At 65.8% G+C, this 57,671-nt stretch carries 49 protein-coding genes (2 of these 49 only partly in view); 16 read left to right on the forward strand and 33 right to left on the reverse strand.

Going from position 1 to position 57,671, the window contains the following annotated elements; genetic code table 11:
• On the reverse strand, window positions 1-367 hold the start of the coding sequence (locus BS38_RS0101945; RefSeq protein WP_043437450.1) for a thiolase family protein. Its footprint begins 857 nt before the window's first position; 367 of the gene's 1,224 nt are visible here — the first part of the coding sequence; it begins with the start codon at window positions 365-367; its stop codon lies off the left edge, out of view.
• A 16-nt stretch (window positions 368-383) separates the two neighbouring features.
• The gene (locus tag BS38_RS0101950; protein WP_028269279.1) at window positions 384-1,778 is read right to left on the reverse strand and encodes a class I adenylate-forming enzyme family protein; all 1,395 of its coding nucleotides are present in this window, start codon (window positions 1,776-1,778) and stop codon (window positions 384-386) included.
• 60 nt (window positions 1,779-1,838) lie between these two features.
• Here BS38_RS0101950 and ypfJ point away from each other — a divergent pair, with 60 nt between their 5' ends.
• Window positions 1,839-2,720: a KPN_02809 family neutral zinc metallopeptidase gene (gene ypfJ, locus BS38_RS0101955; protein WP_028269280.1), complete on the forward strand. Its 882-nt coding sequence runs from the start codon at window positions 1,839-1,841 to the stop codon at window positions 2,718-2,720.
• Between the two features lie 87 nt (window positions 2,721-2,807).
• On the opposite strand, the gene BS38_RS0101960 is transcribed toward ypfJ, so the two are convergent.
• The 6 genes from BS38_RS0101960 to BS38_RS0101985 are packed head-to-tail and all read right to left on the reverse strand — an operon-like array spanning window position 2,808 to window position 7,950.
• Complete coding sequence (locus BS38_RS0101960; RefSeq protein ID WP_028269281.1) at window positions 2,808-3,140, reverse strand: metal-sulfur cluster assembly factor; 333 nt, start codon at window positions 3,138-3,140, stop codon at window positions 2,808-2,810.
• 13 nt (window positions 3,141-3,153) lie between these two features.
• Window positions 3,154-3,951, reverse strand: a complete 798-nt coding sequence (sufC, locus tag BS38_RS0101965; RefSeq protein ID WP_028269282.1) for a Fe-S cluster assembly ATPase SufC — start codon at window positions 3,949-3,951, stop codon at window positions 3,154-3,156.
• 43 nt (window positions 3,952-3,994) lie between these two features.
• Complete coding sequence (locus tag BS38_RS0101970) at window positions 3,995-4,351, reverse strand: non-heme iron oxygenase ferredoxin subunit (protein WP_028269283.1); 357 nt, start codon at window positions 4,349-4,351, stop codon at window positions 3,995-3,997.
• Between the two features lie 19 nt (window positions 4,352-4,370).
• Window positions 4,371-5,621, reverse strand: a complete 1,251-nt coding sequence (gene sufD, locus BS38_RS0101975; protein WP_028269284.1) for a Fe-S cluster assembly protein SufD — start codon at window positions 5,619-5,621, stop codon at window positions 4,371-4,373.
• A complete protein-coding gene (gene sufB / locus BS38_RS0101980) occupies window positions 5,621-7,084 on the reverse strand; it encodes a Fe-S cluster assembly protein SufB (RefSeq protein WP_028269285.1) in 1,464 nt (487 codons plus the stop codon). The genes sufD and sufB overlap by 1 nt, the downstream gene beginning before the upstream one ends.
• Window positions 7,084-7,950 (reverse strand): helix-turn-helix transcriptional regulator, encoded by an 867-nt coding sequence (locus tag BS38_RS0101985; protein WP_043437452.1) that lies wholly within the window; start codon window positions 7,948-7,950, stop codon window positions 7,084-7,086. Before BS38_RS0101985 ends, sufB begins: the two co-directional genes overlap by 1 nt.
• Window positions 7,951-8,064: 114 nt before the next feature.
• On the opposite strand from BS38_RS0101985, the gene BS38_RS0101990 reads away from it, so the two are divergent.
• From BS38_RS0101990 to BS38_RS0102000, 3 genes are read left to right on the forward strand one after another with little or no spacing between them, the layout of a single operon-like run.
• Window positions 8,065-9,033 carry an ABC transporter ATP-binding protein gene (locus BS38_RS0101990; protein WP_028269287.1) on the forward strand — a complete coding sequence of 323 codons (969 nt, stop codon included), beginning with the start codon at window positions 8,065-8,067 and terminating at the stop codon, window positions 9,031-9,033.
• Window positions 9,030-9,788: an ABC transporter permease gene (locus tag BS38_RS0101995; RefSeq protein ID WP_028269288.1), complete on the forward strand. Its 759-nt coding sequence runs from the start codon at window positions 9,030-9,032 to the stop codon at window positions 9,786-9,788. Before BS38_RS0101990 ends, BS38_RS0101995 begins: the two co-directional genes overlap by 4 nt.
• Window positions 9,789-9,795: 7 nt before the next feature.
• Window positions 9,796-10,740 carry a COX15/CtaA family protein gene (locus tag BS38_RS0102000; protein ID WP_028269289.1) on the forward strand — a complete coding sequence of 315 codons (945 nt, stop codon included), beginning with the start codon at window positions 9,796-9,798 and terminating at the stop codon, window positions 10,738-10,740.
• 286 nt (window positions 10,741-11,026) lie between these two features.
• Here the strand turns inward: BS38_RS0102000 and BS38_RS0102005 are convergent, their stop codons facing one another.
• Window positions 11,027-11,986 carry a heme o synthase gene (locus tag BS38_RS0102005; RefSeq protein WP_028269290.1) on the reverse strand — a complete coding sequence of 320 codons (960 nt, stop codon included), beginning with the start codon at window positions 11,984-11,986 and terminating at the stop codon, window positions 11,027-11,029.
• Between the two features lie 437 nt (window positions 11,987-12,423).
• Between BS38_RS0102005 and tkt the strand changes: the two genes are divergently transcribed.
• The 6 genes from tkt to pgl all read left to right on the forward strand — a co-directional run bounded on the left by tkt (window position 12,424) and on the right by pgl (window position 20,689).
• On the forward strand, window positions 12,424-14,541 hold the full coding sequence (tkt, locus tag BS38_RS0102010; RefSeq protein WP_028269291.1) for a transketolase: 2,118 nt from the start codon (window positions 12,424-12,426) through the stop codon (window positions 14,539-14,541).
• 64 nt (window positions 14,542-14,605) lie between these two features.
• Entirely contained in the window at window positions 14,606-15,721 is a 1,116-nt protein-coding gene (gene tal / locus BS38_RS0102015; protein WP_028269292.1) for a transaldolase, read from the forward strand.
• Window positions 15,722-15,727: 6 nt separating this feature from the next.
• Window positions 15,728-17,365, forward strand: a complete 1,638-nt coding sequence (locus BS38_RS0102020) for a glucose-6-phosphate isomerase (protein WP_028269293.1) — start codon at window positions 15,728-15,730, stop codon at window positions 17,363-17,365.
• A gap of 15 nt (window positions 17,366-17,380) precedes the next feature.
• Window positions 17,381-18,943, forward strand: a complete 1,563-nt coding sequence (gene zwf / locus BS38_RS0102025) for a glucose-6-phosphate dehydrogenase (RefSeq protein ID WP_028269294.1) — start codon at window positions 17,381-17,383, stop codon at window positions 18,941-18,943.
• Window positions 18,940-19,881 (forward strand): glucose-6-phosphate dehydrogenase assembly protein OpcA, encoded by a 942-nt coding sequence (locus tag BS38_RS0102030; RefSeq protein WP_028269295.1) that lies wholly within the window; start codon window positions 18,940-18,942, stop codon window positions 19,879-19,881. Before zwf ends, BS38_RS0102030 begins: the two co-directional genes overlap by 4 nt.
• On the forward strand, window positions 19,871-20,689 hold the full coding sequence (gene pgl / locus BS38_RS0102035; RefSeq protein WP_028269296.1) for a 6-phosphogluconolactonase: 819 nt from the start codon (window positions 19,871-19,873) through the stop codon (window positions 20,687-20,689). The genes BS38_RS0102030 and pgl overlap by 11 nt, the downstream gene beginning before the upstream one ends.
• Here pgl and BS38_RS0102040 read toward each other — a convergent pair.
• The 17 genes from BS38_RS0102040 to BS38_RS0102120 all read right to left on the reverse strand — a co-directional run bounded on the left by BS38_RS0102040 (window position 20,660) and on the right by BS38_RS0102120 (window position 40,144).
• The gene (locus tag BS38_RS0102040) at window positions 20,660-21,037 is read right to left on the reverse strand and encodes an RNA polymerase-binding protein RbpA (RefSeq protein WP_028269297.1); all 378 of its coding nucleotides are present in this window, start codon (window positions 21,035-21,037) and stop codon (window positions 20,660-20,662) included. The genes pgl and BS38_RS0102040 overlap by 30 nt on opposite strands.
• Window positions 21,038-21,188: 151 nt before the next feature.
• The gene (gene secG, locus BS38_RS0102045; RefSeq protein WP_028269298.1) at window positions 21,189-21,446 is read right to left on the reverse strand and encodes a preprotein translocase subunit SecG; all 258 of its coding nucleotides are present in this window, start codon (window positions 21,444-21,446) and stop codon (window positions 21,189-21,191) included.
• A 49-nt stretch (window positions 21,447-21,495) separates the two neighbouring features.
• Window positions 21,496-22,311 (reverse strand): triose-phosphate isomerase, encoded by an 816-nt coding sequence (gene tpiA, locus BS38_RS0102050; protein ID WP_028269299.1) that lies wholly within the window; start codon window positions 22,309-22,311, stop codon window positions 21,496-21,498.
• 97 nt (window positions 22,312-22,408) lie between these two features.
• Window positions 22,409-23,635: a phosphoglycerate kinase gene (locus BS38_RS0102055; protein ID WP_028269300.1), complete on the reverse strand. Its 1,227-nt coding sequence runs from the start codon at window positions 23,633-23,635 to the stop codon at window positions 22,409-22,411.
• Between the two features lie 10 nt (window positions 23,636-23,645).
• Window positions 23,646-24,656 (reverse strand): type I glyceraldehyde-3-phosphate dehydrogenase, encoded by a 1,011-nt coding sequence (gene gap / locus BS38_RS0102060; RefSeq protein ID WP_028269301.1) that lies wholly within the window; start codon window positions 24,654-24,656, stop codon window positions 23,646-23,648.
• A gap of 265 nt (window positions 24,657-24,921) precedes the next feature.
• Window positions 24,922-25,545: a superoxide dismutase gene (locus tag BS38_RS0102065; protein ID WP_028269302.1), complete on the reverse strand. Its 624-nt coding sequence runs from the start codon at window positions 25,543-25,545 to the stop codon at window positions 24,922-24,924.
• 123 nt (window positions 25,546-25,668) lie between these two features.
• Window positions 25,669-26,649: a DNA-binding protein WhiA gene (gene whiA, locus BS38_RS0102070; RefSeq protein ID WP_011691931.1), complete on the reverse strand. Its 981-nt coding sequence runs from the start codon at window positions 26,647-26,649 to the stop codon at window positions 25,669-25,671.
• A gap of 9 nt (window positions 26,650-26,658) precedes the next feature.
• Window positions 26,659-27,678: a gluconeogenesis factor YvcK family protein gene (locus tag BS38_RS0102075; RefSeq protein WP_028269303.1), complete on the reverse strand. Its 1,020-nt coding sequence runs from the start codon at window positions 27,676-27,678 to the stop codon at window positions 26,659-26,661.
• Window positions 27,678-28,601, reverse strand: a complete 924-nt coding sequence (gene rapZ, locus BS38_RS0102080) for an RNase adapter RapZ (protein WP_028269304.1) — start codon at window positions 28,599-28,601, stop codon at window positions 27,678-27,680. Before rapZ ends, BS38_RS0102075 begins: the two co-directional genes overlap by 1 nt.
• Window positions 28,602-28,669: 68 nt before the next feature.
• The gene (uvrC, locus tag BS38_RS0102085) at window positions 28,670-30,679 is read right to left on the reverse strand and encodes an excinuclease ABC subunit UvrC (RefSeq protein ID WP_028269305.1); all 2,010 of its coding nucleotides are present in this window, start codon (window positions 30,677-30,679) and stop codon (window positions 28,670-28,672) included.
• A gap of 142 nt (window positions 30,680-30,821) precedes the next feature.
• On the reverse strand, window positions 30,822-31,490 hold the full coding sequence (locus tag BS38_RS0102090) for a lysophospholipid acyltransferase family protein (protein WP_028269306.1): 669 nt from the start codon (window positions 31,488-31,490) through the stop codon (window positions 30,822-30,824).
• Complete coding sequence (locus BS38_RS0102095; protein WP_028269307.1) at window positions 31,477-32,193, reverse strand: HAD hydrolase-like protein; 717 nt, start codon at window positions 32,191-32,193, stop codon at window positions 31,477-31,479. Before BS38_RS0102095 ends, BS38_RS0102090 begins: the two co-directional genes overlap by 14 nt.
• Before the next feature lie 113 nt (window positions 32,194-32,306).
• Window positions 32,307-35,234, reverse strand: coding sequence for an excinuclease ABC subunit UvrA (uvrA, locus tag BS38_RS0102100; protein WP_028269308.1), 2,928 nt, complete (start codon window positions 35,232-35,234; stop codon window positions 32,307-32,309).
• Window positions 35,235-35,280: 46 nt separating this feature from the next.
• Window positions 35,281-35,661, reverse strand: a complete 381-nt coding sequence (locus tag BS38_RS0102105; RefSeq protein ID WP_028269309.1) for a GntR family transcriptional regulator — start codon at window positions 35,659-35,661, stop codon at window positions 35,281-35,283.
• A complete protein-coding gene (locus BS38_RS24140; protein WP_231511000.1) occupies window positions 35,658-37,478 on the reverse strand; it encodes an ABC transporter ATP-binding protein in 1,821 nt (606 codons plus the stop codon). The genes BS38_RS0102105 and BS38_RS24140 overlap by 4 nt, the downstream gene beginning before the upstream one ends.
• A 113-nt stretch (window positions 37,479-37,591) precedes the next feature.
• Complete coding sequence (locus tag BS38_RS0102115; protein WP_081818778.1) at window positions 37,592-39,328, reverse strand: ABC transporter ATP-binding protein; 1,737 nt, start codon at window positions 39,326-39,328, stop codon at window positions 37,592-37,594.
• A gap of 39 nt (window positions 39,329-39,367) precedes the next feature.
• Window positions 39,368-40,144, reverse strand: a complete 777-nt coding sequence (locus tag BS38_RS0102120) for a trans-aconitate 2-methyltransferase (RefSeq protein ID WP_028269311.1) — start codon at window positions 40,142-40,144, stop codon at window positions 39,368-39,370.
• Between the two features lie 110 nt (window positions 40,145-40,254).
• Here BS38_RS0102120 and BS38_RS0102125 point away from each other — a divergent pair, with 110 nt between their 5' ends.
• The 3 genes from BS38_RS0102125 to BS38_RS0102135 are packed head-to-tail and all read left to right on the forward strand — an operon-like array spanning window position 40,255 to window position 44,696.
• Complete coding sequence (locus BS38_RS0102125) at window positions 40,255-42,801, forward strand: DEAD/DEAH box helicase (protein WP_028269312.1); 2,547 nt, start codon at window positions 40,255-40,257, stop codon at window positions 42,799-42,801.
• A 19-nt stretch (window positions 42,802-42,820) separates the two neighbouring features.
• Window positions 42,821-43,321, forward strand: a complete 501-nt coding sequence (locus BS38_RS0102130; RefSeq protein ID WP_028269313.1) for a GNAT family N-acetyltransferase — start codon at window positions 42,821-42,823, stop codon at window positions 43,319-43,321.
• A gap of 31 nt (window positions 43,322-43,352) precedes the next feature.
• Complete coding sequence (locus tag BS38_RS0102135) at window positions 43,353-44,696, forward strand: alpha/beta fold hydrolase (protein WP_028269314.1); 1,344 nt, start codon at window positions 43,353-43,355, stop codon at window positions 44,694-44,696.
• Here BS38_RS0102135 and BS38_RS24145 read toward each other — a convergent pair.
• From BS38_RS24145 to coaE, 4 genes are all read right to left on the reverse strand, one after another.
• Window positions 44,682-46,136, reverse strand: coding sequence for an MFS transporter (locus tag BS38_RS24145; protein ID WP_081818779.1), 1,455 nt, complete (start codon window positions 46,134-46,136; stop codon window positions 44,682-44,684). The genes BS38_RS0102135 and BS38_RS24145 overlap by 15 nt on opposite strands.
• Window positions 46,137-46,247: 111 nt before the next feature.
• Window positions 46,248-47,276, reverse strand: coding sequence for a TerC family protein (locus BS38_RS0102145; RefSeq protein ID WP_028269315.1), 1,029 nt, complete (start codon window positions 47,274-47,276; stop codon window positions 46,248-46,250).
• 164 nt (window positions 47,277-47,440) lie between these two features.
• Window positions 47,441-49,522, reverse strand: a complete 2,082-nt coding sequence (gene uvrB / locus BS38_RS0102150) for an excinuclease ABC subunit UvrB (RefSeq protein ID WP_028269316.1) — start codon at window positions 49,520-49,522, stop codon at window positions 47,441-47,443.
• A gap of 40 nt (window positions 49,523-49,562) precedes the next feature.
• A complete protein-coding gene (coaE, locus tag BS38_RS24150; protein WP_051628665.1) occupies window positions 49,563-50,858 on the reverse strand; it encodes a dephospho-CoA kinase in 1,296 nt (431 codons plus the stop codon).
• 180 nt (window positions 50,859-51,038) lie between these two features.
• On the opposite strand from coaE, the gene BS38_RS0102160 reads away from it, so the two are divergent.
• The 3 genes from BS38_RS0102160 (at window position 51,039) to BS38_RS0102170 (ending at window position 52,757) form a co-directional block, all read left to right on the forward strand.
• On the forward strand, window positions 51,039-51,725 hold the full coding sequence (locus BS38_RS0102160; RefSeq protein ID WP_028269317.1) for an IMPACT family protein: 687 nt from the start codon (window positions 51,039-51,041) through the stop codon (window positions 51,723-51,725).
• Window positions 51,712-52,248, forward strand: a complete 537-nt coding sequence (locus tag BS38_RS0102165; protein WP_028269318.1) for a GNAT family N-acetyltransferase — start codon at window positions 51,712-51,714, stop codon at window positions 52,246-52,248. The genes BS38_RS0102160 and BS38_RS0102165 overlap by 14 nt, the downstream gene beginning before the upstream one ends.
• Window positions 52,249-52,328: 80 nt before the next feature.
• Window positions 52,329-52,757, forward strand: a complete 429-nt coding sequence (locus BS38_RS0102170; protein ID WP_028269319.1) for a DUF1810 domain-containing protein — start codon at window positions 52,329-52,331, stop codon at window positions 52,755-52,757.
• Between the two features lie 111 nt (window positions 52,758-52,868).
• Here the strand turns inward: BS38_RS0102170 and rpsA are convergent, their stop codons facing one another.
• From rpsA to polA, 3 genes are all read right to left on the reverse strand, one after another.
• Complete coding sequence (gene rpsA / locus BS38_RS0102175) at window positions 52,869-54,344, reverse strand: 30S ribosomal protein S1 (protein WP_018773018.1); 1,476 nt, start codon at window positions 54,342-54,344, stop codon at window positions 52,869-52,871.
• A 218-nt stretch (window positions 54,345-54,562) separates the two neighbouring features.
• Window positions 54,563-55,852 (reverse strand): GNAT family N-acetyltransferase, encoded by a 1,290-nt coding sequence (locus tag BS38_RS0102180; protein ID WP_028269320.1) that lies wholly within the window; start codon window positions 55,850-55,852, stop codon window positions 54,563-54,565.
• A 76-nt stretch (window positions 55,853-55,928) separates the two neighbouring features.
• A protein-coding gene (polA, locus tag BS38_RS0102185; protein WP_269319481.1) for a DNA polymerase I crosses the window boundary here: on the reverse strand, window positions 55,929-57,671 show its 3' portion. The gene runs 1,125 nt beyond the window's last position; the window shows 1,743 of its 2,868 coding nt (coding positions 1,126-2,868); its start codon lies off the right edge, out of view; the stop codon is at window positions 55,929-55,931.

The raw sequence follows: 57,671 nt of genomic DNA on the forward strand, positions 1-57,671 counted from the left end.
CAAGGTAGGCGCCGCCGCCTCCGGCTGCCACCAGCCGCGCTGCAAGGACAATGGCGTCGAGCCCGGAACCGCACTGCCGGTCCACGGTGACGCCCGGTACGCTGACGGGCAGGCCCGCCTCCAGGGAAGCCAGGCGCGCAACGTTGCCGCCGCCTCCCACCGCGTTGCCGATCACGACGTCCGTCACTGCGCCTGCCGGCAGGCCTGTCCGGTCGAGGAGGCCACGAAGCACGGGCGCCAGCAGCTCATGGGCCCTGAGATCCTTGAACGCTCCGTTGACCCTGCGGATGGGAGTCCGCAGGGCGGCGATGACTACCGGCTGGCGGTCGGGCGGCAACTGTCCGGGCGGCAAGCCGTCGGCGGGCATCTGCGCAGCAGCAGGCTCAGCCAAGGCGGCGTACCCTTGTGTCTCCGCGTTCAATCCAGTCCAGCAGCAGTTGCCTGCTGACTTTCCCCCGGTCCGTCACAGGCAGTTCAGTCAGTGCGAAATACTGCAACGGCCGTTTGTCCCGGGGCAGGACATCGTCAAGGCCGGCCTTCAGCTGGGTTGCCGTGATGCCCCCATGGGAGGGGACCACGCCTGCCACGACGCGTTGGCCGCGGACATCGTCCTGCATGCCCGAGGCGACGGCGGCAGCCACTCCGGGGACGGACGCGAGGGCCAGTTCCACCTCATGCGGGTAGACGTTCTTTCCCGCCGTGATGATCATGTCCGCCCGGCGGCCCAGGATGTGAAGCTCGCCGTCCTGCAGGTACCCCTGGTCCCCCACCGTGTACCAGCCGTCGAAACAGCGCAGCGCCTGCCCGTCGTCGCCCCAGAGGTAGCCGTTGCTGACCATTCCGCTGTGCACGCAGATGTTGCCGTCCGTGCCGTCGGGAAGCGGGGCGCCGCCGTCGTCCATGATCCGGACTTCGACGCCGGGGAAGGGCTTCCCGATGCCCGTTCCTCCCGCGTCCAGCGGGGCGCCGGAACGCAGCGCAACCCCGGAAACGAAGCTCAGTTCGGAGGCGCCGTAGTACTCGAAGATGGTGGCCCTGGGTGCCCAGCGCCGCGCGGCCTCCAGGGTCCGGGCATCCAGCTTGGACCCCGCGCAGATGATGGACGTGATGCCGGAAGCATCGACGCAGCCGGCCAGCCCGCGTTCACTGAGCAGCCGGAGCATGGTGGGCACCAGGACCAGCCGGGTGATGCCGTCATGGGTGATGGCGGCGTGCACATCGCCGACGTCGAAGGATTCCAGCGTGTGGAATTCCGAGCCCGCGTAGAGGCACTCGGACAGGGCATACAGGTTGAGGCTGGCCGCCAGCGGACCCGGGGCGAGCGTCTTGTCCTGTGGAGTGAGTCCGAAGAATTCGATGGAGGCGTCGAACGAGAGCTGCCACGATCGCCTTGACCGGGTGAACGCCTTGGGAACCGACGTGGTGCCGGACGTCAGGCCAATGAGGAACACGGAATCCGGGCTGCCGTCCCGGAGCTCTGCCGACGAAGGAGTGCCGGGTTCTGCGTGCAGCCGGGCAACGATCTCGGCCTGCAGCTGCGCCGGCCAGGTGGGGTCGAGGACGGCACATTGCCGGTCGCCGGCCACCGCGGCGGCGAAGGACACGGCGAAGTCGACCGAGTTCGCCTCGGCAAGCACGGTCACCTTGCCGGTGTCCGCTGCCCGCGACGCAGCGGCGTCCCGGAGGGCGGCCCAGCTGAGGTGCCGGCCGGCCACGACGACGGCGGTGTCGTCGGGGCGGTCGTCGGCCCAGCGTTGGAGTCTGTTGAGGAAAGGCATCGGATCAACTTTACCGGCGTCCACGGGTCCGGAACGGGCCGCTCCGGCTATTGTGACAATATGAGTTTCAACGACAATGTCCAGCTGGATCCGTCGCAGGTCCAGGACCGCCGCGGCATGGGCCGCGGAACCAAGATCGGCGGCGGCATCGGGGGCGGAATCATCCTGCTGCTGGCCGCACTGCTGGGAATCAATCCCCAGCTGCTGGAAGGCCTGACCGGGACGGTTCAGGAGCCGCAGAGCACGGGAAGTGCACCGGCCTGCGAGTCCGGCGCCGACGCCGACGCGCGTCTGGACTGCCGCATCACCGGCACGGTGAACAGCCTCAACGCTTTTTGGCCGGCGTACCTTGCGCAGTACAAGACGGAGTACCCGCGTCCCACCACGGTGATCTTCAGCCAGGCCACGGATACCGGCTGCGGCGGTGCAACCTCCGAGGTGGGTCCGTTCTACTGCCCGGCTGACACCACCGCCTACTTCGATCCCGGCTTCTTCCAGGACCTGGTGGACCGCTTCGGATCGTCCGGCGGCCCGCTGGCCCAGGAGTATGTGGTGGCGCACGAGTTCGGCCACCACGTCCAGAACATCCTGGGCAACCTTGACCGCGCCCAGCAGGATCCGCAGGGTCCCGAATCGGGTGCCGTCCGTGTCGAACTGCAGGCGGACTGCTACGCCGGACTCTGGGTCCGGCACGCCACCACCCAGCAGGATCCCAAAACCGGGCAGCCGTTCCTTGAGCCGCTGACCCAGCAGGACCTGAATGATGCGCTCTCCGCGGCTTCCGCCGTTGGTGATGACCGCATCCAAAAGGCAGCTACCGGCCGCGTTTCACCGGAGGCCTGGACCCACGGTTCCAGCGAACAGCGGCAGAGATGGTTCTACCAGGGCTACAAGACCGGCGACATCAACCAGTGCGATACGTTCAGTGCCGCCGCGCTCTAGCTGAACAGAAAAGTACGACGGCGGCCGGTTACCTTCCCAGGGAAGGTAACCGGCCGCCGTCGTTATTTAACGGGGGTTTAACCGTTGTTAGATGTTGAAGCCCAAGGCCCGCATCTGGTCGCGTCCGTCTTCGGTGATCCGCTCGGGACCCCATGGCGGCATCCACACCCAGTTCAGCCGCCATTCGTCCACGACGCCGTCCAGGGCCTTGCCGACCTGCTCCTCGATGACGTCCGTGAGCGGGCACGCCGCCGTGGTGAGCGTCATGTCGATCAGCAGGGCGCCGTCGTCGTCCGAATACTTGAGGCCGTACAGCAGCCCCAGGTCAACAATGTTGACGCCGAGCTCGGGGTCGATGACGTCCTTCAGTGCCTCTTCGACATCTTCGAGGCCCGTACGGGCCGCTTTGATTTCGGTCATGGCGTTGTCCTAACTAGCCCTGGACTGCAGCGTCGGCTGCAGAGATGGTGGCTGCGCCGGCACCCTTGGCGTAACGGTCGTAGCCCTCTTCTTCGAGGCGGTCGGCAAGTTCCGGGCCGCCTTCTTCGACAACCTGGCCGTCGACGAAAACGTGGACGAACTCAGGCTTGATGTAGCGCAGGATCCGCGTGTAGTGCGTGATGAGCAGCGTGCCCATGTTGCCTTCGGCGTGGGCGCGGTTGACGCCCTCGGAGACGACCTTCAGCGCGTCGACGTCCAGGCCGGAGTCGGTCTCGTCCAGCACGGCGAACTTCGGCTTGAAAAGCTCAAGCTGGAGGATCTCCACGCGCTTCTTTTCGCCGCCGGAGAAGCCTTCGTTGACGTTGCGCTGGGTGAAGTCGGCGTCGATGCGCAGCTTCTGCATGGCGGCCTTGACGTCCTTGGTCCAGGTACGCAGCTTCGGCGCTTCGCCGTCGATGGCGGTCTTGGCAGTGCGGAGGAAGTTGGTCATGCTCACACCGGGAACCTCCACCGGGTACTGCATGGCCAGGAAGACGCCGGCGCGGGCGCGCTCGTCCACGGACATGGCCAGGACGTCTTCGCCGTCCAGCGTGATGGAACCGCTGGTGACGTTGTAGCGCGGGTGGCCGGCTATGGTTGACGCCAGGGTGGACTTGCCCGAACCGTTGGGGCCCATGATGGCGTGCGTCTCACCGGTCCTGATGGTCAGGCTGACGCCTTTCAGGATCTCCTTGGTGCCCTGCTCGGTCTCAATGCTGACGTGCAGGTCCTTGATCTCAAGAGTTGACATGCTCTTCTTTCTTTTCGTTCGTAAGTCTTGTGAAGCCGGGCGCTCAGTAGTTGTTGACCGTGGCGCCGTTCAGAACATTGGTCACGTCCACGTAGACGTCGTCACCGTGAAGCTCGACGGCGAAGACCGGCACGGGATCGTAGGCAGGAAGCTGAAGCGGCTGGCCGTTCCGCAGGTCGAACTGCGAGCCGTGGCCCCAGCACTCGATCGCGCAGCCTTCAACCTCGCCTTCAGACAGCGAGATGTCCGCGTGCGAGCAGGTGTCGCCGATGGCGTGGATGTCGCCCATCGAATCCTTGACGACCGCTACGGGGTAGTCGTCGATCAGGATGCGCAGCGCCTGTTTCACCTGGATGTCGTTGGCATTGCATACCAGTTCACCCTTGGGCTGTTCACTCATGCGTTCCGGCCTGCCCGTTTCAGTTTTCGCTCGCGGCGAGCTCGCGCTCGACAGCTTCGGTCAGGCGCTCTTCGAGTGCCGGAACGTTGATCTTCTGGATGATTTCGTTGAGGAACCCGCGGACCACCAGGCGGCGGGCAACATCCTCGGGGATGCCGCGGGCCATGAGGTAGAACAGGTGCTCATCGTCGAAACGCCCGGTGGAGCTTGCGTGCCCGGCACCTTCGATAAGGCCCGTCTCGATTTCCAGGTTCGGAACCGAGTCCGCGCGGCAACCGTCCGTCAGGATCAGGTTCTGGTTCTTCTCGTACGAGTCGGTGCCCAGGGCCTGCTTCTGGATCAGGACATCGCCCACCCATACGGTGTGCGCGTCCTTGCCCTGCAGGGCGCCCTTGTAGAGCACATTCGATTTGCAGTTGGCCACGTTGTGGTCCACGAACGAGCGGTGCTCCAGGTGCTGTCCGGCGTCGGCGAAGTAGAGGCCCAGCAGCTCGGCCTCGGCGCCCTCGCCCGAGAATCGGACGTTGGAGTTCAGGCGCACGATGGATCCGCCCAGGGACACGGCGATGTGCTTGTACACAGCGTCCTTGCCAACCTGCGCGTCGTGCTGCGCGAGGTGCTTGGCGTCGTCTTCCCAGAGCTGGACCGAGATCACGGTGAGCTTGGCGCCTTCACCGACGATGACTTCCAGGTTGCCGTTGTGGTCGGCGGCACCGGTGTGCTCCAGGATCACGACGCTGCGGGAGTTGGCGCCCGCTTCAAGCACGTAGTGTGCGTTGGAGCGGTGGCCGGCGCCCCGGCCGTGGACCAGGATGCGGAGCGGCTCGGCGGGTTCGGCGTCCGCGGGGATGACGACGTGCAGCGCCTCCTCCGTGTTGGCGGAGGCGACGGCGGCGGCACGGTCCGCGGGGACCAGGACGGTTCCGCGCGGTGCTGACCCGGCAGCCAGCGGGGTGCGGACATACCCTTCCGGCGCGTCGACCGTGAAGTCGGCGGCCGGTGCGGGATCAAGATCCGTCGCGGTGTCGGAGAGCAGGTTGGCAAGCCCGCGGACCGGGCTGAAGCGCCATTCTTCTTCGCGGCCCGTGGGCAGCGGGAAGTCGGCGACATTGAAGCTCGTGAGGCGTTCGGCGCGGGAGGACATTACGGTCACGCCGTGATTGTGGCCGTGGTCCACCTTGGCGGCGACCAGTCCCTCGCCTTCCTCGGTGAAGCCTGCGATGGAAGGCGCCCCGATGCGGGCCTTTTCAGTAACAGTTTCGGCAGTCATTAACCGACGGATCCTTCCATCTGGAGTTCAATGAGGCGGTTCAGCTCGAGGGCGTATTCCATCGGCAGCTCGCGGGCGATCGGCTCGATGAAGCCGCGCACGATCATCGCCATGGCTTCGTCTTCGCGCATGCCGCGGGACATGAGGTAGAAGAGCTGCTCTTCGGAAACGCGCGAGACAGTTGCCTCGTGGCCCAGCTGGACGTCATCTTCGCGGATGTCGATGTACGGGTACGTGTCCGACCGGCTGATCGTGTCCACGAGGAGGGCGTCGCAGCGGACCGTGTTGGCCGAGTGCTTGGCGCCTTCGCGAACCTGGACCAGGCCGCGGTAAGCGGCACGGCCGCCGCCGCGGGCCACGGACTTGGAGATGATGGAGCTCTTGGTGTTCGGTGCGATGTGCACCATCTTCGAGCCCGTGTCCTGGTGCTGGCCTTCGCCGGCGAACGCGATGGACAGGGTTTCGCCCTTGGCGTGCTCGCCCACAAGGTAGACGGCCGGGTACTTCATGGTCACCTTGGAGCCGATGTTGCCATCGATCCATTCCATGGTGGCGCCCTCTTCGCAGATGGCGCGCTTGGTGACCAGGTTGTACACGTTCGTGGACCAGTTCTGGATGGTGGTGTAGCGGACGCGGGCGCCCTTCTTCACGATGATTTCCACCACGGCGGAGTGCAGCGAGTCCGAGGTGTAGATCGGCGCGGTGCAGCCTTCGATGTAGTGGACGTAGGAGTCCTCGTCGGCAATGATCAGGGTGCGCTCGAACTGGCCCATGTTTTCCGTGTTGATGCGGAAGTAAGCCTGCAGCGGGATGTCCACGTGGACGCCCTTGGGGACGTACACGAAGGAACCGCCGGACCAGACAGCCGTGTTCAGCGAAGCGAACTTGTTGTCGCCCACCGGGATGATGGTGCCGAAGTACTCCTGGAAGATCTCCGGGTGCTCGCGCAGCGCGGTGTCCGTGTCCAGGAAGATGACGCCCTGCTGTTCCAGGTCCTCGCGGATCTGGTGGTACACAACCTCGGACTCGTACTGTGCTGCGACGCCTGAAACCAGGCGGCTGCGCTCGGCTTCCGGAATGCCCAGCTTCTCGTAGGTATTGCGGATGTCCTCGGGGAGGTCCTCCCACGTGGCGGCCTGCTTCTCGGTGGAGCGCACGAAGTACTTGATGTTGTCGAAGTCGATGCCCGAGAGGTCTGCACCCCAGGTGGGCATGGGCTTGCGGTCGAAGTACTTCAGGCCCTTCAGACGCAGGTCCAGCATCCACTCCGGCTCGTTCTTCTTGGCCGAAATGTCCCGGACAACTTCGTCGTTGATGCCACGACGTGCGTTGGCTCCGACATCGTTCTTGTCGGCCCAGCCGTACTCATAGGTGCCAATACCGTGGAGCTCGGGGTTCTTCTCCAGAATCTCCGAAATCACAGTAGTTTCAGCAACCTTGTTCTCTGATAGTTGGTCCGTCATCACGGCCTTTCTTGCAGATGGTTGGATACTTCGCCCAGGCTGTCCGTGGTGTGTCCGGAGCCGGCAGGCCCCTTGGCCGGACGGCCTGTAGGTATGTGGGTGGTGCAGACGTGTCCGCCACGTGCCAGTGTGGACAGCCGCCGTACGTCAACGCCGACGAGCCGGGAAAACACTTCGGTTTCGACGTCGCAGAACACGGGGAACTTGGTGGCAAGCTGCTGGATGGGGCAATGCCCCTGGCACAGCTGGACGCTGGAGAGCGCAGCGGGGAGCGGCACCTTGGCCTCGATGGAGGCCGCGGAGGCCACGAAGCCGTCGCGGCTTAACGCGGCGGAAAGAGCTTGCGCCCGTGCGGTGATATCCGGTCCGGCGGCCTCGATCTCCGGCGCGTAGCGGCGCTCCATGTCGGAAAAACGCTCGACGGCGAACTCGCGGACGGCGTCGGGTCCGGCGATTTCCCCCAGGCGCTGGAGGGCCAGGCCGGCAATGTCGAGGTAGTCGTCGCCGAGGGTGGACTGGCCCTGCGTGCTCAGGACGTAGCGCCTCGCCGGGCGTCCTGCGCCGGCCCCTGCCTTCGCCACACGCTTGACTTCAATGACACCGCTGCGGGAGAGGTGGTCCAGGTGGCGGCGGACGGCCGCGGGAGTGAAGCCGAGCAGGTCGCCGAGTTCAGCTGCGCTGACCGGACCGTGCTCCAGCACCGCATTCAGGACGCGGTCGCGGGTGCGTTCGTCCGAGTCCGCCGGCAGCGTGTGCGGCGTGGCGGGCTGCCGGCCTGCGGGCGAAGAACTCCCGGGCCGGAACGGGCCGGCGGCGCCATCTGGCGCGGCGGACCCGGTTCGGGGCGCAGAAAGTCGAGTGCTCATGGAATACACAACACAATCATGTCGTAATTTACTCCCCCGTACTAGTAAGGCGAGGCTGACCTTCGGTCACATCCCGTCGGGTGGTGCGCCTACTACATCCCGTAGAATGCTTTGGTGCGATCTCCCGATTCTCCCGTCCTGTCCATTAAGGGACTCATTAAGGACGTTGGCCCGCTGGCCTCCCTTGACGGCAAGATGCTCCGGGTGGTCAGCGGCGTTTCCCTCGCCGCCGAACCCGGGCAGGTCACTGCCCTGCTGGGGGCCAACGGTGCCGGTAAGACAACCACCATCGAATGTGCGCAGGGCCTGCAGCGGCGGTCCGGCGGGACGGTCACCCTGCTGGGCCAGGACCCGGACACCGCAGGGGCGTCACTCCGTTCCCGGGTGGGTGTCATGCTGCAGGACGGCGGGCTGCCGCCGTCGGCCCGTCCCATCCCGCTCCTGAAGCATATCGCCGGGATGTACCGGAATCCATGGCCTGTCGATGAGCTGATCGGACGGCTGGGCATTGACACCTTTAGCCGGACCACCGTCCGGCGCCTTTCGGGCGGGCAGCGCCAGCGGCTTGCCCTGGCTGCGGCCCTCGTGGGAAACCCCGAAGTCCTCTTCCTGGACGAACCGAGTGCAGGACTGGATCCGCAGTCCCGCCAGCTCGTTTTCGAACTGATTTCGGAGCTGCGGGACGCCGGCATGGGAATCATCCTGACGACCCACCTCATGGACGACGCCCAGCGCCTGGCTGATTACGTGTACATCATCGACGCCGGCAGGAACGTGGCCGAAGGAACAGTGGCCCAGCTGCTGATGCGGAACCTGAGCACGGATGCCGCGCAGGAACATGTCCGCACACTGCTTTTCGAGGCCCGGCCCGGACTGGACTTCACGGGCGTGCTGCCCGCCGCCGTCGACGTCCGCGAAACCAGGGCGGGAAGCTACGCCGCTACCGGCGCGCTGACACCGGAAGACCTGGCAGCGCTGACAGCCTGGTGGGCCGCGCAAGGCATCATGCCCGGGTCCATGAGCCTGGAGGCACGGAGCCTGGAAGACGTATTTTTGGATATTTCGGGAAGGGAGATCCGATGAGCCGGGTCCTCGGCAGCGCTCCTGCCCCGCTTCTTCGCCGCATTCTGCTGCAGGGCAGGTACGAGGCGCTGACGATGCTGCGGAACGGCGAGCAACTCATCCTTGCAGTCGTCCTGCCGCTGCTTGCCCTGGTGGGCCTGACCGTCACCCCGTTGCTGGACGGCCTGGGGGGCACCCGGGTTGACGTTGCGGTGCCGGGCATCCTCGCTTTGTGCGCCATGTCCACCGCTTTCACCGGCCAGGGCATCTCCACCGGCTTTGACCGGCGCTACGGGGTGCTGCGTTTCCTGTCCACCACTCCCCTGGGCCGGACGGGCCTGATCGCCGGCAAGATCCTGGCAGTCCTGGCAGTCCTGGTCCTCCAGGTAGTGGTGGTGGGCGCGGTGGCGTTTGTGCTCGGCTGGAAGCCGACGACGGCGGGCTGGCTCCCGGCGCTGGTGCTCCTGGTTCTGGGGGCGGCAGCCTTCACAGCCCTGGGGCTGCTGGTGGCGGGTACGGTCCGGCCTGAGGCGACGCTGGCCATCACCAACCTCCTGTGGATCCTGCTCGGAGCCTTGGGCGGCATCGTCCTGCCGGCCGAACGGTTGCCCGGCCCGGCCCGGGAACTGGTGCACTTCCTGCCCTCCGGCGCCTTGGGCGAGGCCCTGAGGGACGCTTTCCTCGCCGGCACCTTCAATGGAGGCGCCACCCTAATCCTGCTGCTTTGGACGGCTATCGCCGGCGCAGCGGCCATCCGTTGGTTCAAGTGGAATTGAGAAAACCGTGAGTACGGCATCGCGCCTCCCCCAAATCCTAGGACGCATGACGTCCAAGCTCCCCGTTACGGTCGACTCGACCGTCCGACGGCTGGCCGTCCTGTCACTGATCGGGCAGACGGTGCTTGTGGTGACCGGCGGCGCGGTCCGCCTCACCGCGTCCGGACTCGGCTGCCCCACCTGGCCCCGCTGCACTGACGTGTCACTGGTCAACACGCCGGAGATGGGCATCCACGGCTTCATCGAATTCGGAAACCGGCTCCTGACGTTCGCCCTGGCCGCAATCGCAGTCCTGATGCTGGTGTACCTGTGGAACCTGCGCAAAGAGCGCCGGGACCTGTTCCTGCTGGCCCTGGGCCTGCTGGCCAGCATCCCGGCACAGGCAGTCATCGGCGGCATTACGGTTCTCACCCAGCTCAACCCCTGGGTTGTGGGCCTGCACTTCCTGGTCTCGATGGCCCTCGTTGTTATCGCCACCCTGCTGGTCAACAGGGTGTACGGCCGTACGGGACGGTTCCCCGCCGTCGGACTTCCCGCCCTCCCGGGAGCCGCACGTCCGGTGATGGCCGCCGTCGCCCTGTTCTCCGCCGTCGCCGTGACCCTTGGCGTGGTGGTGACGGGCGCCGGACCGCACGCGGGCGATGCGGACGCGCCCAGAAACGGCCTTGACTGGGATCTCTTCTCCCACATCCACGCTGTGCCGGCCTATCTCGTCACCGCCGGAGCACTGTTCGGCGTGTTCCTTGTGTTCCGGGACCGGATCCAAGGCCCCTTCCGCACCGCAGTGCTGCTGCTGCTCGGAGTCACTGTGCTGCAGGCGGCCATCGGCTTCACGCAGTATTACAACGGCATTCCCGCCCTGCTGGTGGGCGCCCACATGCTGGGCGCCGCGCTGCTCATGAGCGCCGCCACGAACGCCGCGGACATCGCACGGTTCAGCCCGGCCAAGTAAGAACTGGCGGTGCTGCGGCACGAGGCCGTCACGTAAGACGCCTCCCGCTCAGCTGTACAGCCCTGAGAAGCACCCCGGACCGTAAGGACCGGGGTGTTTCTCTTTGCCCCGCCGCACCCGGCGACGCTCGCTCACTTCCTGCGGTCCTTTCGACGACCCTCTCGCACTCATGGCCGGACGACAGAACCCTCCCTCACCTTGGGGTGAGGGAGGGTCCGGGAGAAAGCGGCAGGTAGTGAGAGAGGGTCCGGGGTTGACCGGCGGGAAGTCGAAGTGGGAGAGGGACCTAGCCCATGATGGCTGAACCCACGAAGGGGTCCACGGCCAGTGCAATGAAGAGCAGGGTCAGGTAGCTGATGGAACCGTGGAACACCTTCATGGCTCCCTTGTTGGAGACGTCGCCACCCTGGGCCCGGTTGTACAGGGCGTGCGATTCGTACAGGAACCAGGCGCCGGCGACGACGGCGGTGACGGTATAGACCCAGCCCGCCCCGCCTGCAGGAACCAGCAGCAGCGAGCAGGCAACCATGGCCCACGCGTACAGGACCACCTGGACCGAGACGACCTTTGCACCGGCGATTGCTCCGAGCATCGGCACATTGGCGTTGCGGTAGTCCTCGCCGTAGCGCATGGACAGCGGCCAGTAGTGCGGCGGGGTCCAGAGGAAGATCACCATGAACAGGACGATGGCAGGCCACTCGACCGTGTTGGTCACGGCGGCCCAGGCAATCAGCACCGGGAAGCATCCGGCTGCTCCGCCCCAGACAATGTTCTGGGCCGTGCGGCGCTTAAGGATCATGGTGTAGATGACCACGTAAAAGACGATGGCCCCGAGGCCGAGCCAGGCCGACAGCGGGTTGGCGCCAAACCAGAGGATCGCGATTGCGGCGGCCCCCAGCAGCCAGGAGAACACCAGCGCCTCGCGGGGAGTCACTTCTCCGGTGACGAGGGGGCGGTTCTCGGTCCGGTGCATGAGCTTGTCGATGTCACGGTCGAGGTAGCAGTTGAAGGCGCCCGCACTGCCTGCCGCGAAAGCACCGCCGACAAGCGTGGCCAGGATCAGGCCGATGGAAGGGAATCCGCGCTCGGCGTAGATCATGGTAGGCAGCGTGCTCACGAGGAGCAGTTCAATGACCCGCGGTTTCGTGAGGGCCAGGTACGCCTTGGCTTTGCGGGCTATCCCGATCTTTCCGGGGAGCCGGGAGGCGTTCAGCGGCGTATCTGTTGTGCTCACGGTGGCAGTCACTCTGTTCTGTCTGGCTGTTCAGTCCGGCTGGTTCTCGCAGCGGCGGCGGCCCAAAACGGGCCCGCTCCCTCCGGCGGTGGCCTCCGAATATCATACCGTGGCTCCCGGGCGTCCAAAGCCCCCATGATTCCGTCAGGTTAACCGATCCTCACGGTGCCTGCCGCCCTCGGTGATTCATATAAGGAAAATCAGTCCACTTAGTGAGATACACGCTGACCAGCCCTTGGAATGGGGCTAAGCTGTCTGCAGATCAGCACGCAAGGAATGCCAATGGAATGCGCATTCCCGGAATCTCGAACGCGACTGAATGAAGATCAACGTTTCAATGGTGAACGGCTGGTACTAACCGCAGCGGGCACCAACATGCGTGCCCCCGCTCCGGCCTGTTCGTACCACCTGCCGTCAGCACAGAGAGGGGCCCGGTTTTCGTGCCACATTTGGAAGAGCAAGAACTGTCATGGACCAGTTTGGACCAGCGAGCCGTTGATACGGTCCGCATTCTGGCCGCGGATGCGGTCGAAAAAGTAGGGAACGGCCACCCCGGCACCGCGATGAGCCTTGCACCGGCCGCGTACCTTCTCTTCCAGAAGCTGATGCGCCATGACCCGAAGAACCCGGACTGGATCGGCCGCGACCGGTTCATCCTCTCTCCCGGCCACACGTCACTGACGCTGTACATCCAGCTGTTCCTCTCCGGCTACGGCCTGGAACTCGATGACCTGAAGGCGCTGCGCACCTGGGGTTCGCTGACACCGGGGCACCCGGAGTACAAGCACACCGCCGGTGTGGAGATCACCACCGGCCCGCTGGGCCAGGGCCTGGCCTCCTCGGTCGGGTTCGCATACTCCCAGCGCCGCCAACGCGGCCTGTTCGACGCCGACGCTCCCGCCGGCGAGTCCCCGTTCGACCACACCATCTGGGTCATTGCGTCCGACGGCGACCTCCAGGAAGGCGTGACCTCCGAGGCTTCCTCGCTGGCCGGCCACCAGGAACTCGGCAACCTTGTTGTTGTTTACGACGAGAACCACATCTCCATCGAAGACGACACCGACGTCGCCTTCACCGAGGACGTCCTCAAGCGCTACGAGTCCTACGGCTGGCACGTCCAGCGTGTGGACTGGACCAAGACCGGCGAATACAAGGAAGACGTGCAGGAACTGTACGCCGCCCTGATCGCCGCGAAGGCAGAGACCTCCAAGCCCTCGATCGTGTCGCTGCGCACCATCATCGGCTACCCGGCCCCGAAGAAACAGAACACCGGCAAGATCCACGGCTCGGCCCTGGGTGCCGAGGAAGTCGCGGCACTGAAGAACGTGCTGGGCTTTGACCCCGCAAAGACGTTCGAGGTTGACCAGGAGGTGCTGGCCCACGCCCGCGCTGTAGTGGACCGCGGTGCAGCCGCCCGCGCCGAATGGCAGGACTCCTTCGAAGCATGGCAGGCCGGGAACCCGGAGGGTGCAGCCCTTCTGGAACGGGTCGAGGCCCGCAAGCTGCCCGTCGAGCTCGACGGCGCCCTGCCGGTGTTCGAAGCCGGCAAGGATGTCTCCACCCGCGCCGCGTCGGGCAAGGTCCTGAACGCGATCGGCCCGGTCATGCCGGAACTGTGGGGCGGTTCAGCCGACCTCGCGGAGTCCAACAACACCACCATCGAGGGTTCGGCGTCATTTATCCCGGTCTCCCGCTCCACTGATGCGTGGAAGGGCAACCCTTACGGCCGGGTCCTGCACTTCGGCATCCGTGAGCACGCCGCGGCCTCGATCGTGAACGGCATCGCCCTGCACGGGAAGACCCGCGCGTTCTCCGGCACCTTCCTGATCTTCTCCGACTACCAGCGCCCGGCCATCCGCCTCGGCGCGCTGATGGGTGTCCCGTCCCTGTACGTCTGGACGCACGACTCCATCGGCCTGGGCGAAGACGGCCCCACCCACCAGCCGGTGGAGCAGCTGGCATCCCTGCGCGCCATTCCGGGCCTGGACGTTGTCCGCCCCGGTGACGCCAACGAGGTCGCCGCAGCCTGGAAGGTCATGCTCGAAAACCACGAGAACCCGGCCGGCATCGTCCTGACCCGCCAGAACATTCCCACCTACGCCCGCGGCGAAGGCGACGCCGAGGGTGACACCTTCGGTGCCGTCACCGGCGTGGCCAAGGGCGGCTACGTCCTGGCCGAAGCGTCCAAGGACGGCAAGACCGCGGACGCCCAGGTCATCCTGATCGGCACCGGGTCCGAGGTCCAGCTGGCCGTGAACGCCCGCGAAGCCCTCCAGGCCGAAGGCATCCCCACCCGCGTGGTGTCGATGCCGTGCGTCGAGTGGTTCAACAAGCAGGACGCCGCCTACCGCGAGGCCGTCCTCCCGGCCGGCGTCAAGGCACGCGTGTCCGTGGAAGCCGGGCTGGCCCTGGGCTGGAAGGAATTCGTTGGCGACGCCGGCCGTTCCATCAGCCTCGAGCACTTCGGCGCCTCCGCCGACTACAAGCGCCTCTTCCAGGAATTCGGCATCACCGCCGAAGCAGTCACCGCCGCCGCGAAGGAATCCCTCGCAGGTCTCGCCAACTGATCCAACACCACGGTTCCGGGGGACCCAGGTCCCCCGGAACCCATGATTTCCAGGAGTTAATGACATGACTACCCCCACCCAGCAGCTCTCGGACGCCGGCGTCTCGATCTGGCTTGACGACCTCTCCCGCGGCCGCCTGCAGACCGGCACCCTTCGCAAGCTCATCGAAGAGAAGAACGTCGTTGGCGTCACCACCAACCCGTCGATCTTCCACGCCGCCATCACCACCGGCCACGACTACGACACCGTGATCGCAGCCCAGGCAGCAGCCGGCGCCACTGTTGAAGAGACCGTCTTCGAAATCACCACCACCGACGTTGCCGACGCCTGCGACCTGTTCGCGCCCGTCGCCGCCGCAACCAAGGGTGTTGACGGCCGCGTGTCCATCGAAGTGGACCCCCGCCTCGCCTGGGACACCGCCGGCACCATCGCCGAAGCGAAGCACCTCTACAAGAAGGTCAACAAGGACAACGTCCTGATCAAGATCCCGGCAACCCTCGAAGGCCTCGAAGCCATCACGGCCACTTTGGCTGAGGGCATCAGCGTCAACGTCACGCTGATCTTCTCGCTGGAGCGCTACCGCGCCGTCATCAACGCCTTCCAGTCCGGCCTGGAGCAGGCCAAGGGCAACGGCCACGACCTCTCCAAGATCCACTCGGTCGCGTCCTTCTTCGTCTCCCGCGTGGACGCCGAAATCGACAAGCGCCTCGACGCCGTCGGCACCGACGAGGCCAAGGCCCTCAAGGGCAAGGCCGGACTGGCCAACGCCCGCCTGGCCTACCAGGTCTACGAAGAGCTCTTCTCCACCGAACGCTGGGGCTTGCTGGCCGAAGCCGGCGCCCTGCCGCAGCGTCCGCTGTGGGCCTCCACCGGCGTAAAGGACCCGGCCTACCCGGACACCCTCTACGTCACGGAGCTCGTCGCACCCGGCGTGGTCAACACCATGCCGGAGAAGACCCTCGATGCCACCTTTGACCACGGCGTCGTCACCGGCGACACCGTCACCCGCGGCTACGACGACGCAAATGCGACGCTGAACGCCCTCGACGCACTGGGAATCTCCTACAACGAGGTCGTGGCGCTGCTTGAGTCGGAAGGCCTGGACAAGTTCGTGGCCAGCTGGAAGGAACTGCTGGGTGACGTCGAAGACGCCCTGGCCTCTGCACGGAAGGCTTCCTAACCCATCATGAGCACACTCAGCTACGACGCCACCGGCGCAGCCCGCGAGGCACTTGAGCAGCACCTCCCAGCACTGCTGGAAGACCGCATTGCCACCCGGATTTTCGCGAAGGACCATACCCTGTGGGGTCCGGACGCCGAACAGGAATCCGCTATCCGGCTGGGCTGGGTGGAGGCGGCCACCGTCTCCCAGCCGCTGGTCAGCGGCATCCTGGAACTCCGCGATGCACTGAAGGCCGAAGGCGTAACGCGTATTGTCCTTTGCGGCATGGGCGGCTCCTCGCTGGCACCTGAGGTCATCGCGGGCACCGCTGGCGTCGAGCTGACTGTGCTTGACAGCACCGACCCGGAGCAGGTCAGTGCTGCATTGGTGGACCGCCTTGCCGAAACCGCGATTGTGGTTTCGTCCAAGTCAGGATCCACCGTTGAGACCGATTCCCAGCGTCGGATCTTCGAGCAGGCCTTCACCGACGCCGGCATCGATGCCAAGAGCCGCATCGTGATCGTCACCGATCCCGGCTCACCGTTGGACAAGGCCTCACGGGAGGCGGGCTACCGCGCCGTCTTCAACGCCGACCCCAACGTCGGCGGCCGTTTCTCGGCACTGACCGCCTTCGGACTGGTCCCCTGCGGCCTGGCCGGAGTGGACATCCAGGCGTTCCTGGATGAAGCCGAAGAGGCAGCCGAAATCCTCAATGAGGACGCACCCGAGAACATCGGCCTCGCCCTGGGAGCAGCCCTTGGCGGCACCAGCCCGCTGCGCAACAAGATCGTCATTGCGGAAGACGGATCCGGCATCGTCGGCTTCGCCGACTGGGCAGAACAGCTCATCGCCGAATCCACCGGCAAGCTCGGCACCGGCGTCCTGCCCGTCGTGGCCGGTCCGTCGGCACCGGAGGTCACTTCGGGTGCCGCTGACATCCTGGTGGTGCGCCTGGTCGCGGCCGACGCCGACGACGTGCAGCTCGGCGAAAACGAGGTTGCCATTGCCGGCGGCCTGGCCACGCAGATGATGGTGTGGGAATTCGCCACGGCGGTGGCCGGCCGGCTTCTGGGCATCAACCCGTACGACCAGCCGGACGTGGAGGCCGCCAAGATTGCAGCCCGCGGCCTGCTGGACGCACAGCCCGAGCCGACCCCCGCCAATTTCGTCGACGGCGCCATCGAGGTCCGCGGCGGCGACTGGCTGGGTGACGCCTCAACGGCGTCCGCGGCCGTCTCCGCACTACTCTCGCAGCTTGCCGACGACAGCTACCTCAGCGTCCAGGCGTACTTCGACCGTCTCGCATACGCCCCGTTCGAAGGGGTCCGCGACCAGCTCGCGGCAGCCACCGGGCGTCCGGTGACGTTCGGCTGGGGCCCTCGCTTCCTCCACTCCACCGGCCAGTTCCACAAGGGCGGACCCGCCATCGGCGTGTTCCTGCAGGTAACTGCCGACTCCCCCACGGACCTGTCCATCCCGGAGCGGCCGTTCACGTTCGGTGAACTGATCTCGGCGCAGGCCGCCGGCGACGCCCAGGTTCTCACCGAACACGGCCGTCCCGTCCTCCGCCTGCACCTCACGGACCGCGCTGCCGGCGTCAAGCAGCTGCAGGACATTGTTTCAGAGCTCGCCGGCCAGGCAGCATCCCACACTGAAAGCTAAGGCACCGAAGCAACCATGCCAGAAACTGAAATCGGCAGCAGGAAATCTGCTGGGCGGGGCCGCAACCCGCTGAGGGACCCGCGGGACCGCCGGCTTAACCGCATTGCCGGGCCCTCCTCGCTGGTCCTCTTCGGAGTGACCGGCGACCTCGCCCGCAAGAAGCTCATGCCTGCCGTGTATGACCTGGCGAACCGGGGGCTGTTGCCGCCGAGTTTTGCCTTGGTGGGCTTCGCCCGGCGGCAGTGGGAGAACGAGGACTTCGCCGCCGAGGTCAAGGCGGCCGTGATGGCCTACGCCAGGACCCCGTTTGACGAAGCGGTCTGGAACCAGCTGTCGGAGGGCATCCGGTTTGTCCAGGGCGAGTTCGACGACGATGACGCCTTTGAGCGGCTCGGCGACACGATCGATGAACTGGACGAGCAGCGCGGAACGCGGGGGAACCACGCGTTCTACCTCTCGATCCCGCCGAAGGCGTTCGAGCAGGTTTGCCGGCAGCTGTCCAAGCATGGCCTGGCGCAGGCCGAGGGTGATAAGTGGCGGCGGGTGGTGATCGAAAAGCCGTTCGGGCACGACCTCGAGTCGGCCCGGCAGCTGAACGACATCGTGGAGTCCGTGTTCCCGCCGGATGCGGTGTTCCGGATCGATCACTACCTGGGCAAGGAAACGGTCCAGAACATCCTGGCGCTGCGGTTCGCGAACCAGCTGTTCGAACCGTTGTGGAACGCGAACTACGTGGACCATGTTCAGATCACCATGGCCGAGGACATCGGCACCGGCGGCCGGGCCGGGTATTACGACGGTGTGGGCGCGGCCCGCGACGTCATCCAGAACCACCTGCTCCAGCTCCTGGCGCTCACGGCGATGGAGGAACCCATTTCCTTCAACGCCGATGACCTGCGGGCCGAGAAGGAAAAGGTCCTGGCCGCGGTCAAGCTCCCGGACGACCTGTCCACGCACTCGGCGCGCGGGCAGTTCGCCGGCGGCTGGCAGGGCGGGGAGCAGGTGCTCGGGTACCTGGAGGAGGAAGGCATTCCCGCCGACTCCACGACGGAAACCTATGCCGCGGTCCGGGTGGACATCCACACCCGGCGCTGGGCCGGGGTGCCGTTCTACCTGCGTGCCGGCAAACGCCTGGGACGCAGGGTGACGGAAATCGCCGTCGTATTCAAGCGCGCCCCCAACCTGCTCTTCCGCGACCACGGGGAGGATGACTTCGGCCAGAATGCCGTGGTGATCCGGGTCCAACCCGATGAGGGCGCAACGATCCGTTTCGGGTCCAAGGTCCCGGGCACGCAGATGGAAGTCCGCGACGTGACGATGGACTTCGGCTACGGCCACTCGTTCACCGAATCGTCCCCGGAAGCCTATGAGCGGCTGATCCTGGACGTGCTTCTCGGTGAGCCGCCGCTGTTCCCGCGGCACCAGGAAGTGGAACTGTCCTGGAAGATCCTGGATCCCTTTGAAGAGTACTGGGCCAGCCTGGGTGAACAGCCCGAGCCCTACGCCCCCGGAAGCTGGGGGCCCGCCTCGGCCGATGAGCTGCTGGCCCGTGACGGACGAACCTGGAGAAGGCCATGATCGTAGATCTTCCCGATACAACAACCTCAGCCATCTCCAAGAAGATCATGTCCCTGCGCGAGCAGGGCGGCGTGATCGCGCTCGGACGGGTGCTGACCCTCGTGGTCGTCACCAAGTCCGGGCTCGAAGAGGAGGCCATCGAAGCGGCCAACGAAGCCAGCCGGGAACACCCCTGCCGGATCATCGTCCTGGCCGACGCCGGCGCCCAGGCCCCGACACGCCTGGACGCGCAGATCCGGGTGGGCGGCGACGCCGGTGCCTCCGAAGTGATCGTGCTGCGGGGATACGGCGAGCTCGCCGAGGAAAGCGAATCCCTCGTCGCGGCGCTGCTGCTCCCGGACGCCCCGATCGTGGCCTGGTGGCCGCACGGTGCGCCGAAGAGCGCATGTGAGACCTCCATCGGCCGGATAGCGCACCGCCGGATCACCGACTCGGCCAACGAGGAGGACCCGCAAAAGGCGCTCGATAACATCCGCAACACCTACAAGGCCGGCGACACCGACCTCGCCTGGACCCGCCTGACCAACTGGCGGATCCAGCTCGCGGCAGTGCTGGACCAGGTGGACTCCTCACCCGTGACGGCCGTCGCCGTCGAGGGCGCCTCGGACTCCCCCAGCACCCTCCTGCTGGCAGCCTGGCTGACACTGGCCCTGGACGCGCCCGTGACCATCGTGGCCGACCCCGCCGGAACCGGGATCCGCCGCGTCCGGCTCAGCCGCGCCAGCGGCGACGTCCAGCTCTTCCGACCCGGCCTGTCCGTAGCGGAACTGACCCAGCCGGGCCAGCCGGCGCAGCGCATCTCGCTGCCGCGCCGCAGCCTGCGGGACTGCCTCGCCGAAGAACTCCGCCGCCTGGATCCCGACGAAGTGTTCGGTGAAGTGATTACTATTGGACTGCCCCGTACAAATCTAAGGAGTGTCCGTCCCAGTGAGCGCTGATCCCAGAGTAAGCATCCACCCCGACTCATCCGTATTGATGGCGGCCATCGCAGCGCGGCTCATCACCAAGCTCGTGGACGTCCAGGACAAACACGGTGAGGCGACGGTGGTGCTTACAGGCGGCACTGTGGGGATCGGAACGCTCAAGGCGGTGGCCGACTCCGCGGCGGCTCCGGCCGTGAACTGGTCCAAGGTGAATTTCTGGTGGGGCGACGAGCGATTCGTCGGCGGCACCGACAACGACCGGAACACGCTCCAGGCCCGTGAGGCCCTGCTGTCCCGCATAGCGGTTGACCCGGAACGGGTGCACGAACCGGGTTCAACGGACGACTTCGCCACGCCGGAGGAGGCTGCCGCTGACTATGCGCGCCGCCTTGCCGAGGCAGCCGCGGCGGAGCATGCTGCGGACATGTCCGATGACCGTCCCGAGAACCCGGGGGCACTTCCCCGGTTCGACGTGGTCCTTCTTGGTGTGGGGCCGGATGCCCACGTGGCTTCGTTGTTCCCTGAGCAGGCAGGCATCAGGGAAAAGGAGCTCACGGTCGTGGGGGTCCGGAATTCGCCGAAACCGCCGCCCGAACGGATTTCCTTGACCCTCCGTGCCATCAACACGGCCAGCGAAGTCTGGATGGTTGTTGCGGGCGAGGACAAGGCCGGCGCCGTGGGGCTCGCCCTGGCCGGCGCCAACCCGGTTCAGGTTCCGGCGGCAGGGCCGGCCGGACGGTCACAGACGCTGTGGCTGATCGATGAGAATGCAGCCGCAAGGGTTCCCGAGCAGCTAGTCCGTAAAGGTCCCGCGGGCTCTTAGCCGCTCCAGCGCTCCAGCCAGCACGTCTTCGGCGTCCTGGCTGGAGCGCCGCTCTTTAACGTACTCGAGGTGGCTCTTGTAGCCCTCCTCCGCATGATGCGGGAGCTCGACCCGGGTCTCGTCCCGCGATGCCAGGCCTCCGCAGCGGCGGCAGTCCCAGACCGCCGGTATTTGGTCTTCCGGGAGCTTAATGAAAACTGGCCGCGTCTCGTGTCCCTTGGCGCACCAATAGGAAACACGAATACGCGGCAAGCGTTCACCGACGACGTCGTTTGGCTGAATTTTGGGGGCCGACCCCTCGGACGCCCCCACACGGGTTCCCCGGAACCCTGAAGCAGCATGCACCATCGGGAACTCCTGGCTACTCGACTGACCGGTATTTGGACACCAACAGCCACAGTGTAATTCGGAGTTCCCGACGGCGGCAGGGCCGTTAGTACCGGGAATGTGTAAATTCCTTGAAAATTCCCGGTCCCGATTTCGTCCGGAAAAGCGGCTGCTAGGAGTCGCCGCCGCCGGAGAAGCGCATCAGCAGGCCGAGCGCGATAATAACAACGCCCCAGGTGACCCCGAGGATGATCGTGAACCTGTTGAGGTTGCGCTCGGCCACGCCGGACGAGCTCAGGCCAGAGCTCATGCCGCCGCCGAACATGTCCGACAGACCGCCGCCCCGTCCCTTGTGGAGCAGGATGAGCAGCGTCAGCAGGAGGCTGGTGATGCCCAGGAGGATCTGCAGAATGACATGAAGAACGTCCACGACGGCCTTTCAGAAGTTGATGATTGCGGGGGTCACGCCTGTGTCCGGACTAATCCGTCAGCAGGTGACTCTCGAACCTGACAATATTAGCAAACTCCGCGGGATCGAGGCTGGCCCCGCCCACCAACACGCCGTCGACGTCGCGTTCGTTGAGGATGGCCGCGGCGTTGTTGGCCTTGACCGAACCGCCGTAGAGCAGGCGGACCTTGGCGGCGACCTCGTCACCGAAGAGGCTGACGAGTTCGGCGCGGATGGCTGCGCACATTTCCTGGGCGTCCTGCGGTCCGGCAACCTCACCGGTGCCAATGGCCCAGACGGGTTCGTAAGCGACCACGAGTTCAGCAGCTTCTTCAGCGCCAAGGCCCTCAACGTCGGCACGGAGCTGGTCCAGGGTGTGCTGGACATGCGTTCCGGCCTGCCGGATTTCGAGGCCCTCGCCGACGCAGAGCACCGGGGTGACACCGTGGCGGAAGGCAGCCTTCACCTTGGCGTTCAGGACTTCGTCGGACTCGTTGTGGATGGTGCGCCGTTCGCTGTGGCCCACCAGGACGTACTTGCAGCCCAGCTTGTTGAGGAACTGGCCGCTGATGTCACCGGTGTAGGCACCCGAATCGAACTGCGACAGGTCCTGGCCGCCGTAGACAACCTCCAGTTCGTCACCCTGAACCAGGGTCTGGACGCCGCGGAGGTCGGTGAAGGGCGGGAAGACGGCAACTTCCGCGCGGCTGTAGTCATGCTTGGCATCGGACAGGGTCCAGGCCAGCTTCTGCAGCAGGGTGATGCCCTGGACGTGGTCCATGTTCATCTTCCAGTTGCCGGCGATGAGGGGCGTGCGGTCGAACTTGCCGTTCGTTGACGTTGTCACGTGTTCTCCAAAAAGTGCTTGTCCAAAAGGGGCTGATGATGGAAACAGCCGGCAGGGCCCCGGCTATTTCAGCGGGGCGCCCTGCCGGCTGGAGGATCTAGCGGTCCAGGACGCTGAGTCCCGGCAGTTCCTTGCCTTCGAGGTACTCCAGGCTGGCGCCGCCACCCGTGGAGATGTGGCCGAACTGGTCGTCAGCGAAGCCCAGCGTACGGACGGCGGCTGCGGAATCACCGCCGCCCACCACAGTGAAGGCATCCGCTTCAGTAAGCGCCTGCGCGATGGCACGGGTGCCGCCGGCAAATGCTTCGAATTCGAAGACACCCATGGGGCCGTTCCAGAACACGGTCTTGGCACCCTTGATCCGGCTGGCGAAGGCTGCTGCCGATTCGGGTCCGATGTCCAGGCCGATGCCCTGTGCGCCGAAGCTGCTGCTTTCGATGGCGTCCGCGCTGACCGTCTCGTGGTCGGCGTCCGCGGCGAACTTGGCCGCGACTACAACGTCCGTGGGCACAACGAACTCGGTGCCTGCGTCCGCCGCCCGTTTCAGGTAGTCCTGCACCACGGGGATCTGGTCTTCTTCCAGCAGGCTGCCGGCCACTTTGTGACCCTCGGCTGCGAGGAAGGTGAACAGCATTCCGCCGCCTACCAGGATGGTGTCCGCTTTGCCGATCAGGTTGTCAATGACGGCAAGCTTGTCCGAGACCTTTGAACCGCCGAGCACGACGACGTAGGGCCGCTGGGTCTCCGTGGTGAGCTTGCGCAGCACCTCGACCTCGGTGTGCACGAGGTCGCCCTGGTACGACGGCAGCCGTGTGGCGACGTCGTACACGCTGGCGTGCTTGCGGTGGACGGCGCCGAAGGCGTCATCCACAAACGCGCCGTTATCCCCGGTCAAGGCCACCAGTTCGTCCGCGAAGGCGCCGCGTTCGGCGCCGTCCTTGCTGGTCTCACGGGCATCGAAACGGACGTTTTCAAGAACCAGCGCTTCGCCGTCCTGCAGCGAAGCGGCAAGCTCCTTGGCCGAAGCACCAACGGTGTCCCCGGCCAAGGCGACCTTGAAGGACGCCAGCTCAGCCAGCCGCGTCACGGCGGGCTTGAGGGAGTATTTTTCTTCCGGGGCGCCCTTGGGGCGGCCGAGGTGGGCTGTGACCAGCACGCGGGCACCGGCGTCCGTGAGCTTCGTCAGTACTGGCAGGGAGGCCTTGATGCGGCCGTCGTCAGTCACTTCAGAGCCGTCGAGCGGCACATTCAGGTCACTTCTGACCAGAATGTACCGCCCGCGGACACCATCAGCGATCAGTTCGTTGAGGGTGTGGAATGTCATGTGTCTAACCCTAGCCCAGCTTGGATGCGACGAGCTCCGTGAGGTCGACAAGGCGGTTCGAGTAGCCCCATTCGTTGTCATACCAGGAAACAACCTTGACCTGGTTGCCGATGACCTTGGTCAAACCGGAGTCAAAGATCGACGACGCCGGGTCGCCGACGATGTCGGAGGAGACGATCGGCTCATCCGTGTAGGTCAGGAAGCCCTGGAGTGCCTCGGACTCGGACGCCTTCTTCAGCGCTGCGTTGACTTCCTCAACGGTGGTCTCGCGGGAAACGGTGACCGTGAGGTCCGTCGCGGAACCGGTGGGGACGGGAACGCGGATGGCGTAGCCGTCCAGCTTGCCCTTGAGTTCCGGAAGGACCAGGCCGATTGCCTTGGCCGCGCCGGTGGAGGTGGGGACCATGTTGATGGCGGCGGCGCGGGCACGGCGGAGGTCGTTGTGCGGGCCGTCCTGCAGGTTCTGGTCGGCGGTGTAGGCGTGGACGGTGGTCATCAGGCCACGCTCGATGCCGAACTCGTCGTTGACCACCTTGGCCAGCGGGCCGAGGCAGTTGGTGGTGCAGGAAGCGTTGGAGATGATGTGGTGCTTGGCGTTGTCGTACAGCTCGTGGTTCACGCCCATCACGATGGTGATGTCCTCGTCAGAGGCCGGGGCGGAGATCAGGACCTTCTTGGCGCCGGCGTCGATGTGCTTCTTCGCGGCAGCAGCCTTGGTGAAGAAACCGGTGGACTCGATGACGATGTCAACACCCAGCTCGCCCCAGGGGAGGTTGGCGGGATCGCGTTCGGCAAGGACCTTGACGACGTTGCCGTTGACGACGATGTTGCCGTCCTTGACCTCGATGGTCTCCTTCAGGCGGCCGCCTACGGAGTCGTACTTGAAGAGGTGGGCCAGCGCCTCGGGGCTGGTGAGGTCGTTGACTGCAACGATCTCGAGGTCAGCGCCCTGTGCGAGTGCTGCGCGGAAGTAGTTGCGGCCGATACGGCCAAAGCCGTTGATACCAATACGGGTCGTCACTTTTTCAGTCTCCTTGGTGCTTGTAGAAGCACAACTAGTTGAGCGGGCGTTCAAGCCAACTAACAGATCCCGCACGCCATTGGGCAGAGATGATTACCAGATCGGAGGGCGACCAGCCACATTGCTGAAGGCTAACCGCCTTCCGTGATCCATCTTACGTTTAAGTAGGTCGACCCCCGCAAGTGCGGGGGCCGTCCTTCCACGATTCGGTCCTAAACGGCCTGAATGTGAAGTTTGTTACAGGTGGGTGTCGTGCCTGTCACGCTTAGAGGGTGATGAGGCCCGTGGCGTTCTTGCGTGCACCGTCGAAGCGCTTGGCGACGTCGGCCCAGTTCACGATGTTCCAGAATGCCTTGACGTAGTCAGCCTTGACGTTGACGTAGTCCAGGTAGAAGGCGTGCTCCCACATGTCGAGCATGAGCAGCGGCGTGGTGCCGAGTGCAACGTTGCCCTGCTGGTCGTACAGCTGCTCGATGACGAGGTTTCCGCCGATGGGCTCGTAGGCGAGGAAGCCCCAGCCCGAACCCTGCAGGCCGAGCGCGGCAGCGCTGAACTGCGCACGGAAGGCGTCGAAGGAACCGAAGGCATCGTCGATGGCCGCGGCCAGTTCACCCTCGGGCTTGTCGCCGCCGTCCGGAGACAGGTTGTTCCAGAACACGGAGTGGTTGACGTGGCCGCCGGTGTGGAAAGCCAGGTCCTTCGAAAGGCGGTTGATGTTGGCGAAGTCGCCCTTTTCGCGTGCCTCAGCCAGCTGTGCCAGCGCGTTGTTGGCGCCGGCCACGTAGGCAGCGTGGTGCTTGCTGTGGTGCAGCTCCATGATGCGGGCGGAGATGTGGGGCTCCAGCGCTGCATAGTCGTAGCTAAGTTCAGGCAGTACGTACTCGGTCACAAAATCCTCCATTGTCGTGGACGGGTTGTCCGGTTTGCTAACTCTCGGATTGTGCATCCGGATGACTGGTCACCCGGAAATTTAGCGGGTTTCCGTTACCCGGTCTTGATTCTAGGGGTGCCGTTACTCGTCCAGCATTTCCGGCGTCACATTGGCCTCGGTCCCGGGGATCCCCAGGTCCAGGGCGCGCTTGTCCGCCATCGCCAGGAGCCTGCGGATCCTGCCGGCAATGGCGTCCTTGGTCATGGGCGGGTCCGCCAGCCGGCCGAGTTCGTCCAGGCTGGCCTGCTTGTGCGCAACACGCAGTTCACCGGCGTATTTCAGGTGGTCCGGGACATCGTCACCGAGGATCTCCAAGGCGCGGTCCACCCTGGCCCCGGCGGCAACAGCGGCCTGCGCCGAGCGGCGCAGGTTCGCGTCGTCGAAGTTGGCCAGCCTGTTGGCCGTGGCCCGCACCTCTTTGCGCATGCGGCGTTCTTCCCAGACCATCAAGGCGTCGTGCGCGCCCATTCGGGTGAGCAGGGCGGCGATGGTGTCGCCGTCCCGGATCACCACGCGGTCCACTCCCCTGACTTCGCGGGCCTTGGCCTGGATGCCCAGGCGGCGGGCCGCCCCAACCAGCGCCAGCGCCGATTCGGGTCCGGGACATGTCACTTCCATCGCGGAGGAGCGGCCGGGTTCGGTCAGCGAGCCGTGGGCAAGGAACGCCCCGCGCCACACGGCTTCCGCGTCGGCGGCGGAGCCGTTGACCACTGCCGAGGGCAGCCCCCGCACGGGACGGCCGCGGGCGTCCAGCAGCCCGGTCTGGCGGGCGAGTGCTTCGCCGTCCCGCACCACGCGGACCACATACCGGTTGCCGCGGCGGAGCCCGCCGCCGGAGACGACGATGATCTCGCTCTGGTGGCCGTAGACTTCCGCGATGGCAGCCCGGAGCCGGCGCGCCGTGGACGCGAGGTCCACCTCGGCTTCGATGACGATCCGGCCCGAAATGATGTGGAGTCCGCCGGCGAATCGCAGCATTGCGGAGACTTCAGCCTTGCGGACCGAGGACTTCTTAATGTCCAGGCGGGACAGTTCTTCCTTGACTGATGATGTCAGTGCCATGGCACCTTCCTAACTGTTCCCGAAAATATCGTGGTACGCCGTTGCCAGACGCAGGGGGTCGTGGATCGGACGGCGGCTCGACGCCCCTACTTTACCCAACACAACCTCGGCGCCGAGCATCCCGGCGGCCCGCTTGAATTCCTCGACGTCCGGCACGGACACGGGGTCCGCGAGCACGACGTCGATGCTGAAGTCGGGCGCATAGCTGCGCAGCACATGCAGGTGGTCGGCGGCGGACATGCCGGAGGTCTCTTTGGTGTCCGTGGCCAGGTTCATGGTGAGGCACCGCCTCGCGGGCGTATCGGACAGCGCCTGGCGCATCTCGGGCAGCAGCAGGTGCGGCAGCACGGACGTGTACCAGGACCCCGGCCCGAGGATGACCCAGTCAGCCAGTTCGATGGCCGTCAGGGCTTCGACGCAGGCATGGGCCGATTCCGGCAGGAGCCGGACGCTCTCCAGCGAACCCGCCACCGCGCACTTGGCCTGGCCCCTGACCGTTTCCAGGGTGGACGTCCCGTCCGGACCGGGAACCCGGACTTCGCCCTCGATCGTCAGCGGCTCGCTGGACATGGGCAGGACCTGTCCGCGGGCACCGAGCAGCGCGCCGGCCCACTTCAGGCCGCCGACGGTGTCGCCGAGCAGCTCCCAGAGGGTGACGATAAGCAGGTTGCCCATGGCGTGGTCGTCAAGTGAACCGCCGCGGCCTGCCCCCGGCTTGAAGCGGTGCTGCATGACATCCCGCCAGGTCCGGCCCCAGTCGGTGTCGTCACACAGGGCCGTCAGTGCCATCCGGAGGTCTCCGGGCGGGAGGACGCCGTACTCCTCGCGCAGGCGGCCGGAGGACCCGCCGTCGTCCGCTACGGTGACGATGGCGGTCAGGTCGGAGGTGAGCAGGCGAAGGGCGGACAGCGAAGCGGAGAGCCCGTGGCCCCCGCCGAGGGCGACGACGGACGGCCCTTTGTCCAACTGCCCGCCGATGGTCCCCCCGGCCGGCGGAACCAGGGGCAGCGGCCCGGTAAGCAGTCCCATTACTCCCGGCCCAGATCCCGGTGCGTGGTGGTTACGGTGACCCGGGGGTACTGTGCGAGCTTCTTTGACAGTTCCATGGCGACCGCAACCGACCGATGCTTGCCGCCGGTGCAGCCCACGGCGATGGTGGCGTAGTGCTTGTTCTCCCGGCGGTAGCCGTCCAGGACGGGTTCGATCGCCAGGACGTAGCGGTCCACGAAGCTCTTGACCCCCTCGGCCTCAAGGACGTAATCGCTGACGTCCTTGTCCAGGCCGGTGTGCGGGCGGAGCTGCGGAACCCAGTGCGGGTTCGGGATGAAGCGCGCGTCCACCACAAAGTTCGCATCCACCGGCAGGCCGTACTTGAAGCCGAAGCTCATGACGTTCAGCCGAAGGGCCACGGGGCCGGTTTCGCTGAAGAGCTCGGTGATGGCGGTGGCCAGTGCGTGGACGTTGAACTCGGACGTGTCCAGCACAATGTCAGCGGAATCGCGGAGTTCATGCAGCAGCTCCCGCTCTGCGGCGATGCCGTCGAGGATCCGCCCGCCTTCCTGGAGCGGGTGCGGACGGCGGCCCTGCTCGAAGCGCCGGACCAGGACGTCGTCGTTGGCGTCCAGGAACAGGACGCGGAACATGACACCGCTCGCCTCAAGGGTCTTCAGCGCGGTCCGGATATCAGTGAACAGCGCCTTGCTGCGGACGTCCACCACCACGGCCAGCTTGGGAATGGACTGCGGGGCGTGGGACACGAGCTCAGCCAGGGTGCCGAGCATCTGCGGCGGAAGATTTTCCACCACGTACCAGCCGTGGTCCTCAAGGGCGTCCGCAGCGGTACTGCGGCCTGCCCCGGACATACCCGTCACCACGAGCAGCTCCGCTTCAACGGGCCTGACGGGCGTCATGCCGTCCTGTTCCGCTTCGGATCCTGCCGTTGACTCTGCCATGAGCAATGCCCCATTCCTGCTGTGTAATTCGACGCAACCGCGCGTTCCGCTTCAGGTCCTTACCCTAGCTAAGTTTCAATGATTTCGCCGGTGGTCATGTTGATTGCCGGCACTTCCGTACCCGAGGCCGCGGCACCGCTGCTGAAATGGCTGACGATGGCGTCAGCCAGCGAGGGTCCGATGCCCTTGGCCGTGGCCAGTTCCGCCGCACTCGCTGTGCGGATGCTCTTGACGGAACCGAACTGTGCCAGCAGTGCTTTGCGCTTGGCCTCGCCCAGGCCGGGAACGCTGTCCAGGGCCGAAACCGTCATGGCCTTGCCGCGCTTCTGGCGGTGGAAGGTAATGGCGAAGCGGTGGGCTTCATCGCGGATGCGCTGGAGCAGGTAGAGGCCTTCGGACGTCCTGGGCAGGATCACCGGGAAATCACTGTCCGGGAGCCAGACCTCTTCAAGGCGCTTGGCCAGCCCAACCACGTAGACGTCCTCGATCCCGAGCTCTGCCAGGGCACGCGCTGCCGCATTGACCTGGGGCTTGCCGCCGTCCACCACCACCAGGTTGGGCGGATAGGCGAATTTTGCGCGCGGGGCGGGGGTGGTGGTGTCCTGCATGGAAGCGACGGCCAGGGCCTCAAGCGCGGCCTGGTGGCCGGGAAGTTTCGCTGCTTCCGCCTGCGCCTCCTGCTCCTGGAGGTAGTTCCGGAATCGCCTGGTGAGAACATCGTGCATGGCTGCGGTGTCGTCCGTGGCTGCGGCGCCGGTGATGGAGAATTTGCGGTAGTCGGACTTCTTGGGAAGGCCGTCTTCCACCACCACCATGGAGGCCACCACGTTGGTCCCCTGCACGTGCGAGATGTCGAAGCACTCGATGCGGAGCAGCGCCACAGGAAGGTCCAGGGCTTCCTGGAGTTCCTGCAGGGCCAGGGACCGGTTGGTCAGGTCTCCGGCCCGGCGCGACTTGTGCAGCTTCAGAGCATGCTCGGCGTTTTCCCGCACTGTGGACATGAGCGCTGCCTTGTCGCCGCGGCGCGGGACCCGGATGTCCACCTTCGCGCCCCGCAGCCCGGCGAGCCACTGGGCGAGTTCAGCGGCGTTGCTCGGCTCTTCGGGCACCAGGACTTCGCGGGGCATCCGCCCCTGCGTTTCGCCTTCTTCGCCGTAGACCTGCTGGAGCAGGTGCTCCACGAGGTCCGGCGTCGTGAAGTCTTCGACCTTCTCCACCACCCAGCCGCGCTGGCCGCGGACGCGCCCGCCCCGGACGTGGAACACCTGAACGGCCGCCTCCAGCTCGTCCTCATGCAGCGCGAAGATGTCGGCGTCAGTGTCCTCCGCGAGAACCACGGCGTTGCGTTCGAAGACCTTCCGGAGGGCGATGATGTCGTCCCGGACCCGTGCGGCACGCTCGTAGTCAAGCTCGGCAACAGCCGCAGCCATGTCCTTTTCCAGCCGCCCGATGAAGCGCTTGGCTTCGCCGCCCATGAAGGAGCAGAAGTCCTCCGCCAGTGCCCGGTGTTCCTCCGGCGTCACCCGGCCGACACACGGCGCGGAGCATTTGTCGATGTAGCCGAGCAGGCAGGGCCGCCCGCTTGCCTGCGCCCGCTTCAGGACGCCGGGGCTGCAGCTGCGGACCGGGAAGACGCGCAGCAGCGTATCCATGGTTTCGCGGATGGCTCCGGCCGTGTACGGGCCGAAGTAGCGGGTGCCCTTGCGGCGTTCCCCGCGCAGCACCTGCACGCGGGGGAACTTCTCCCCCATCGTGACGGCAAGGTACGGGTAGGTTTTGTCATCGCGGAAGACGACATTAAACCGGGGCTTGAATTCCTTGATCCAGGTGTACTCCAGCTGGAGCGACTCAAGCTCACTTCCGACGACGGTCCACTCCACGCTGCTGGCAGCGTGGACCATGGCGTACGTCTTGGGCAGCAGTCCTCCGGGATTGGCGAAGTACGAATTCAGGCGGGACCGCAGGCTTTTGGCCTTGCCGACATAGATGACTCGGCCGTGCGGATCCCGGAAGCGGTACACGCCCGGGTTGGTTGGAATCTCACCCGTTTGGGGTCGGTAACTAGCTGGATCTGCCACGATTCAAGTCTACTGACGCTGCAGGGGTCTTCCGGACAAGGGACTCCCCTGCAGTGATCCTTCCGCCCTCAGGCTTACTCCGTCAGGCTTACGCCGTCAGGCCCCCGCCCGGAGGCCGGGCCAGGGCCCGCGGTCCGTGGCGCTACTCCGCGACCTTGCTCTGGTTGTAGCTGGTGGAACGCTCCTGGCGGCTGAGCTCTGCAATGGCGTCCATGATGCGGTCCGTGACCTGGCGCCGGGCCGGCAGTGAGTGGTCCGGTCCGGTCTTTTCGAAGTACAGCGGCTCGCCCACTTTCATGGTGAAGTGCTGCGGCTTCACGCCGTTCTGCCCGGCGGGCTGGAGGTTCTCGGTACCGATGAGGCCGACCGGAATGACGGGGGCCCCGGTGGTCAGGGCCAGCCAGCCGACTCCCGTGCGGCCGCGGTAGAGGATGCCGTCCCTGGACCGCGTACCTTCCGGGTAGATGCCGATGCCTTTCCCGGCCTCGAGGATGTCCAGCAGCGTCTTGAGCGCAGCCACACTCGCAGCCTGCTCCCCGCGCTCCACCGGGATGGAGCCTACGGATTCGAAGAAGGACTTCATGACCTTCCCCTTCACGCCTCCCGTGGTGAAGTATTCGGCCTTGGCGAAGAAGGCCACCGGACGTGGCATGAGCGCCTGCACGATCACGCTGTCCAGGAAGGACAGGTGGTTCGGCGCCACGATGAACGGGCCCTCTTTGGGAACGTTCTCCAGCCCGATGACAGTGGGACGGCAGGTTCCGGAGATCAGGGTGCGGGTGGTCCAGCGGATTGCATCAAACAGTGCCATCGTTGCGCACCTCGCTTAGGGCAGCGGCGCGTACGGCGTCCATGCTTTCAACCGCCGCGACGAGGTCTGTTGTGGAGTGCACGATAGTCACGGCGCCCGCCTCATGAAGCTCGCCGTCGGGAGCGAATCCCCAGCTGACGCCGATGCAGTCCAGGCCGTTCGCCATGGCGCCGGCCACGTCCTGGGCGCGGTCCCCCACCATGACGGCGTGTTGCGTGCGGAGATCCGACATGGCGGCGGCGATAATTTCGGTCTTTCCGCGCGGGGCGTTGGTGTGAGCGGCCTCATCGGCCGCCGAACCGCGGATGAAGCGGAAGGAAGCGGCGATGCCGTGGTGTTCCAGCACGATCCGTGCCAGCCCTTCCGGCTTCTGCGTGGCGACGGCAATCGGACGGCCCGCGGCGGCGTAGCCTTCGACGACTTCCTGGATCCCGGGGTACAAGCGGCTCTGGGCGATGCCGGTCTCGAGGTAGTGCGCCCGGTACAGGCGGATGACCTCCGCCAGCTGCTCCTGCGGAACTCCCGCGATATGAAGGAGGGAGTCGCTGAGCTTCGGACCGATCATCGCGTCCAGTTGGGCCTGGGCCGGGACCCTGATGCCGAGTTGGGTAAGGGCCGCGGAGATTCCGCCCGTTATTCCCCCCGCCGGATCGACAAGAGTGCCGTCCAGGTCGAAGATCACGGGCACTGTTGAAAGGGTCACCGGCTTAGTTTCCCACAAGTGCGCGAATGGCTGAAACTCGCATTCCCCGGCGGGAATACTTCTTCCCGCCGGATCAGCAAGCTCCAGCCATTCAGCGCACTTAAGGTCTCCTGCTAGCTGAGGATCTCCGCCAGGAACGAGGCCGTGTAGCTCTTTGTCGATTTCGCGACCTGTTCAGGGGTGCCGGTGGCGATGATCTGTCCGCCGCCGGAACCGCCGTCGGGCCCAAGGTCCACGATCCAGTCCGCGCTCTTGATGACGTCGAGGTTGTGTTCAATGGTGATCACGGTGTTGCCCTTGTCCACCAGGCCCTGGAGGACCATGAGGAGTTTGCGGATGTCCTCGAAGTGCAGGCCCGTGGTGGGCTCGTCCAGGACGTAGATGCTGCGGCCGTTGGACCGCTTCTGGAGTTCCGCGGCCAGCTTGACGCGCTGGGCTTCACCGCCGGACAGCGTGGTGGCGGGCTGCCCCAGCCGCACATAGCCCAGGCCGACATCCACCAGCGTGCGGAGGTGGCGGGCGATCGGGGTGAAAGCGGCGAAGAACTCGGCACCTTCCTCGATGGGCATGTCCAGGACATCTGCGATGGTCTTGCCCTTGTAGTGGACTTCCAGGGTTTCCCGGTTGTACCGTGCGCCGTGGCAGACCTCGCAGGGCACATAGACGTCCGGCAGGAAGTTCATTTCGATCTTCAGCGTGCCGTCTCCGGAGCAGGCCTCGCAGCGGCCGCCCTTCACGTTGAACGAGAACCGCCCGGGCTGGTAGCCGCGGACCTTGGCTTCGGTGGTCTCCGCGAAGAGCTTCCGGATGTTGTCGAACACACCGGTGTACGTGGCGGGGTTGGAACGCGGGGTCCGGCCGATGGGGCTCTGATCGACGTGCACCACCTTGTCCAGGTGCTCCAGGCCCTGCACGGCCTTGTGCCGGCCGGCCACCTGCTTGGCGCCGTTGAGCTTGTTGGCCAGCACCTTGTAAAGGATTTCGTTGACCAGCGTTGACTTGCCGGAACCGCTGACGCCGGTCACCGCCGTCAGCAGGCCCAGCGGGAAGGCGGCATCCACGTTGACCAGGTTGTTTTCCCTGGCCCCGATGACCTTCAGCTCACGCTTCTTGTCGTACTTGCGCCGCTTCGTGGGGATTTCGATCTTCTTCCGGCCGGAAAGGTAGTCGCCTGTGAGGGACTCCGTGTTTTCCAGGAGTTCCTTGTACGAACCGGAATGCACCACCTGGCCGCCGTGTTCGCCGGCACCGGGTCCGATGTCGACCACCCAGTCAGCTTCCTGGATGGTGTCTTCGTCATGCTCCACCACGATGAGGGTGTTGCCGAGGTCGCGCAGGCGGGTAAGCGTTTCAATCAGCCGCCGGTTGTCCCGCTGGTGCAGGCCGATGGACGGTTCGTCCAGGACGTAGAGGACGCCCACCAGGCCGGAACCGATCTGGGTGGCCAGCCGGATGCGCTGCGCTTCGCCGCCGGACAGGGTGCCGGAGGGACGCTCCAGGTTCAGGTACTCCAGCCCCACGTCGAGGAGGAAGGTCAGGCGCGCCTGGATTTCCTTCAGGACCTGGTGGGCGATCTGGGCTTCACGGCCGGTCAGCACCAGGGTGTCCAGGAAGTGCGCGCATTCACGCATGGGCATGGCGGCGACCTCGGCAATGGACTTGCCGTTGATCAGCACGGAGAGCGACGCCGGGTTGAGGCGGGCGCCGTTGCAGGCCGGGCACGGAATCTGCCGCATGTACTCTTCGTACCGGTCCCGGGCCGAGTCCGAGTCGGTTTCCACGTGCTTGCGGTGCACGTACTGGATGACGCCTTCGAAGCCGGTGCTGTACTTGCGCTCACGGCCGAAGCGGTTGCGGTACTGCACCACCACCTTGTGGTCCTTGCCGTGCAGGACGGTCTGCCGGATGTCCTTGGGCAGCTTCTGCCACGGCGTGGTCATCGAGAAGCCGAGCTCCTTGGCCAGCCCTGACAGTAGCCTGTTCCAGTACTCGCTGGTGGCCGTGCCCAGCGACCAGGGTGCGATGGCACCCTCACCCAGGGAGAGCTCGCCGTTGGGAATGATGAGTTCCTCGTCAACTTCCAGCTTGGTGCCGATGCCGCTGCAGGCGGAGCACGCGCCGAAGGGGTTGTTGAAGGAGAACGAGCGGGGTTCGATTTCGTCGATGGCAAGGGGGTGCTCGTTGGGGCACGCGAGGTGCTCGGAGAACGCCCGGACCCGTTCCGGGTCATCCGCTTCGAGGTCCACGAACTCTGCAAGGACGCGGCCCTCGGCCAAGCCGAGTGCGGTTTCGACGGAGTCGGTCAGGCGCTGGCTGATGCCCTCCTTGACCACGAGACGGTCCACCACCACTTCGATGGTGTGCTTGAACTGCTTGCCGAGCTTGGGCGGGTCGCTGAGCTGGATCAGCTTGTCATCCACCCTGGCCCGTGAATAGCCCTTGGCCGTGAGTTCCTTGAAGAGCTCCACGAATTCGCCCTTGCGCCCGCGGACGACGGGAGCAAGGACCTGGAAGCGCGTGCCTTCCGGCAGTTCCAGCAGCTGGTCCACGATCTGCTGCGGCGTCTGCTTGGCCACCTGCTCCCCGCAGATGGGGCAGTGCGGACGGCCCACGCGGGCCCAGAGCAGGCGCATGTAGTCGTAGATCTCGGTGATGGTGCCCACCGTGGACCGCGGGTTCTTGCTGGTCGATTTCTGGTCGATGGAAACCGCCGGGGACAACCCTTCGATGAAGTCCACGTCCGGTTTGTCCACCTGCCCCAGGAACTGCCGGGCGTACGCGGAGAGGGATTCGACGTAGCGGCGCTGGCCCTCGGCGAAGATCGTGTCGAACGCCAGGGACGATTTTCCGGAGCCGGACAGGCCGGTGAAAACGATCATCGAGTCCCGTGGAAGGTCCAGGTCCACGTTCCGCAGATTGTGCTCCCGGGCCCCCTTAACCACGAGCCGGGAAAGGTCAGGGCGCGCCGGTTTTCCCTGGTTCAGGGGGACGACGGCGGGGCGGGCATCAACGGCTGGTTCTTCAGCTACGGCTTTAGGCACCCACTAATGCTAATCGAAAACTTCTTCGAATTTCTATTGAGGGCGCCTATTCGGCGTCGTACGCGGCCGCCAGCAGCTGCACTGCCTCCGCGAAGCTGGCGCCCTGCGCCTTTGCCGCCGTGGCGAATTCGGCCGCCGCCGCGGTCAGGGAGGTCCAGGCCTCGTCCCTGGCGCAGACGATGGTTCCGTGCCTGCCGCGGGTGGCGACAACTCCTGCCGCCTCCAGCTCCTTATAGGCGCGGGCCACTGTGTGCGGCGCGACGCCCAGTGCCGCGGCAAGGTTGCGGACGGCGGGCAGCCTCGTCCCGGGTGCCAGGGTGCCGCTGTCCGCCCGCTCGATGATGTTCAGCCGCAGCTGTTCGAACAGGGGCACTGTACTGCCCTGGTTGGGTTTCCAGGTCCCCGGAAATTCCTGCGCGCCGCTCACCGGCCGGACTCCGGTGCGCTCGGGGTCTCTTCCCCGCCGGCAAACTGTGCGGCGTACAGCCTGCCGTAATGGCCGTTGGCTGCCAGCAGCTGTTGGTGGTTCCCTTGCTCTACGATTCGTCCGTGGTCCATGACCAGAATTAGATCAGCGTCCCGCACAGTGGACAAACGGTGGGCGATGACGAAGCTGGTCCGTCCCCGCCGCAGCCGCTGCATGGCCTGCCGGATCTGCAGTTCCGTGCGCGTGTCAACGGAGCTCGTCGCCTCGTCCAGGATCAGGATGCTCCGTCCGGCGAGGTGGGCGCGGGCTATGGTGATGAGCTGCCGCTGGCCCTGGCTCAGGGTGTCTCCGTCGTTGCCGAGCACGGTCGCGTAGCCGTCCGGAAGGGCCCGCACGAAGTGGTCCACCAGGGTGGCTTCGGCGGCTTCGAGGATGTCTGCCTCGCTCGCGCCGGGACGGCCGTATTCAATGTTCTCCCTGATGGAGCCGCTGAACACCCAGGCGTCCTGCAGCACCATCCCGATCAGGGAGCGCAGTTCATCGCGGGAGCGCCCGGTGATGTCCTCGCCGTCAATGGTGATCCGGCCGGAATCGAGCTCATAGAACCTCATGAGCAGGTTCACCATGGTGGTTTTGCCCGCCCCGGTATGGCCCACGATCGCGACGGTCTGCCCCGGCTCGGCGGTGAAGGACAATTCCTCGACCACCGGAACGTCACGGCTGTAGCCGAAGGTGACGGCGTCGAACACCACCCGGCCGCCGGTGGCGCCAACGGTGACGCCGTCCGTTGGCGCGCCTTCGGCCGGACCGGCCCCGGGCGGGTCGGCTTCGGCCGGGTCGGCCCTGTGCTGGCCGGACCCGGCCCGTCCTGCCGGGTCCTGCCCGGCTCCGTCGCGTGGTATCTCCGGCGCGTCCAGCAGGGCGAACACGCGTTCAGCCGACGCCATGCAGGACTGGATCAGGGTCAGCATGCCGCCGATCTGGCCGATGGGCTGGCTGAAAAGCCTGCTGAACTGGATGAAGGCCTGGACCCCGCCGATGGTCATGGCACCTGCCGTGACCTGCAGCGCGCCCACCACGGCCACCGCAATGTAATTGAGGTTTGAAACAAACACCAGCAGCGGCTGCACGGCGCCGGAAACGTACTGGGCACGTGCGCTGGTCCGGAAGAGCCGGTCATTGCTGTTGGTGAAGATCTCGGTGGCCATGCCCTGCCGGCCGAAAGCCTTGAGCACCTCGTGCCCCGTGATGTACTCCTCCAGGTGCGCGTTGAGCTCACCCGTGGTGGTCCACTGCTCGGAAAAGTGGGCCTGGGACTTGCGGGCTATCAATACCGTCACCACCGTGGAAAACGGCACGGTCACAAGGGCAATGACCGCCAGCAGCGGCGAAAGCCACAACATCATGGACAACGCGCCGAGGAGCATCAGCACCGACAGGATCAGCTGGTTCAGCAACTGGTTCATGGCCTGCGAGATGTTGTCGACGTCGTTCGTTGCGCGGCTGAGGACATCGCCGCGCCGCTGCTCGTCGAAATGCGCGGACGGCAGCCTCGCCAGTTTGTCCTCCACCGCGGCCCGCAGCCCGTAGCTCACCCGTTGCACCGCCATGGCGGTGACCGCTCCCTGGACCCAGCTGAACACCGACGCACCGATGTACATCACCGCGACCACCAGCAGCAGTGCTGCCAGCTGCTGTTCGTTGAAGGTCCCTCCAAAAACACCTTCAACCACGACGTCGGTGGCGTCACCCAGCAGCTTGGGGGCCGACACGTTGAGCGCCACAAACGCGCAGGTGGCCACGACAGCGGCGAGCATGCGCCACTTAACCGGCCGCAGCAGTCCAAGCAGCCGCCTCCCGGTAGCCCAGGCGCCGGCACCTGCTCCGGCCACCGCCGTCGTCGTCGGTGTGGTTTTTGTGGTGGCAGTCCTCACAGCCGGCCTCCCAACGCGAGCTGAGAGGCGGCGATTTCCTGGTAGACCGTCGAGGTGCGCATGAGTTCGGCATGCGTCCCCTGGGCAACGAGCCTCCCCTGGTCCAGCACCAGGATGAGTCCGGCGTCAAGGATGGTGGCGATGCGTTCCGCGACGATGATGACGGTGGACCGGTGCGTGAGCGGGACGAGGGCCTGGCGGAGGCGGGCGTCCGTGGCGTAGTCCAGCGCCGAGAGGCTGTCATCGAAAACGTATACGGGAGCGTCCCGGAGCAGTGCGCGGGCGATGCACAGCCGTTGGCGCTGCCCGCCGGAGAAGTTCGTTCCGCCCTGGCTCACGGGGCTATGGATCCCGTCCGGGAGGTCGCGCACAAAGTCCTCCGCCTGGGCGGTGCGGAGCGCACGAAGGAGGTCCGCGTCGCTGGCCTCCGGGGCCGCTATCCTCAGGTTCTCGGCCACGGTCCCGGAAAAGAGGTAGGCACGCTGGGGCACCAGTGACAGGCTGTCGCGGAGGAAATGGACGGGAAGTGACTTGACGTTGTGGCCGCCGATCAGGACCTCTCCGGAAGTGGTTTCCAGGAACCGGGGCAGCAGGTTGAGCAGCGTTGTCTTGCCGCTGCCGGTGGAACCGATGATGGCGGTGACTGTGCCCGGCGAGGCCGTGAAACTGATGCGGTCCAGCACGGGTGCTTCCGCTCCGGGGTAGGCAAAAGTGACGTTGCGGAATTCCACCGTGCCACCGGGAGTCCGCCGCGCGTGGGGCAGCCCGGCCCGGGAAATCGGTGCATCCGCGATGGCGGGGCGGGTGTCCAGCACGGCCTGGATCCGTTCGGCGCACACCGCGGCGCGGGGTGCCGTCATCAGCACGTACATTGCCATCATGATGGCAATGAGGATCTGCAGGATGTAGGCAATGAAGGCCGTCAGCGAACCGATCTGCATGTCCCCGGCCTGGATCCGGTGGCCGCCGAACCACACCACGCCCACCGACGACAGGTTCACCACGATCATGATCAGCGGCAGCATCGCTGCCACCAGCAAAGCAGACTGCAGGTTGTTCCGGGTCAGTTCACGGTTGACGACGGCGAAGCGGTGCGCCTCATGTGCTTGGCGGACGAAGGCACGGATGACGTTGGCTCCGATGATCTGCTCCCGCAACACCCTGCCGATGCGGTCGATCAGGACCTGGCCCTCCCGGTACAGGGGCACGAGCCGGCGCACGATGACGAACATGATGAGCACCAGCACCGGAATGATGGCCACCACAATGCCGGACAGCACCACGTCCTGGTTGAGGGCCAGCACGATCCCGCCGATTCCCATGGCGGGAGCTGCCACGAGCATGGTGAAGACCAGCACGGCCAGTGCCTGGATCTGCTGGACATCATTGGTGCCGCGGGTGACCAGGCTGGGCACGCCGAACGCGCCAACCTCCTGGGAGGAGAGCGACTGGACCTTGGCGAAGAGTTCCTGGCGGAGCCGGTGGCCGAGCTTCATCGCCACATTGGCGCTGAAGTACCCTGCGGCAAGGGCAGCCGCCACCTGGACGGCGGCTATTCCCGCCATCCAGCCGCCCAGCCGAAGGATAACGTCCGTGTTCCCCTTGACGATTCCGTCGTCAATGACGGCGGCATTGAGCGTGGGCAGCAACAGGTTGGCCGTGGTCTGGACAAGCTGCAGCAGCACGATGGCCAGGACCACCGGCTTATGCTCGGCGAGCAGCCGCAGCATCATGCCTCGGAGCACCGCACCTCCCCCCGCCGGGACGGCATGTCAGCCCCGTTTCCGCGCGACTGCGAAGATCCTCCGGAACGGAAAAACGGTGCCATGGGCGGTGGCAGGATAGGCGTCCCTGAGCAGCTCCGAGTATTCGGCCTCGAATTCCGCGGCCTCGGCCGGAGCGAGCGCCGACAGCACCGGCCGCAGCCCTGCACCCCTGACCCATTCCAGCACCGGGTCCGGTCCGTGGAGCACCTGCTGGTAGGTGGTCTCCCAGGCGTCAGCCTCACAGCCGGCGTCGAGCATGATGTTCAGGTACCCGGCGGGTTCGGCCACGGCGTCGTCGTGGCGCAGGATGCCGCCGAGCGTATCCTTCCAGCGGACGGACTCGGCGAGCTGCCTCATCAGCACGTGCGAGGGCGACCTGAAATTTCCGGGAACCTGCAGGGCGAACCAGGCGCCGGGCTTGAGCGCCTCGAGCCAGCCGGCCAGCAAGGCGGGGTGGCCGGGGACCCATTGGAGGGCGGCGTTGGACACCACCACGTCGGTTTGGTCCGAGGGCATCCATTCGGTGATGTCCTGCAGCGCGAAGGAAAGATTGGCGGACCGTGCCTGGGCCGCTGCCTGACGCAGCATCTCGGCGGAGGAGTCTATTCCCACCACGTCGGCCTGGGGCCAGCGCTCTGCGAGGGTGGCCGTCAGGTTTCCGGGTCCGCAGCCGAGGTCCACCACGTGGCGTGGCTTCTCGGCAAGGACCCGCGCGGTGAGGTCAAAATACGGCCTGTCGCGATGGTTCCCGAACTCCACGTACTTCGCAGGATCCCACTTCAAAGACGCCCTCCAATGACTCGTGCTGTTGCCGTCAGGCCGAGCCTAGCCCGGCCCGGCCCCGCGACCAAGGAAGAACCACCCATTGGCGGCGGGCACTAAGCTTGAAAGCAATGAAACTCGTTGAGCAGCTCCCTGTCCCGGCCAAACGCACCTCCAGCGGGACGGACCATGATCCGGACGAGCTCTACACCCGCTTCGTCGAATGGACGGAAAGCCGCGGACTGTCCCTCTACGCCGCCCAGGATGAAGCCATCATGGAGCTGGCGTCCGGGGACAACGTCATTCTGGCTACTCCGACGGGTTCGGGCAAGTCCCTGGTGGCGATCGCCGCACACTTCCAGGCCATGGCGAGGGGCGACCGCAGCTACTACACGGCTCCCATCAAGGCACTGGTCTCGGAGAAGTTCTTCGCCCTGTGCGAGATCTTCGGGGCCGAAAACGTCGGCATGATCACGGGTGACTCCGGGGTCAACCAGGACGCCCCCATTATCTGCTGCACCGCTGAAATCCTCGCCAACATCGCCCTGCGCGAGGGCTCCGGGGCGGACCTGGGCGCAGTGATCATGGACGAGTTCCATTTCTACTCCGACCCCCAGCGAGGGTGGGCCTGGCAGGTACCGCTGCTGGAGCTTCCGCAGGCGCAGTTCCTGCTGATGTCCGCCACGCTGGGTGATGTCAGCCGTTTTGAGACCGGCCTTACCGAGCTGACCGGGCGCCGGACGACGACCGTCAGTTCTGCTGAACGCCCGATTCCGCTGCACTACTACTACGAGCAGACGCCGGTCCACGAGACCTTGGAGGAGCTGCTCTCCACCAAACAGGTTCCGGTTTATGTGGTCCACTTCAGCCAGCTCGAGGCGATCGACCGCGCGCAGAACCTGATGAGCATCAACGTCTGCACCCGCGAGGAAAAAGACAAGATCGCGGAACTCATTGCAGGGTTCCGTTTTGCGGCCGGCTTCGGCAAGACCCTGAACCGGCTGGTGCGGCACGGCATCGGCGTGCACCACGCCGGCATGCTGCCCAAGTACCGGCGGCTGGTGGAGCAGTTGGCGCAGGCCGGCCTGCTCAAGGTCATCTGCGGGACGGACACCCTCGGTGTGGGCATCAACGTGCCCATCCGCACCGTCCTGCTCACTGCCCTCAGCAAGTACGACGGCGTCCGCACCCGGCTGCTGAATTCGCGCGAGTTCCACCAGATCGCGGGGCGCGCAGGCCGTGCCGGCTACGACACCGCCGGCACGGTGGTGGTGCAGGCTCCCGAACACGTGATCGAAAACGTCAAGGCAATGGCCAAGGCCACTGCCAAATTCGGGGATGACCAGAAGAAGCTCCGCCAGGTGGTCAAGCGGAAACCGCCGGAGGGCTTCGTGTCCTGGGGCGAACCCACCTACAACCGACTGGTGGACTCCGTCCCGGACCCGCTCACCTCCAGCTTCACCGTCACGCACGCCATGCTGATGAACCTGATGGAACGGCCCGGCGACCCCTTCAAGGCCGCCCGGCGGCTGCTCACGGAAAACCACGAACCCCGCAGCTCCCAGCTGCAGCTGATGAAGAAGGCCCTGGGCATCTACCGGGAACTGCTGGCCGCCGGCGTGGTGGAGCGGATTCCGCCCGGGGAACAGGGCCCCGATGGCAGGACCGTCAGGCTCACCGTCCACCTGCAGGCCAACTTCGCGCTGAACCAGCCGCTCTCGCCGTTCGCGCTGGCGGCGCTGGAGCTCCTGGACCCGGAGTCGCCGTCGTACGCCCTGGACGTCGTCTCCGTGATCGAATCCACGCTGGAAAAGCCCCGGCAGATCCTGTCTGCGCAGCAGAAGAAGGCCCGCGGCGAAGCCATCGCCGCCATGAAGGCCGACGGCATTGAGTATGACCAGCGGATGGCCATGCTCGAAGACGTCACCTACCCCCAGCCGCTCGCGGAAATCCTGGGCGAGGCCTTCGACGTCTATCGGAAGGCCGCGCCCTGGATCGGCGATTTCGAGCTAGCCCCCAAATCCGTGGTCCGGGACATGTACGAGCGGGCCATGAACTTCGGCGAATTCGTCCAGTTCTACGGGCTGGCGCGTTCCGAGGGCATTGTGCTGCGGTACCTCGCCGACGGTTTCAAGGCGCTACGCCAGACTGTTCCGCAGGACGCCCTGCGGGAGGACCTCGAGGACCTGATTGCCTGGCTGGGCGAGCTGGTCCGGCAGGTCGATTCGAGCCTCCTGGACGAATGGGAGGAGCTGACCTCCGGCGCCGCACCGACCCCGCACGACGCTCCCCCGCCCCCGCCGCCGTCGCTGACGTCCAACATCCGGGCGTTCCGCGTGATGGTCCGCAACGAGATGTTCCGGCGCGTGGAGCTTTTCGCCGACGAGGCGGCCACGGAACTCGGCGAACTCGACGCCGCCGCCGGCTGGGACGCCGACCGCTGGGAGGACGTCCTGGACGACTACTTTGACGAACACAACGACATCGGCACCGGACCGGACGCCCGCGGTCCGGGCCTGCTGATCATCACCGAAGAGCCGGGGATGTGGAAGGTCCGGCAGATCTTTGACGATCCTGCAGGCAACCACGACTGGGGGATCTCGGCGGAGGTGGACCTGGCGGCGTCTGACGAAACCGGAACGGCAGTGGTCCGGGTGACCGACGTGAACCGGCTGTAGTCGCTAGTAAACTCGAATGATGAGTGCAATCCGGCCCGCCACCGTTGAAGATGTCCCCGTCATCCTGCAGATGATCCACGAACTGGCTGTCTACGAGAAGGAACCCGACGCCGTCCGGAACACACCGGAAATGCTCACCGGAGTCCTGTTCGGCGAGAACCCGAGGGTTTTTGCCGCCATGGCTGAAAACGAATCCGGCGAGATCCGGGGTTTCGCGCTGTGGTTCCTGAACTATTCCACCTGGGAAGGCGTCCACGGCATCTACCTCGAGGACCTGTACGTGACTCCGGAGGCGCGCGGCGAGGGCCACGGCAAGGCGCTGCTGCAGCACCTGGCGGCCACCGCCGTCGAACGCGGCTATGCCCGCGTTGAATGGAGCGTTCTGGACTGGAACGAACCGTCCATTAACTTCTACAAGAAACTCGGCGCATTCCCCATGGAGGAATGGTCAACATTCCGGCTGACCGGGGAAGCCCTCGAGTCGTTCGGAACCGCCCGTGAGGCGCACGTCCTTGGCTGATCTTCCGATGACCGGCCTGGCCGCCGTGGGAATGCTGGAGGCTGCCGCCGCCGCCGACGTGCCGGCTGTTCCCCACACTGTTAAGGCGCGGCACGAGTACCGCGGAATGCGTACGGCGGAGCACTTCTTTGAGGTGCCGCTGGACCACTTCAACGGCGGCACCGGGGAGACGGTCACGGTGTTTGCGCGGGAGTACGTCTCCGCGGACCACAGTGAGGAGGCCGCCGCCGACCTCCCGTGGCTCCTTTACCTGCAGGGCGGCCCCGGCGGCAGGGGCAACCGGTTTCCCTCCCTAGGCGGCTGGAGCAAAGCCGCCGCCAGGGACTTCCGCATCCTCATGCTGGACCAGCGCGGCACCGGGCTGTCCGCCCCGATCGACCGCAACACGCTCCCGCTCCGCGGAAACGACGCCGACCAGCTGGAGTACCTGACCCACTTCCGGGCGGACTCGATTGTGGCAGACGCCGAGGCGATCAGGCATGCCCTCGGGTCCGGCCCGTGGACCATCTACGGGCAAAGCTACGGCGGTTTCTGCGCCCTGACCTACCTCTCCTTTGCACCGGAGGGACTTCGCGAGGCGCTCATCACCGGCGGGCTGGGGCCGCTGGCAGGCCCTGCCGACAGGGTGTACCAGGCCACCTACCGCCGCGTGGCCGCCCGCAACGCCGAATACTTCAAGTCCTACCCGGAGGACCGTGCCGCGGTCAGCCGGATTGCCCGGCACCTCCGCGACACAGAGGAGCACCTGCCCGACGGCCAGCGGCTCACCGTAGAGCGTTTCCAGATGGTGGGGTCCTTCCTGGGCGGGAACACCAGGGTGGACACCCTGCACCACCTGCTCGAGGACGCCTTCGTGGCCACGCCCGACGGCGACCGCCTCTCTGACTCCTTCCTGGAGCAGGTCCGCGGCATTGTCACCCGCGCCGGGAACCCGCTGTACGCCCTCATGCACGAGTCCATCTACGGCCAGGGCGAAGCCACGGACTGGGCCGCGCTGCGGGTGCTCCAGGACTTTCCCGAGTTCCGCCCCGACGCCGCCGAGCCGCTGCTGACCGGAGAAATGGTCTATCCCTGGTATTTCGAGCAGGACGCGGCGCTCCGTCCGCTGCGGAATGTTGCACGGCTGCTGGCTGAGAAGGCCGACTGGAAACCGCTGTACGACCCGGAACGGCTTGCCGCGAACACCGTCCCCGTTGCCGCCGCGGTGTACAGCGAGGACATCTACGTCGACCGGGACCTATCCCTCGAAACAGCGTCTGCCGTGCGCGGACTCCAGGTCTGGGAGACTGCTGAATTCCACCATGACGGCATTGCGGACGACGGCGAAGGCATCTTCGGGCGCCTGCTGGGAATGGTGCGTTCAGTCCGCAGCTGAGCGGCCTCCGGCCGTCGGGGTCACCCGGTCTCCTGCCCGTCCGGGCAGGAGGGCCATCACGGCCGCGGCAAGCACGACGCCGGCTACCACGCCTCCGGCCACGTTGAGTCCGGAGTAACCCGCCCAGCTGAGGATGATGCCGGAGGACGCGCCGCCTACGGCGCCTGCTGCTCCCATGAACATGTCCGAAACGCCCTGGACCATGACGCGTTCCTCCTGGCGGACGCTTTCCGCCAGGAGCGTGGAGCCGGCGACGGTCGCGGCGGACCAACCGAGTCCCAGGAGGACCAGTCCCACAGCCACGGCGGTGGTTGACCGCTGGCCGGCCGCGGCCACGGCCACAGCTGCGACCAGCAGGGCGAACCCGATGACGACGGTCTGTTTTCGTCCCGCCTTGTCCGTCAGCCACCCCATCACGGGCGACAACGCAAACATCCCGGCAATGTGCAGCGAGATGGTGAAGCCAATGATCACCAGGACGTCGCCGGAGGCCGTGTGACCGGCGTGGGCGGCCGCGCCGGGGCCGGCCACCAGTTCCTGCAGGTGGAGGGGCGTCACGGACATGACCCCCACCATGACGGCATGGGCGCCCACGACGGCGGCCAACGCCAGGATGGCGGACGGTGAGCCGCGGGCAGCACGCCACCCCCGGGCAAGGGCGCCGCGCCGGTGTGCGACGGCTGGTTGCCGGCCGGAGGGTTGCCGGCCGGCGGGCTGTTGGCCGGTTTGATGCTGGCTGGCGGGCTGGTTGTCTGCCGGTTGCCGGCCGACCGCCGCGAGCTCCCGGGCGAACAGCAGCGGGTCGGGCCTGAGCCCGGCGAGCAGCAGGGCGCAGGCCAGCACAAGCCCGGCCGCGGAAATGATGAAGGGCCCGGCGATGGGCGGGAGCCCGACTGCCTGGCCCACTACGGCGCCGGGCTGGATGAGGTTGGGTCCTGCCACGGCGCCGATGGTGATGGCCCAGACGACGGCGGACAGGGACCGCCCGCGATGCTCGTCATCGGCGAGGTCCACGGCCGCGAAACGCGCCTGCAGGTTTGATGCCGTGCCGAGTCCCACTCCGGCGGTGCCCAGGAGCAGCAACAGGAAGCTGCCGGAGACGATGGAAACCACGATGCATCCGACACCGGCGAGGGCCGCCGCAAGACCTGTCACCAGCCCCGCCAGGCGCCCGCGGCGGTCTGCCAGCGAAGCCAGCGGCAGCGCCGACAAGGCGGCGGCGAGGGTCATCACGGTGGAAACGGAGCCTGCCCAGGCACTGGATCCGGAGAGGTCCACCGCGAGCAGTGAGCCGATGGACACGGTGGCCCCGGTGCCGATTCCGCTGAGCAGCTGCGCCGACCCCAGCAGGATGACGGTGCGCCGCTGGACGGTTTGGCGTTGCAGGGGCCGCCGCTGATCGTGGCGCACCCCGGGCTCCGCCCCGGAAGTGTTTGCCATCACTAGAGCATAGCCCCGCCCGTGCCGGGACAAACAGGGCCGTCAGACGCAGGCAACCCCGGTCAGCGATGTGACCGGGGTTGCTAGCAGAAACGTGGAACGGTGCGGAGGCTACTCGGCGTCGCTCATGCTCTTGCGGGCGTCCTCTTCGAGGCGGACGTCCACCTTTGCCTGTGCAGCCTTGGAGCTCACCAGGCTGGCGATCACGGCGACGATGATGGTGCCCACAATGACAGCCAGGGACACGAACGTGGGGATCTCGGGGGCCCACTCGATGTGGTGGCCGCCGTTGATGAACGGAAGTTCGTTGACGTGCATGGCGTGGAGGACCAGCTTGACGCCGATGAACGCCAGGATGAAGGAGAGAGCGTGCTTCAGGTAGATCAGTCGGTTCATCAGGCCGCCCAGCAGGAAGTACAGCTGGCGCAGGCCCATGAGGGCGAAGAGGTTTGCCGTGAAGACAATGAACGGGCTCTGCGTCAGGCCGAAGATCGCCGGAATGGAGTCGACAGCGAACAGCAGGTCGGTCAGTCCGATCGTGACGAAAACGATCAGCATCGGGGTGAAGACCTTCTTGCCGTCAACCGTGGTGCGCAGCTTGCCGCCGTCGAACTTCTCCGACATCGGGATCACCTTGCGGAGCCTCGCGATCAGCGGGTTTTCCTTGTCCTCTTCGTCCTCGCCCTCGTCCTGGGCCTGCTTCCAGGCGGTCCAGAGGAGGAAGGCGCCGAAGATGTAGAAGACCCAGCTGAACTGCTCAATCACGATGGCGCCCAGCAGGATGAAGATGCCACGCAGGATCAGCGCGATGATGATGCCCACCATCAGCACTTCCTGCTGGTACTTACGGGGCACGGAGAAGCGGGCCATGATGATGATGAAGACAAAGAGGTTGTCGATGCTGAGGCTGTATTCCGTCACCCAGCCGGCAACGAATTGCCCGCCGTACTCCGGGCCCGTGAAGGCAAACATGGCGCCCGCAAAGACCAGGGCCAGGGAGACGTAGAACGCCACCCAGAGGCCGGCTTCCTTCATGGAAGGTTCGTGCGGTCGCCGGACAACCAGCAACAGGTCAATGAGGAGGATGAGGCCGAGGACGACGAGTGAGCCGACCTCGAACCAGACGGGTAGTTCGAGCACAGGGATGCCTTTCGCAGGGTACAGAGATGCGGTGTAAGTCTCTCCGGCTTGCCTGCGCACTTGGTGCTGAAACGGCAGCCCGCTACGCCCGGCAGGGCATCTATGCCGTGCGTGTTGACGATCGTAGCGCTTGGGATACTCCCCTACGTGACAACAACTTTACCCTAGGCATGGCCGGCGGCCTGCATCTGCCGCAGTTCCTTCTTCAATTCGCCCACTTCGTCGCGCAGCCGGGCGGCCAGTTCGAACTGCAGTTCGCCGGCCGCGGCGTGCATCTGTTCCGTCAGCTGCTCGATCAGGCCCACGAGGTCTTCCGCCGGGGCAGCCGCCAGGCCGTCCTGGCGCACGGTGGACGCGCCCTTGCCCTTGCCCCGGGTCTTCCCTGCCGTGGCGAGCAGTTCGCGGGTGTCCGCATCCTCCTTGGCCAGCTGGTCCGTGATGTCCGCGATCTTTTTCCGCAGCGGCTGCGGGTCGATGCCGTTTTCGGTGTTGTAGGCCACCTGGATCGCGCGGCGCCGGTTGGTCTCGTCGATCGCGTGCGCCATGGAATCGGTGATCCGGTCGGCGTACATGTGGACCTGTCCCGACACGTTACGGGCGGCGCGGCCGATGGTCTGGATCAGGGAGGTTGAGGACCGTAGGAAGCCTTCCTTGTCCGCGTCCAGGATGCTCACCAGCGAAACTTCGGGGAGGTCAAGGCCTTCCCGGAGCAGGTTGATGCCCACGAGGACGTCGAATACACCCATCCGCAGTTCCCGCAGCAGCTCCACACGGCGGAGCGTGTCCACATCGGAGTGCAGGTACTCCACTTTCACGCCGTGGCCCAGCAGATAGTCGGTGAGGTCTTCCGCCATCCGCTTGGTGAGGGTGGTGACGAGGACACGTTCGTTCTTCGCCGTGCGGGTCTTGATCTCCCCCAGCAGGTCGTCGATCTGGCCCTTCGTGGGCTTGACCACCACCTCGGGGTCGATCAGGCCGGTGGGTCGGATGATTTGCTGGACAAAGCCGTCGGACTTGCCCAGTTCGTACTTGCCCGGGGTGGCGGACAGGTACACAGTCTGGCCAATGCGCTCCTGGAACTCGTCCCATTTGAGCGGCCGGTTGTCCATGGCGGAAGGCAGGCGGAAGCCGAAGTCCACCAGGTTCCGCTTGCGGGACATGTCGCCCTCGTACATGGCGCCGATCTGAGGCACCGTCACATGGGACTCGTCGATGACCAGCAGGAAGTCGTCCGGAAAGTAGTCCAGGAGGCAGTGCGGCGCTGTTCCGCGGGCCCGGCCGTCAATGTGTGAGGAGTAGTTCTCGATGCCGTTGCAGAAACCCATCTGCTGCATCATTTCGAGGTCGTAGGTGGTGCGCATGCGGAGCCGCTGGGCTTCCACGAGCTTGTTCTGGCTTTCCAGGACCTGCAGCCGTTCGGCGAGTTCGTCCTCGATCCGCTTAATGGCCCGGGCCATGCGTTCCGGTCCGGCAACGTAATGCGAGGCCGGGAAGACGTACATTTCTTCTTCGTCCCGGATCACCTCGCCGGTGAGGGGGTGCAGGGTGTGGATGTTCTCGATCTCGTCGCCGAAGAACTCGATCCGGATGGCCAGTTCCTCGTACATCGGGATGATTTCCACGGTGTCGCCGCGGACCCGGAACGTGCCGCGGTGGAAGTCCATGTCGTTGCGGGCGTACTGCATGGAGACGAATTTCCGGAGGAGGTCGTCACGGTTCATCTCCGCCCCCTTGCGGAGCGTGACCATTCCGGCGATGTACTCTTCCGGCGTGCCCAGGCCGTAGATGCAGGACACAGTGGCCACCACGATCACGTCGCGGCGGGTCAGCAAGGCATTGGTCGCGGAGTGGCGGAGCCGTTCCACTTCCTCGTTGATGGAGGAGTCCTTCTCGATGAAGGTGTCCGTCTGCGCCACGTAGGCTTCCGGCTGGTAGTAGTCGTAGTAGGAGACGAAATACTCGACGGCGTTGTTCGGGAGCAGTTCCCGGAATTCGTTGGCCAACTGAGCGGCGAGGGTCTTGTTCTGCACCATCACCAGCGTGGGTCGCTGGACCTGCTCAATGAGCCAGGCCGTCGTCGCGCTTTTGCCGGTACCGGTGGCGCCAAGCAGCACCACGTCCTTTTCGCCGTTCTTGATGCGTTCAGTCAGCTCCGCGATGGCGGCCGGCTGGTCGCCCGCCGGCTTGAATTCACTGATGACCTCGAACGGAGCCACGACACGGTTGATTTGCTGGGCAAGACTCATGAATATAATCTACCGCCGGGCTCTGACAACGTGCCCCGATTCAGCTTTGGGCAGTACCGCTGACTGCGTCGGCAGAGGCAGCGGCAGCGGTCGCCGCACCGGCAGCCGTACCCGTTGCCGGCGCCGATATGTACGACGGCGGTTGCCAGCCGGTGCGCTGCACCCACGCGTCCATCCGGCCGGCGGCATGCTCCGTGAACCATGCTTCCTTGTCTGCAGCGTAGCCCGCCGTCGACTTGTCCACGCTGTGGAGGGCGGCAACCCTCCGCTTCTCCGCCACGTAGTCGCTCCTGGCCGCAGCGTCGTCACGGAGCCAGTCCCGGAAACACAGGGCGAACCGCCAGCCGGGCGAACCCGCGGGCCGGACGTGCAGGTTGACCGGCCTGCCGGGGTCGGCGTTGCCGTGAAGGCGCTTGGCCCAGACAGCCGGATCAGGGTGCGACGGCTTGGGGCTGTCGGCAAACACTCCCGGCCACAGCGGAAAGCCCGCCGCGGCCAGGAGCGGCGCGATCCGGTCCGCCGTCGCAAGGTCCGCAACGGTCAACTGGAGGTCAATGATGTCTTTGGCGTCAAGTCCGGGTACGGCGGTGGAGCCGATGTGGTCCACGGCCACGATGTCCGCAGGAGCCGCGACCTCCAGCCGGGCAGCGAGGCGAACGGCCTGCGCTTTCCACGTTGGATCCGCCGGGGCAAGCACCGGCCCGCCCGTCCGCGGCGCCGGACGCTGCTTGCTGATGTTGTCCGCAAAAGGGGCCAGCCGCCGGGTCCACAGCCCGTCAACGGCAGCTTTTAGTTCATCGATGCTCCCGGAGTTGTCCAGCACCACGTCCGCGGCGGCCAGGCGGTCGTCCCTGGCGGCCTGCGCAGCCATCCGCGACCTCGCCTGCTCGTCGGTCATGTTCCGTTGTTCCACCATGCGCCGGACCCGAACCTCATCGGGTGCATCCACCACCAGCACGAGATGGAAATTGCTGCCCTGGCCCGTTTCCACGAGCAAGGGAATGTCCTGTACGACGACGGCGCCGCCGGGGGCGGCGTCAATCATCGCGGCGGCCCGCTCCCGGACCAGGGGATGGACGATGCCGTTGAGCACCGCGAGCCTGTCCGGATCGCCGAATACCAGCGCGCCGAGCCGGGCCCGGTCCAGCCCGCCGTCCGCAGCCAGCATGTCCGCCCCGAAGGCTTCCACCACGCGGGCCAGTCCGGGGGTGCCCGGCTCGACGACCTCACGGGCGAGGGCATCGGCGTCGACCAGGACGGCCCCCAGTTCGCGCAAACGCGAGGCTACCACTGACTTTCCCGAGGCGATGCCGCCCGTCAACCCGATCTTCAGCACCCCACCAGAGTAGTCCCCACCGCTCCCCTGACCTCGCTACGCTCGCCCAGGGAACCCTGGCGGCGTGGGCCCACCCACCGCTCCCCTGACCTCGCTACGCTCGCCCAGGGAACCCTGGCGGCGTGGGCCCAGCCACCGCTCCCCCACCTCGCGGCACCCCGCCCGGACTAGACTTGGGCGGTGCATGAGCAAGAAAGCAGGGCTACCGCCTACACCACCCTCGCGGCCGGGCCGGATTTCCGCCATGAACTCGAGATCAAACGGTCCCGGTTCATCACCGTGATGCGGCGCAGCGGGGAGGAAGAAGGCGCAAGGGACCTGGTGGCAGGGCTGCGCAAGGAGTTCCACGACGCCCGGCACCACTGCTCAGCATTCGTTCTGGGACCGGACCGCGACGTCCAGCGCTCCAGCGACGACGGCGAACCGTCCGGAACCGCCGGCATCCCCATGCTCGAGGCCCTCCTCCGGCGGGAAACAGCGCCCGGGGTCACTGACCTGAGCGACGTCACCGCCGTCGTCGTCCGCTATTTTGGCGGGATCCTCCTCGGTGCGGGCGGGCTGGTGCGCGCCTACTCCGAGTCGGTTTCCTCCGCGCTGGACCTGGCACCGCTGGTCCGGCGCAGCCGGCTGCGGATCTGCTCCGTCGAGGTCCGGCATTCCGCCGCCGGAAGGCTGGAAAACGACCTCCGTGCGGCCGGCTATGTCATGGCGGAGACCAGCTACGGGGCGAGCACGACTGTTCTCAGGGTGGCCCTGGCCGACCAGCCTGACGAACTCGACCGGGCCGCCGCACGGCTTGCGTCCCTGACAGCCGGCAGCGCCGTCCTCCGCCCGGAAGAAACGGACTGGATCGATGTCCCCTTCTGAACAATCGCCCAGCCGAACGGGCAATGTGGAGCTGCTCGACGTCAACGAGGAAGTTTTGGCTGCGCTGCTGAACCTCGCCCTCACGGACGCCATTGCCGACGAGGTCACTCCCCCGTTGGGTGCCACCTCCGGCTGGAACGATGAGCGGATCAGCTGGTTCCGCGACTACCACCGTGCCGCGGCGGCCGGCCTCAACAGCCCGGCAGGCCAGAAATCCTGGGCCGTCAGTGTTGGCGGCCGGGTGGCCGGCTCGATCCGGCTTAAGCGCACCGGAACCACGCCGCCGGGGGTGGCGTCGCTGGAAACCGGGCTGTGGCTGGGCCGCAGCTTCCGGGGGCGGGGCATCGGCCGGGAGGCGTTGAGGCTCGTCCGCGCTGTGGCCGTGGGCACCGGCGCCACCGTGCTGCAGGCCGAAACCACCGCCGGGAACACGGCTGCACAGGCGCTCCTCCGCTCCGCCGGGGCAGAACTGGCCGGGGACGGTGTCAGTCGAGCGGTGACGGCGCGAATCCACCTTCGCTGACGCCGCAACCCAGGCCTCGCCACGGGACCTGGGCGGTGGTTGGATGGATGGACAGCGTCCAGCTGAGCAGAGGAGGCAGCGTGGAAGATCCCTTCGACCTTGAACGCTTCGTGCAGGCCCAGAACGCCGGCGGAACCTATCAGCGGGCCCTGGACGAACTTTCCAGGGGATCCAAGGAGAGCCATTGGATGTGGTTCATCTTCCCGCAGATCGCCGGCCTCGGGCAGAGCCCCACGTCCCGGAAGTACGCCATCTCGTCGCTGGCCGAGGCCAAGGCCTACGTGGTCCACCCCGTGCTTGGTCGGCGGCTGTTCGACTGCTCCCGGGCCGTTGCCAGCCACACAGGACTCAGCGCCGTCCGGATTTTCGGGGGGATTGACGCCCGGAAGCTACAGTCCTCCATGACGCTTTTTCTGCGCGCCGCTCCGGACCAGCCCGTGTTCCAGGAGGTCCTCGACAGGTACTTTGATGGAAACCCGGACCCTGCGACCGACCGGCTGTTGGGCTAGGCAACGCTGCCGGCGTAAACGAAAAGGTGGCCGCCCCCTTTCGGGGACGGCCACCTTCAGCGTGCTAACTGCCTGGTGCCACCGGAATTACCTCCGGGGCGAACCGGGAAATTAGTTGCCGGTCAGCTTCTCGCGCAGTGCTGCAAGAGCCTCGTCCGAAGCAAGCGTGCCTGCACCGGTCTCGGCTGCAGCAGGCTCGGAGGAGTAGCTGGTCGTGCCGGAATCGCTCTCGCCGGACGTTGCGGCTGCAGCGTCGTCGGCAGCGTGCTGGGCAACCTGCTTCTTGTGTGCTTCCCAGCGGGTCTGGGCGTCAGCGTACTGCTGCTCCCAGGCTGCGCGCTGGTTCTCGTAGCCTTCAAGCCACTCGTTGGACTCCGGGTCGAAGCCCTCCGGGTACTTGTAGTTGCCCTCTTCGTCGTACTCAGCGGCCATGCCGTAGAGAGCCGGATCGAATTCGGTGCTGTCGGCGTCAACGCCCTCGTTAGCCTGCTTGAGGGAGAGGGAGATGCGGCGGCGCTCGAGGTCGATGTCGATGACCTTGACGAACAGCTCGTCGCCAACGGAGACAACCTGCTCAGCCAGCTCCACGTGGCGGACTGCCAGCTCGGAGATGTGAACGAGGCCTTCGATGCCGTCTTCGACGCGAACGAACGCACCGAACGGAACCAGCTTGGTGACCTTACCCGGAACAACCTGGCCGAGGGCGTGGGTGCGGGCGAAGGTCTGCCACGGATCTTCCTGCGTAGCCTTGAGCGACAGGGAAACACGCTCGCGGTCCAGGTCGACTTCGAGAACCTCGACGGTGACTTCCTGGCCAACTTCGACAACCTCGGACGGGTGGTCGATGTGCTTCCAGGACAGCTCGGAAACGTGAACCAGGCCGTCTACGCCGCCCAGGTCCACGAAGGCACCGAAGTTGACGATGGAGGAAACGACGCCGGGACGGACCTGGCCCTTTTCCAGCTTGTTGAGGAACGTGGAGCGGACCTCGGACTGGGTCTGCTCGAGCCATGCACGGCGGGACAGCACAACGTTGTTGCGGTTCTTGTCCAGCTCGATGATCTTGGCTTCGATCTGCTGACCGATGTACGGAGCAAGGTCGCGCACACGGCGCATCTCGACGAGGGATGCGGGCAGGAAGCCGCGCAGACCGATGTCGAGGATAAGACCACCCTTGACAACCTCGATGACGGTACCGGTGACGACACCGTCTTCTTCCTTGACCTTCTCGATGTCGCCCCAGGCGCGCTCGTACTGAGCACGCTTCTTGGAGAGGATCAGGCGGCCTTCTTTGTCTTCCTTGGTGAGCACCAGGGCTTCGACCTGATCGCCAACGGAGACGACGTCTCCGGGATCAACGTCGTGCTTGATGGACAGCTCGCGGGAGGGGATGACACCTTCGGTCTTGTAACCGATGTCGAGCAGAACTTCGTCGCGGTCGACCTTGACGACGGTACCTTCGACGAGATCTCCGTCGTTGAAGTACTTGATGGTGGCGTCGACTGCTGCGAGGAAGTCCTCAGCGGTACCGATGTCGTTAATCGCGACTACGGGGGTACCGGGCTTCTCGGTGGAGGTGATGGTCATGTAGTAGGGGCTCCGTTGTGGATAGTTAGTCGGTCAGGCGGACCGCCGCCCACCCGTATTGACGAGTGCGCGGATGATGGCAGAACGCATGGTTCTGCCAGGTTCATCCTGATTTGTGGATTCTAGATACGCGCACGTAGTACACGCCCGTTTATTCTAGTCGTACCCTCCAACGCCGGTCAAAGCGGCAGGGGCTGGAATGACGGCCTGAAACCGCTTTAGAAATGCGTCAGGCAGTGCGGTGCGCGTTCGACGGCGAACATGAGCCGTGCCCGGAGTGCGGCACCGGACGCGTGTTCCTGAATCCGTCCCGCCGCCTTCAATGTCACCGGGCACACGGCGCCAAGGTAAATGGAGGCGAGATCGGCCACGTCCAGCGACAGGTCGGGTTGCACCCCGGCCGGTGCTGCCGAAACACTGGCCTCACCGGCGCTGACGTCCAGGATGAAGGTTCCGCCGGCGAATCCCAGGGCGTCCTCAACGGCGAGGACCAGCCGCCCGTCTGAGGAGTATCGGCGGGCACCGAGCGCCTGAACGCTGTCCAGGATCCGGAGCCAGAGCATGTCCCGGTGGTCGGAGGCTTCGACGCAGCGCGGGTCCCCAAGCGCCCACACCAGGGGATCGTCCACCGGCGCGTCGGCCCAGCTGACACGCTGGATGAGGTCGATGCTGCCCAGGAACTGCCAGAGCTCCAGGTAGGCATCATCCGTTGCTGCCACAAGGTCCACGACTTCCACCGTGTAGGGCTTGGTGTCCCAGCCGGCGAATTTATAGGAAACGTAGCCATCCACTGCCCCGGCAGCGTTGTAATGCAACGCGCACTTGATGGCCTCGTCTTCCTTGCCGTCGCGGCCCACGGTTCCCGAGACGTTCTGCCGGTAGGCATCCTGCCGGACGATGGAACCGGGAGTGTGGCGGTGCACGCGGTCGAACACTTCAGGGGCCAGTTCGAGGAGCACCTTCCGGTCGGCGATCTCCACTGTGCCGGAAGGCTGGTGGCGGAGGTCGAACCGTGGACCGGTATCCACCTTGATGCTGCGCTCAAACGTAGCCACGCCGTAGCCGAACCTGCCGTAGATGGAGCCCTCGGAAGCGGTCAACGCCGCAATCGCCAGGCCGTCCGCCTTCGCCGCGGTAAGGTCTTCGGTCATCATGCGGCGCAGGAGGCCCTGGCGCCGGTGGGTTCCGCGCACGGTCACCGCAGTCACCATGTGCGTGAGGAGCTGGCGGCCGTAGCCCACATTGAGGTCGCGCCGGAGTGTGCCGAATGTTGCCACCGGGATACTGGCATCCAAGGCATGCTGGGCCACTGCACCCGTCTGGTAGACGCCGGTCAGCTCACGTCCGTCCGTGCGGTACATGGCCATGATCTTGTCCACGTAGTCGTCGTTCCGGCGGGTGTCGTGGAATCCGAAGCCCACGGCCTGGATCCACTCGGTTCCCTGCTCATATCCGGGCACACCTTTCTCGGCTGCCCTGAAACGACGGATCTCGTACTTGTCTGCCACGTGCTGCTCCCCCTTGAACGGAATGAATCACCGCGCAGGACGCCGGGTTGGCGGCGTCCTGCGCGTCATGAAACTGTTAGTGCCCGGCGTCGTACCAGCTCGGGCCGACGCCGATCTGGACGTCCAGCGGCACGCTGAGGTCCGCGGCGGAGCCCATCTGTTCGGTGACCAGCTTCTCCACCGTTTCCCGTTCGCCGGGGGCAACTTCGAGCACCAGTTCGTCATGGACCTGGAGCAGCATGCGCGATTTCAGGCCCTGGGCCTTCAGCTCCGCGTGAACGCCCAGCATGGCCCGTTTGATGATGTCTGCCGCCGAGCCCTGGATCGGTGAGTTCAGCGCGATGCGTTCCGCATTTTCGCGCAGCTGCCGGTCCGTGCTGGTGAGGTCCGGCAGGTACCGCCGGCGGCCCTCGATGGTGGCGGTGCAACCGTCGATCCTGGCCTGGTCCACCACGCCGCGCAGGTAGTCGCGGACGGCCCCGAAGCGGTCGAAGTATTCCTTCATCAGGGTGCGTGCCTCGTCAACGGAAATCTCCAGCTGCTTGGAGAGCCCGAACGACGTCAGGCCGTAGGCAAGGCCGTAGGACATTGCCTTGACCTTGGAACGCATCGCGCTGGTGACCTGGTCGGTGGGGACGTGGAAGATGTTCGATCCGACGAACCGGTGCAGGTCCTCGCCGTCCCGGTACGCCTGGATCAGGCCTTCATCGCCCGAGAGGTGCGCCATGATCCGCATTTCGATCTGCGAATAGTCCGCGGACAGGAGGCATTCATAGCCGTCGCTGACCACGAAGATGCCACGGACCCGGCGGCCCTCCTCGCTGCGGATGGGGATGTTCTGCAGGTTGGGATTGTTGGACGAGATCCGGCCGGTGGCGGCGACGTTCTGCGCGTATGTAGTGTGGATCCGGCCGTCCTCGGTCACGGACTTCTTGAGCGACTCCAGCATCTGGCGTAGCTTCGAGGACTCGCGGTGCGCCATCAGCTGCACCAGGAATTCGTGCCCGGTCTTTTCCAGCAGGTTCTTCAGCGAGGCGGCGTCGGTGGTGTAGCCGGACTTGATCTTCTTCGTCTTCGGCAGCTGCAGCTCCTCGAAGAGCACGGTCTGCAGCTGTTTGGGCGATCCCAGGTTGACCTCGTGGCCGATGGCAGCGAAGGCAAGCTCCTGGGCGTTGTCGATCACCTTGGCCAGGTCAGCCAGCTGTTCATCCATTCGCTGCATGTCGATCGCGATGCCGGCGAGCTCCATGTCGGCCAGCACCCTGCTGACCGGCAGCTCAAGGGTGGAGAGCAGTTCCTCCGCCTTGCGCTCCTTCAGCTCCGCTTCAAAGTAGCGGCTGAGCGTCTGGACGACGGCGGCGGCGTGGACGAGTTCGCCGGCTGCGGCCGAGTCATCGCCGTCGAACGAAAGCTCCAGCTGTCCGGCCTTCGCAACGGCGGGAGAGATTTCGATGTTGAGGTGGTGCTGCGCCAGCTCCGCGAGCTCGTAGGTGCGGCGGTCGGGCTGGATGAGGTAGCCGGAAATCGAGGTGTCGTCCACGACCCCTTCAAGTTCCAGGCCGCGGGCCGTCAGGGCCTTCAGGGCGGCCTTGAAACCGTGCATCACCTTGGGCGCTTCCGGGTCGCGCAGCCACGCCGCCAGGACGTTTTCGGCCTCGGCGTCCTGGGTGGACAGATCGATGTAGGCGGCTGCTCCGTCCCGGACGATTGCCAGCGCGGCGGCGTCCTCCCCGATCCGTCCCGGAACGAGGTCGACGGCGAGGGCGGACCGGTGCCCGGCGCCTGCCGCCAGGAACGCGGTCAGCTCGGCTGCTCCGGC

This window comes from Arthrobacter sp. UNC362MFTsu5.1, from assembly GCF_000685965.1.
Lineage (GTDB): Bacteria > Actinomycetota > Actinomycetes > Actinomycetales > Micrococcaceae > Arthrobacter.

What these genes read in the sequence shown, in the direction of transcription:
- sufB (WP_028269285.1), bottom strand. Translation starts at nt 7,084, where the DNA reads ATGACGGACCAACTATCAGAGAACAAGGTTGCTGAAACTACTGTGATT.
- tal (WP_028269292.1), top strand. Translation starts at nt 14,606, where the DNA reads ATGACTACCCCCACCCAGCAGCTCTCGGACGCCGGCGTCTCGATCTGG.
- BS38_RS0102020 (WP_028269293.1), top strand. Translation starts at nt 15,728, where the DNA reads ATGAGCACACTCAGCTACGACGCCACCGGCGCAGCCCGCGAGGCACTT.
- rpsA (WP_018773018.1), bottom strand. Translation starts at nt 54,344, where the DNA reads ATGACCATCACCTCCACCGAGAAGCCCGGTACCCCCGTAGTCGCGATT.
- BS38_RS0102130 (WP_028269313.1), top strand. Translation starts at nt 42,821, where the DNA reads ATGAGTGCAATCCGGCCCGCCACCGTTGAAGATGTCCCCGTCATCCTG.
- ypfJ (WP_028269280.1), top strand. Translation starts at nt 1,839, where the DNA reads ATGAGTTTCAACGACAATGTCCAGCTGGATCCGTCGCAGGTCCAGGAC.
- BS38_RS0101985 (WP_043437452.1), bottom strand. Translation starts at nt 7,950, where the DNA reads ATGAGCACTCGACTTTCTGCGCCCCGAACCGGGTCCGCCGCGCCAGAT.
- BS38_RS0102030 (WP_028269295.1), top strand. Translation starts at nt 18,940, where the DNA reads ATGATCGTAGATCTTCCCGATACAACAACCTCAGCCATCTCCAAGAAG.
- BS38_RS0102165 (WP_028269318.1), top strand. Translation starts at nt 51,712, where the DNA reads ATGTCCCCTTCTGAACAATCGCCCAGCCGAACGGGCAATGTGGAGCTG.
- sufC (WP_028269282.1), bottom strand. Translation starts at nt 3,951, where the DNA reads ATGTCAACTCTTGAGATCAAGGACCTGCACGTCAGCATTGAGACCGAG.
- BS38_RS0101950 (WP_028269279.1), bottom strand. Translation starts at nt 1,778, where the DNA reads ATGCCTTTCCTCAACAGACTCCAACGCTGGGCCGACGACCGCCCCGAC.
- BS38_RS0102090 (WP_028269306.1), bottom strand. Translation starts at nt 31,490, where the DNA reads ATGGCACTGTTTGATGCAATCCGCTGGACCACCCGCACCCTGATCTCC.
- BS38_RS0101960 (WP_028269281.1), bottom strand. Translation starts at nt 3,140, where the DNA reads ATGACCGAAATCAAAGCGGCCCGTACGGGCCTCGAAGATGTCGAAGAG.
- BS38_RS0102075 (WP_028269303.1), bottom strand. Translation starts at nt 27,678, where the DNA reads ATGGGACTGCTTACCGGGCCGCTGCCCCTGGTTCCGCCGGCCGGGGGG.
- BS38_RS24145 (WP_081818779.1), bottom strand. Translation starts at nt 46,136, where the DNA reads ATGGCAAACACTTCCGGGGCGGAGCCCGGGGTGCGCCACGATCAGCGG.
- BS38_RS0102115 (WP_081818778.1), bottom strand. Translation starts at nt 39,328, where the DNA reads ATGATGCTGCGGCTGCTCGCCGAGCATAAGCCGGTGGTCCTGGCCATC.
- BS38_RS24140 (WP_231511000.1), bottom strand. Translation starts at nt 37,478, where the DNA reads ATGCTCGCCGCTGTCGTGGCCACCTGCGCGTTTGTGGCGCTCAACGTG.
- BS38_RS0101995 (WP_028269288.1), top strand. Translation starts at nt 9,030, where the DNA reads ATGAGCCGGGTCCTCGGCAGCGCTCCTGCCCCGCTTCTTCGCCGCATT.
- BS38_RS0102055 (WP_028269300.1), bottom strand. Translation starts at nt 23,635, where the DNA reads ATGACATTCCACACCCTCAACGAACTGATCGCTGATGGTGTCCGCGGG.
- BS38_RS0102135 (WP_028269314.1), top strand. Translation starts at nt 43,353, where the DNA reads ATGCTGGAGGCTGCCGCCGCCGCCGACGTGCCGGCTGTTCCCCACACT.
- rapZ (WP_028269304.1), bottom strand. Translation starts at nt 28,601, where the DNA reads ATGGCAGAGTCAACGGCAGGATCCGAAGCGGAACAGGACGGCATGACG.
- zwf (WP_028269294.1), top strand. Translation starts at nt 17,381, where the DNA reads ATGCCAGAAACTGAAATCGGCAGCAGGAAATCTGCTGGGCGGGGCCGC.
- BS38_RS0101970 (WP_028269283.1), bottom strand. Translation starts at nt 4,351, where the DNA reads ATGAGTGAACAGCCCAAGGGTGAACTGGTATGCAATGCCAACGACATC.
- sufD (WP_028269284.1), bottom strand. Translation starts at nt 5,621, where the DNA reads ATGACTGCCGAAACTGTTACTGAAAAGGCCCGCATCGGGGCGCCTTCC.
- BS38_RS0102040 (WP_028269297.1), bottom strand. Translation starts at nt 21,037, where the DNA reads ATGGTGCATGCTGCTTCAGGGTTCCGGGGAACCCGTGTGGGGGCGTCC.
- whiA (WP_011691931.1), bottom strand. Translation starts at nt 26,649, where the DNA reads ATGGCACTGACATCATCAGTCAAGGAAGAACTGTCCCGCCTGGACATT.
- uvrB (WP_028269316.1), bottom strand. Translation starts at nt 49,522, where the DNA reads ATGAGTCTTGCCCAGCAAATCAACCGTGTCGTGGCTCCGTTCGAGGTC.
- BS38_RS0102125 (WP_028269312.1), top strand. Translation starts at nt 40,255, where the DNA reads ATGAAACTCGTTGAGCAGCTCCCTGTCCCGGCCAAACGCACCTCCAGC.